Genomic DNA, 55,702 nt, shown 5'->3' with positions numbered 1-55,702 from the left:
GCGCCAGCGGGAGCGCGCCGGCCCGCAGCGCCGGGTCGAGCACCCCGACCCCGAACCGGCCCGAGGTGTGCACCAGCAGCTGCCCAGGGCGGATCGCGCCGGTCTCGGCGAGGCCGGCGACCAGCGGCGGCAGCGCGTCGTCCGGCACCGTCAGCAGCACCAGGTCGGACGCGGCCAGCACCTCGTCGGGGGCGACCAGCGGCACACCGGGCAGCAGCGCCTCGGCGCGGCGGCGGGAGGCGTCGGAGACGCCGGAGGCCGCGACCGGCTGGTGTCCGGCCAGCCGCAGCGCGGCGGCCAGCACCGGACCCACCCGGCCGGCGCCGACCACGCCGACGCGCAGCCGGGCCGGGCGGTCGGCCGCCTCGGTGGGTCGGGGCGCTGAGGCGGGGTTCACGTGGCTTCTCTTCCTGATCGGGCGTTCCGGGCCGTCCCTGCGGTACCGGACGTCCCTCTCATGCTACGGCGCCCGGCCCGGGCCGCCGCTGCCCTGTCGGCCGCCGGCCCGCACCAGACCGGCCTCGTAGGCCAGCACCACCGCCTGCACCCGGTCGCGGAGCTGCAACTTGCCGAGCACCCGGCCCACATGGGTCTTCACGGTCGCCTCGGAGACGAACAGCCGGCCGGCGATCTCCGCGTTGGACAGGCCCTGCGCGATCAGCAGCAGCACCTCGCGCTCCCGGTCGGTCAGCAGGTCCAGCTCCGGCGCCCGCCGGTGGTCGGGTCCCGGCAGCAGGGTGACGAACCGGTCGAGCAGCCGGCGGGTGGTGGACGGCGCCACCACCGCGTCGCCACTGTGCACCGCGCGGATGGAGGCGAGCAGCTCGTCCGGCGGCACGTCCTTGAGCAGGAAGCCCGAGGCGCCGGCCCGCAGGCCACTGAAGGCGTACTCGTCGAGGTCGAAGGTGGTCAGGATCAGCACCCGGGGCTCGCCCGGACCGCCGGCGCCGTCCCGGCAGATCCGGCGGGTCGTCTCGACGCCGTCCAGCCGCGGCATCCGGACGTCCATCAGCACCACGTCGATCTCGGTGTCCCGCAGCCGCTCCAACGCCTCGACGCCGTCGCCGGCCTCGGCGGCCACCGTGATGTCCGGCTGGGCGGAGAGCACCATCCGGAAGCCGGTGCGCAGCAGCGCCTGGTCGTCCACGAGCATCACTCGGATCGGCATCGGGACCGCCCCTCCTCGGCTGGCGCCACTGGCGCCCTCGGCACTACGGAACCGCTGGAACTCTAGGGCCTGCCCGGGCGCGGCCGGGCGCCGCCCACCGGGACGGACCCCCGTGCTACGGCCGCTCGTTGAGCGGCAGGGTGGCGCTGATCCGGAAGCCGCCGCCGGGGCGGGGGCCGGCGACCAGCAGGCCGTTCACCATGCCGACCCGCTCCCGCATGCCGATCAGCCCGTGCCCCTGGCCGTCCGCGCCGCCGCCCTCGTACAGCTCCTGCTGGGCGCCGCGGCCGTCGTCCTCGGCCAGCACCGTCAGCGCGTCCCCGCCGTACTCCAGGGTGACCGTCGCGCCCGCGTCCGGGCCGCCGTGCTTGCGGGTGTTGGTGAGGGCCTCCTGGACGATCCGGTAGGCGGTCAGCTCGACGCCGCTGGGCAGCGGCCTGGGGGTGCCGGAGACCCGGAAGTCGACGGGCAGGCCGGTGTCCCGCACCTGGTCGACCAGCTCGGTGAGCTGCTCGACGCCCGGCTGCGGCACGTAGTCCTGGGCGCTGACCGCGCTGTCCTCGGTGCGCAGCACGCCCAGCAGCCGGCGCATCTCGGTGAGCGCCTGGCGGCCCGTCCCCGAGATGGTGCGCAGCGCGTTCCGCGCCTGGTCGGGAGCGCTGTCCAACACGTAGGCTGCGCCGTCCGCCTGGACCACCATCACGGAGACGTTGTGCGCCACCACGTCGTGCAACTCCCGGGCGATCCTGGCCCGTTCCGCGGCCACCGCCATCCGGGCCTGGGTCTCCCGCTCCAGCTCCAGGCGGGCGGCGCGCTCCTCCAGCTCCGCGTAGTAGGCGCGGCGGGTGCGCAGCGAGTCGCCGAGCACCCAGGCCAGGCAGAAGACGCCGGTCAGGAAGATGCTGGAGATCACCCGGTTCACCAGGGACTCGGCCTCCGCCTGCGGCCAGCGCAGCACGCTCAGCACGGGCGCGGCCACACACATCAGCAGCCCGAGCCGGGAGGGCCACCGCTCGGACCCGACCGCCACCGTGAAGCCGATCATGAGCAGCGCGAAGTTGGCCGGCAGCGGGGTGACGTCGGTCGCCAGCTGGAAGAGACCGGTGACAATGGCGAGCAGCAGCATCTCGGCCGGCCAGCGGCGCCGCAGCAGGACCACGACGCCCATCGCCAGGGTGGCGATCACGGCGGGCACCTCGGGGCTGTCGTACTTCGTGTCGTCCGGCATCGCGAGGAAGACGAAGACCAAGGAGGCGAACACGAGCACCAACGCCCAGCAGCCGTCGACCCAGGTCGGGTGACGGCGGAGGAAGTCATAGAGCCGGTTCACTTCACCCAGCGTAGGCACTGTGACCGGCCGTGGAGTCAACCCGACGACCGATACGTCACGCGCTCAACTACTCCTCAAGGTGGACGGAGACCTCTCACCATGGCAGGGCAGCACGGACCGGAAGGCTGGCGCGCGGCGATGACCAGGGCGCTCTACGGACCCGGCGGGTTCTACCTGGAGCAGGCCCCGGCGGCACACTTCCGTACCTCGGTACACGCCTCGCCGCTCTTCGCGCGGGCGGTGGTGGAACTGCTGCGCCGGGTTGACGCGGCGCTCGGCGAGCCGGGCGAGCTGGCGCTGGTGGACGTCGGGGCCGGCCGGGGTGAGCTGCTGACCGGGGTGCTGGCCGCGGCGCCGCCGGAACTGGCCGGCCGGCTGCGGCCGTTCGCGGTCGAGGTGGCCGACCGGCCGGCGGGGCTCGACCCGCGGGTGGTCTGGTGCGCCCGGCCGCCGACCGGCACGGTCGGGCTGCTGTTCGCCAACGAGTGGCTGGACAACGTGCCGTTGGAGGTGGTCGAGACGGACCGGGCGGGGGTGGCGCGCCGGGTGCTGGTCGCGGCGGACGGCGCGGAACGGCTGGGGCCGCCGGTGGCCGGCGCCGAGGCGGCCTGGCTGCGCCGCTGGTGGCCGCTGTCCGGCCGGCCGGGCGAGCGGGCCGAGATCGGGCTGCCCAGGGACGCGGCCTGGGCGGACGCGGTGGGCTCGGTGGCCGGCGGGCTGGCGGTGGCGGTGGACTACGCGCACCTGCGGGCGGACCGGCCGGCCGCCGGCACGCTCACCGGCTACCGCGGGGGGCGGCCGGTGGCGCCGGTGCCGGACGGCGCCCGCGACCTCACGGCCCATGTGGCGCTGGACGCCTGCGCGGCGGCGGGGGCGGCCGTGGTGGCGGCGGGCGGGGACCCGGCTGGTGTGGGGAACGCGGGGGGCGCGCGGGTGGTGAGCCAGCGCGCGGCGTTGCGTGCGCTGGGCGTGCGTGGCGAGCGCCCGCCGCTGGCGCTGGCGCACACCGACCCGGCCGGCTACCTGCGGGCCCTGGGTGCGGCCGGCGCCGCCGCCGAACTCACCGACCCGGCCGGGCTCGGCGGCTTCGGCTGGCTCCTCCAACCGGTCGGCGTCCCCGACCCGTTGGCCGACTGACGGCGGTGACCGGGCGGCCGGGGAGGCCGGCGGCCCGGCCGCTACTTGTCGATGTCGCCCACGACGAAGAAGAACGACCCCAGGGTGGCCACCATGTCGGCGACCAGCGTGCCGGGCAGCAGCTCGCGGAGCGCCTGGATGTTGTTGAACGAGGCGGAGCGCAGCTTCAACCGGTGCGGCGTCTTCTCGCCCTTGGAGACCAGGTAGTAGCCGTTGACGCCGAGCGGGTTCTCCGTCCAGGCGTAGGTGGCGCCCTCCGGCGCCTTGAGCACCTTCGGCAGCCGCTGGTTGACCGGCCCGGGCGGCAGCTCGGCCAGCCGGTCGAGGCAGGCGTCGGCCAGCTCCAGCGCGTTCCTGGTCTGTTCGAGCAACACCTCGAAGCGGGCCAGGCAGTCACCCGCCGTGCGGGTCACCACCCGCAGCGTGTCGGCCAGTTCGCCGTAGGCCAGGTACGGCTCGTCCCGGCGCAGGTCGAAGTCGACGCCGCTGGCCCTGGCGATCGGCCCGGTCACCCCGTACGCGCGCGCCGTCTCGGCGCCGAGCACCCCGACGCCGCGGGTGCGGGCCCGGAACACCTCGTTGCCCAGCACCAGTTCGTCCAGCCGGGGCAGACCGGCCCGCACCTCGGCGACCGCCGCCCTGGCCCGCCCGGTCCAGCCGGCCGGCAGCTCCTCCTTCAGGCCGCCGACCCGGTTGAACATGTAGTGCATCCGACCGCCGGAGACCTCCTCCAACACCCCCTGCAGGCTCTCCCGTTCGGTGAACGCGTAGAACATCGGGGTGATCCCGCCCAGCTCCAGCGGGTAGGAGCCGAGGAACATCAGGTGGTTGAGCACCCGGTTCAGCTCGGCCAGCAGGGTGCGCAGCCAGACGGCGCGCTCGGGCACCTCCATGCCCAGCATCCGCTCCACGGCCAGCACCACGCCCAGCTCGTTGGCGAACGCGGAGAGCCAGTCGTGCCGGTTGGCCAGCACCACGATCTGCCGGTAGTCCCGCACCTCGAAGAGCTTCTCGGCGCCGCGGTGCATGTAGCCGACCACCGGCTCGGCCTGCGAGATCCGCTCCCCGTCCAGCACCAGCCGCAACCGCAACACGCCGTGGGTCGAGGGGTGTTGGGGACCGATGTTGAGCACCATGTCGGTGCTCTCGGCCGCGCCGCCGACGCCGACCGTGGTGTGGGTGGCCGTGCCGGCCGCGGCCGGGCCCGTCTCCGTCTCCGCCATGCCGGCCAGTCTGTCACCCGGGCCCGCGCCGCGTCGTGCCCCGGAACGCGGCCCGCGTGCCCGGCGCGCCACCGCACCCCACCCGCCGCCGGGCGGCGGCCGGTCGCGGGCCGCCGGCTCTAAGCTTTCCACCATGGACACGGTTGCGCGGGGACCGGGGCCGGGGCCGGGCGACGCGTCCGGGACCGCCGACGAACGCTGGCGCCCCATCGAGTCGGGGGTGCTCTCGTTGCGCCGGTTGCTGCTGGTCTGCTGGCTCGGCCCGCTGGCGGTGCTGGGCGCGGTGCTGCCACCGCTGCTCGACGCCCCGCTCTGGACGCTGCTGGTGCTGCCGGTGCTGGCCGGCGGCGGCTGGAGCTGGTGGGCGCTGGGACGCAACTGGCGCTCCTGGGGCTACCTGGAGCGGGACGACGACCTGCTGATCAACCGCGGGGTGCTCTGGCGGCAGCTGACCGTGGTGCCCTACGGCCGGATGCAGCTGGTCGAGGTCACCTCGGGGCCGCTGGAGCGGAAGTTCGGGCTGGCCAGGCTCCAGCTGCACACCGCGGCGGCGGCCACCGACGCGACCATTCCCGGCCTGGCGCCGGCCGAGGCGGAGCGGCTGCGGGACCGGCTGACGGAGCTCGGCGAAGCACGATCGGCCGGGCTGTGAGCCGGCCGGAGCCACCGGCCGAGCCCGCCGAGCCACCCGAGCCCGCCGGGCAGGCCGGGCAGGCCGGGCAGGCCGCTGCGGGAGGACCCACCGAGAAGTCCGCCGCCGTCGAGGAACCGACCGCCGCCGAGAAGTCCACTGCCGTCGAGGAACCGACCGCCGCCAAAGAGCCCACCGCCACCGAGGAACCGACCGCCGCCGAGATCCCCGCCGGCGAGGGCAAGCGGCTGCACCCGCTCACCCCCTGGCGGCGGGCCTGGGCCCCGCTCGCCGGCCTCTTCGCGGTCGCCCTGCAGAACGCGGCCGAGGTGCGCGACCAGGCGCGCGGTGCCGGCCTCGGCTGGCTGGTGCTGGCCGTGGTGGTGCTGGTGCTCGGCGCCACCGCCTACGGCTACCTCTCCTGGCGGGTCACCCGCTACCAGGTCACCGCCACCGAACTCCGCATCCGCACCGGCCTGTTGTTCCGCCGCACCGCCCATCTGCGGCTGGACCGCATCCAGGCCATCGACATCTCCCGGCCGCTGCTGGCCAGGGCGTTCGGAGTGGCCAAGCTCAAGATGGACGTGGTCGGCTCGGGTTCGTCGGACGAGCTGGCCTTCCTCGACGAGGACGAGGCCACCGAGCTGCGCGCCGAACTCCTCGCCCGCGCCGCCGGGATCGCGCCGGAGGCCGCGTCCAGCGCGGGCGAGGCGCCGGCCCACCAGCTGCACCAGGTCGACTCCAGGACGCTGGGCTGGTCGCTGGCGCTGCTGGGCAGCGGCTGGGGCGCACTGCTCGCCGGGCTGCTGGTCACGCCACTGATCTGGCTGGTCACCGACAGCTTCTTCCCCGCGCTGGTGGTGCTGCTGCCGCTGCTGGCCTCGATCTGGCGCGGCAGCCTGGGCGCGTTCCTCACCCAGTACGGCTGGACGGTCAGCGAGTCGCCGGACGGACTGCGGCTGGACCACGGCCTGTTGCAACGCGACCACGCCACCGTGCCGCCCGGCCGGGTGCAGGCTGTCCGGATCGTCGAGCCGCTGCTGTGGCGGCCCCGGGGCTGGCTCCGGGTCGAGCTGGACGTGGCCGGCGAGGGCAACGAGGGCGGCCTGCTGTTGCCGGTCGCCACCCGCGAGACGGCCCGCGAACTGCTCGCCCGCATCCTGCCCGAGGTCCGGCTCGACGAGGCGCTGGCCAGCGTGCGCACCGCGCCCCAGCAGGCCCGTTGGGCGGTACCGGTGTGGCGGGTCGGCTACGGCCACGGGGTGACGGACGCGGTCTTCGTGGCCCGCCACGGCCGCCTGCGGCGGGTCCACACGCTGGTCCCGCACGCCAAGGTGCAGAGCGTCCGGCTCACCCAGGGGCCGTGGGAGCGGCGGCTCGGCCTGGCCACCATCCGGGTGGACCACGGCGCCAACGGCACGGCCGCCGCCCGCCTCCAGCCCGCCGGCTACGTGGCCGAGGAGGTCGCCCGGCAGGCGAGGCGGTCCCGCCTCGGCCGCCGGACGGCCGCCCCCGACCGCTGGCTCACCGCCCGCCGGGCGGGCGGCGGCAGCGCCGAGACGCCCTAGGCCTGGCCACCGCCGGCGGCGATCAGCCGACGCAGCGCCTCGGCGGCGCTCTTCACGTGCTCGGTGTCGCCCGGCAGCACGAACACGCCGCGCGAGCCCCAGCCGGGCGAGACGTTGTACTTGTTCCCGTTGACCGTCAGGGACAGCGTCTGACCACGGGTGAACCGCACCGGCTTGGCGGAGACCTGCGCCAGCGGCCCGGCGTCGATGTGCTGCCGGTCAGAGCCGAGCAGCGTCAGGGTGCCCTGCCCGACGAGCACGAAACCGTGCTGGGCCAGGGGCTTCAGCCCCTTGCCGATCTGGACCTGCTCGAAGACGTACTCGGGTTCCGGATGCGTCATGACAACAACTCCTGAGGATCATCGTAGGGACGAGAACGCCCGACAGACGGGGGCCGTCGGGCGTGGTTCGGAAGAGCTGTGGGGGGTGGAGAACGTGGCGGACGCGGACCCGGGCGGTCACGAGGCCGCCCCCGTCCGTTTGTCGAGCAGCGACCCGGCGCCGGCGACCACCGGCTGCACCAGCTGATTCAGCGACCACTTGCGGTAGGCACCCCGCACCACGTACGGCACCACCCCGACAGCGAGAGCGGCGCCGAGCATGGCGAAGAACGGCGGCCAGTCCACCTCCCAGAGGGTGGCACCGTAGAAGAGCGGGACAAGACCACCCAACGAGACCCACGGCAGCAGGGCGTGCAGCGCGTACTGGTCCCGGTGTCCGTAGTCGCGCCGTCGCCAGACCCGAGCGCTCTGATCCTCCGGTTGCCGGCCGGGGAACGCGGGCAGCCGATGTCGTCGCTGGGCCAGGCCCGCGTGTCGGCAGAAGTCATCAAGACCGGTCAGCTCCGGATCGCCGGCGAACCAGGTGTCCCAGTGCAGAAACGCGTGCACGGCACCGCGCTCGTCCGCCAGTGCCACGCCCCAGGGCCGGCCCTCGTCGTCGAAGACGACGGCCTCCCGCACCCCGGTGACAGGATCGGCCGGCGGGCTGATGAGCCGCATCCGCCGCTGCGCGGTGCGCAGTTCTATAGCCGACTCGGTGAACCGGAGCACGGTGTGCCGCTGGAAGGCGCGGGTTGTCGGAACGCCCGGCCGGGGGCGCAGTTCGGCGCTGGCCACCGTACGCCCGGCCCGCAGCCCCGCGATCCCGAGCAGCAGCGCGGCCCCGACGCCGCAGAGCGCGAAGACCAGAAACGGCGCGGAGTACAGCGTCCACCGCAGGTGGTCGGTGTCGGCGAGGCCGCCGAAGAAGAACGCCGCCAACAGCGACAGCGGGATCTGCACAACGGCCAACAACGTCAAGAGGGTTGGTACGGCATCCCGCGCGCCGGGACGCAGCGTGCCTCGGAAGCCCGGTGCCCGGGGCGGCTCCGGGGCCCCACCCTCGGCGTGCTCCGTGACGGCCACCCCGTGGTGCCGGAGGAAGTCGGCCAGGCCGGAGAGTGTCAGGTAGTCGCCGTCCCGCACCACGCTGAGCCGCGGGGCAGGCACCTGGTCGGGCGTCGACAACGGAACGGGCGCCCCGCCGGCGGGCACCCAGTCACTCAGTGCGAGACAGGCGAGCGCCCGGCCCGCTCCGTCGCACAGGTGGAGGCACCCTCCCGCGTCGTTGATCTGTCCCAGGCCCATGGTGCCCCAGCCGGTCCTGGCCGCCGAGGGGCAGAGCCGTCCCCGCAGGTACACCGCCGAGGCGACGCCCTCCGGGCCAACCGGCCACCGGTGGGTGCGCGTCCGCCGCCGCACCGTCAACCGACCGCCCTCCACCGTGATCCGGGCCCGACGCAACACCCCCCACCGAACCAACGGACGCTGCGCCGGAAAGACGACCGGCGAGATCGTGCTCATCGGACCACCGCCTCACTCTCGTCGTCAGAGCGCGAGCGCCGACGCGCGTGGGTCGTCGGACGTGGAGCGGAGGGCGAGGGTCAGGGCGATCTCGTCGGCGGTTTCCACCAGTGCGGCGCCGAGCGTCGGGCTCGGCCAGGTGACGGTCAGCTCGATCAGGCCCCGGGGGTAGCCGGGCGGCGCCACGTAGTACGAGACGTACTCGACCAGCCCACGACGGCCGTCCTCGCCCGGATCGTCGAGAACCAGCTCGTGCACCCGGCACGCCGGCCCAGCCGGCAGCTCGACGAGGCTGACCAACGGATCGCGGTAGCGGTACGGCCGCGGCTGGCGGGCCAGTTCGGCCAGGCCCTCGACGCCGACCCCGTCCGCCGGACTGGCCACCGGCGCGCAGAAGACGGTGACCGGGACCAACGGACGGGTCGGCAGCGGCTCCGGGGGCACGAAGACGACGACGGGCGACGCCTCGCGCGCCGCCGCGCTCTCCCGGATCGCCGTCAGCTCGGGGTAGACGGCCTCCGCGTACTCCTGGTCCCGCGGCCCGCCCCGGTCGGCGACGGCCTGCGCGACCCGCTCGGCGGCATCCTCCGCGGTCATGTCCAGGGCGTACCAGCAGTCATCGGGGTACTCGAAGGAGGCCACCCAGGCATCGACGGTCACGAGGCCGTCCCTTCCCGCTTGTCGAGCATCGCCCCAGCGCCGGCGACGGCCGGCTCCACCAGCTGGTTCAGCCACCACTTGCGGTAGGCGCCTCGAATCGCGTACGGCACAACTCCAATAGCGAGGGCAGCGCCGATGACGGGGAAGAAGGGGTCCCACGCGAGGTCCCAGACGAACAGGCCGAAGAAGAGGGGGAACACCGTCCCGACAAGGGGCACGACCGCGTAAGACGCATAGGCGAACAAGTCATTCTGCATGTAGGCGCCCGCTCGCCAGGGACGGGCGGTGCGGTCCTCATCCCGCCGGGCCGGGAACGCGGCCATCCGCTCCTCGCGAAGGCCGATCCCGGCGCTCTGACAGAAGGCGGCCAGCCGAGACCGCCCCGAGTCCCCGGCGAACCAGGTGTCCCAGTGCAAGAACACCAACACGGTGCGTCGATCGTCCAGGAACGCGACCCCCCACGGCTGACCGGCATCCTGGAGAACCACCGCCTCCCGGATCCCCAGAACAGGGTCGTCCGGATGCTGGATCAACCGCATCTGCCGCTGCGCGGTCCGCAGTTCGAAGGCATCCGCCGTCAACCTCAGCACGCTGCGCCGCAGGAAGGCACGGGTGACGGGAACTCCCGGGCTCGGCCGCAGCTCTGCCACGGCGGTCGTACGTCCGGCACGCAGACCGGAAAGGCCGAGTACGACGGCCGGCACGACGTTGACCAGCGCCAGGACCAGGAAGGGAGCCGAGGCCATGGCATTGCGCGCCGCGGCGTTGTTCGGCACCCAGGAGAAGAGCACCGCGAGCAACAACGCGACGGCTGGCACGATCCACACGGTTCCCCCATTCCTGGGGCCGGGCCGGAGCGTGCCGAGGAACCCAGGCGCGCGGGGTGGTTCCTGTCCCTCCTCCAGCTCATGTACGGGCAGATCGTGGCGACCCAGGAAGTCCGCCAGCCCAGAGCGTGCCAGATAGCCATCGGCCGCAACGCCGCCGACCGGGGCGGGAACCGCGTCCGCCAGCTCCAGGGGGACCGGCCAACCGCCGCCAGGCAGCCAGTCGCTGACCGCCAGACAGGCCAACGACCGACCCTCCGCGTCCAGCGGATGCAGACATCCCCCGGTTCGATTGACCGGCCCGGGCGCCACATCACGCCAACCGACGCGGGCCGCCGAGGGACAAAGCCACCCGGTCAGGTGCGCCATCGAGGCGACGCCCTCCGGGCCGATCGGCCACCGGTGGGTGCGCGTCCGTCGCCGCACCGTCAATCGGCCACCCTCCACCGTGATCCGAGCCCGACGCAACACCCCCCACCGAACCAACGGACGCTGCGCCGGAAAGACAACCGGCGAAATCGTGCTCATCGGACCATGGCCTCACTCTCGTCATAGCTGAGGTCGCCTGGGGCGGTGACCTCACCGACCAACGGATGGTCCCCCTCCGACAAGCCCGGCCAGTTCCAGAGCGAGCCCACCCCCTCGACAACGATGAGACCGAACAGCCCGGCAGCGGCGCCCCCGGCCGCCGAACCGCCGGCCGCCAAACCTGCGGCTCCAAGTCCGCCGCTGCTCGCCGCCTCGGCAGCGCTGGCGCGGCCCAACGCCAGCGCGTCGCTGGCCGCCTCCCCCATGCCGAAAGTCTGGAAGAGCCCTGCTTGAAGCGACCGGGGAAACGTACTCGCCTGGACCGCCCCACCAATCCCCCGCAGTCCGGCCGCCCCCTGGGAGAGGCCGTCGCCCCAGTTGGAGCCCGAGCGCAGGACCCGGAGGCTCTGCGCCATCTCGGTGCCGAGGCCGCCGAAGCCGGCCCGGCCCCAGCCGAGGAGGCCGGCGGGCCGGGTGAAGGTGGTGCCGGCCCGGGCGGCCAGCGTGGCGCCGTCGCCGACCACCCCGGCGGCCATGGCGTTCCGGGCCGCCCGGTTCCCGGTGCCGCGGAAAGCCGCCATCGTGTTGCGGAAGGCCTGGAAGCGCGCGACGCCGCCAGCGTTGGCGAGCATCGGGGCCACCGCGCGGCCGAGGCCGAAGGTGAGGATGCCGACCACGTCGAGGGCGAAGTTGAGCCACTTGCCCTGGAGCGCGTTGCCGACCATCGAGAAGACGCTCGCCACCAGCGCGATGGTCCCCAGCACGGCGGCCAGGGCCTGGCCGATGACGGGGATCCAGCCCACCAGCAGGGCCAGCACCCCGCAGATGGCGGCGATTCTCCCGGCCCATTCGCCGATCAGGATCAGGACGTCCTTGATGGCGTCGATGACCTCGCCGACCCGGTCCCAGAAGCCGTCGGTGAGGCCGTCGCCGCCGATGAAGTCGCCGATCGCGTCGGCGGCCCGTTGGGCGGCCTGGTCCTTGGCCTCGACGATCTCCGCCAGCCGGTTCCTGAGGCGGGTCAACTCACCTTGCTGGTAGTCGAGTTGTCCCTGGAGGTTCTCGACCTGCCGGGTGGCCTCGGCGGCCCGGTCCTCGGCGTCGTCGGCGTCCGAGTCGGCCGCGGTCTCCGCGTCCCGCTCGGCCCCCTCGACGCGGCCGTTGAGGCTGTCGATCTCGGCCTGCACCTCGATGGCCTCGGTGCGCAGCGACAGGCTCTCGGTCTGCGCGTCCTCCAACTCCGGCCAGTAGCCGGCGAGGGCGTTCGCCGTCGCGTCGTAGCGGCCCCACGCCTTCCAGATGTCGTCGGACAGCTCGGTGGCCCGTTCGCGGAACGCGGTGCCGGCCTCGGACCGCCAGCCGTCCTCGCTGTCGGTCACGTCGCCCAGCAGCTCCTTCGCGCGCTGGATGGCGTCGGCGGTCCGCCGGTAGCGCGCCGCGGCCTCCTGCACCAACTCCCAGTCGCCGGGGATCGGGTCGCGCCCGTCCTCGGTCAGCGGATGCCAGTCGGCGGGTCGGGTCATCAGTTCCCGCCCTGGAGCGCGTTGGCCAGCTCGGTCTCGATGCCGTCGTAGCCCTCGGCGGCCTGCTCGGCGTGTTCCACGAAGGTACCCAGGCCCTCCATCAACTTGTCGCGATGTATGCGCCAGTTCTCCGCGAACTGTTCGAGTTCGTGCGCGAGGTCGCCGTGGCTGACCTCTTCCGCGTACTCGGACGCGATGTCCTCGGAGTTCTCGAACTCGGTCGCCACGAGGCGTAGCTTCGTGGCGAGTTCCCGCACCTCGTCCACGGAGATCTGCAGGTCGGACATGTCCCCCGCCTTCGGTGAGAATGACTGCGGCCGGTCGCCTAAGCGGACCACCGGAAGGTGGCGGCGACGGCGTCGAACATCTGGATCTGGGCGTCCGCCAGTTCCTTCAGCGGGGCGCTGAAGGTGAGCACCAGCCAGGCCCCGGATTCCGGCACCGGAAGAAAGAATTCCAGCAGGGTGTTCGGACGCCCGGCGCCCTGTCCCAGTTCCCTGAAGTCCTCGCTGAGTTCCTCGCGGCGGCAGCGGACCGCCTCGCCGGCGGCCACGGTCACCACGCTGACGGCGGCGGCCCCCTGGTAGCGGTCCCGGATGGCGTCGGCCAGCAGGCTGGCCGGCAGCCGCCGGGTCATCGCCGGGTTGGCCGGCTCCGCGGTCACCATCAGGCTGGCGGGTATGGGAATGCCGAGTTCCGCCTGGGTGGCCAGATAGATCTCGATGGCGTCGCGCTGGGCCGCGCTCCGGGTCACGTCGTCGAGCAGTTCCCGCAGTTCGTGCCGGCGCACGGTGAACGTGTCCCGGTCGGGATACGCCATGTCCACCAGAATGCGCACGGCTCTGGCCCGCTTCTCGTCCGAACGCAGCGGTATGCGAAACCAGTCGTTCGGGGTGATGAGCCGATACCGGCTCGGCGGCCCCGAACTCCGCCCTCCAGGAATCCCCCCGGATTCCTTCACCATTGCCACACGATCCACTGCCCCCGCCACGGAACTCCCTGTTCTACGTGCCCCCGAAAAACAGTTTCCGTCGGCATCCAACCAGGCGGCGACCGGAAAGCAAAGTGAACAATTGGTGTCAGTGGCAGCCGACATGACGCGCCGGACCAGCCTGGGATCGAACAGGCCTGATCAGCAGCGGTCAGACCGGGGTCGGGCCCTCGCCGTCCTCGTCACCATCGGGGGCGTCCCCACCGGCGGTGTCGAGACCGGTGCCGCCCGGGCCGGTGGCGTCGAACCCGGTGGCGCCCGGCCGCGCGGTGTCGTGCCGGTCCTCGGTCGGCTCGTCGTCCCGGTCGATCAGCACCGGGGAGCCGTGGTGCGACCAGACCAGCCACTGGCCGTCCTCCGCGCGGCGGAACACGTTGGTGGCCACCACCAGGCCGCCGACCAGCGGGCCGACCTCGCCCTCGGTCTCCGCAGGACCGCCGCTGAGGATGTTCTCGGTGCAGGTCACCAGCGCGGTGTCGCCCAGCACCGAGACCTCGACGTCGGTCAGGAAGAACTGGATGTAGTCGGTGTTGGCCATGATCAGCGCGTAGGACCGGAGCACCTCGGCCCGGCCGTTGATCACCGGCCAGCCGGGATGCACCACGCTGATGTCGTCGGCCAGCCAGCGCTCGGTCAGGGCGGCCAGGTCGCCCCGCTCGATCGCCTCGTAGAGCGCCGTGTTGGCCGCCTCGACCGCCTCGATGTCGGTACGCGCTCCAGTCATCCCGCTCCCTCCCCGTCGGGGATCTCCCGACTGCTGCCGGCCCGCTCGACGGCCCGGGCCACTCGGACGGCGTCGGCGCTCGCCCGAGCCTCGTGTACCCGCACCGCCCAGGCTCCAGCCGCCGCGGCGAGCGCGGAGACAGCGGCGGTGGCCGCGTCCCGCTCCCGTGCCGGCGGCGGGGTGCCGCCCGGGCCGGCCAGCACCCGGCCGAGGAACCGCTTTCTGGAGGCGGCGACCAGCAGTGGGAGGGGCAGCTCGGCGCGCAGCCGGCCGAGCGCGGCCAGCAGTGCCAGGTCCTGGTCGGCGTTCTTGGCGAAGCCGAGTCCCGGGTCGAGCACCAGCCGCTCGGGCGCGATCCCGCCGGCCACCGCCGCCGCCACGCTCGCCCGCAGCTCGTCGATGACCTCGCCGACCACGTCGGCGTAGACGGCGCGGTCGTTCATGTCCACGCTCTGCCCGCGCCAGTGCATCACCACGAAGGGCACCGCGCGCTCGGCCACCAGCGGGATCATCGCCGGGTCGGCCCGGCCGCCGCTGACGTCGTTGACCAGCAGCGCGCCCGCGTCCACCGCCGCCTCGGCCACCGAGGCCCGCATGGTGTCAACGCTGACCAGCACGCCCCGCTCGACCAGGTCCCGGACGACGGGCACCACCCGGCGCAGCTCCTCGGCCTCGTCCACCCGGGTGGCACCCGGGCGGGTCGACTCGCCGCCCACGTCGATCAGGTCGGCCCCCTCGGCGACCAGGTGGAGGCCGCGCTTGACGGCCAACTCGGGGTCGAACCAGCGGCCTCCGTCGGAGAACGAGTCCGGTGTGACATTGACCACGCCCATCACCGCACAGCGGTCCCAGCGAGGCAGTCCTGTCACCTGGCCATGCGAGATGCTCATGAGACCAGGGTAGGTGCAGGTGATGGGGGCGGAGCCGACCACCGACGGCGGCGCCGCCCCGCCCCGGTCCGACGCCGGGGGAACACGGCGGGGGTGCCCCGGCGCTGTCCCCCATGCACCGACCGGGCCCCGGAACCTCACGGGTAGATTCGAACCCCCGGACGGAAGCACATTCCGACCGAGACTGAACGAGAACTGAACGAGAAACGAGAGGGAGTGAACACCGTGGACCGTATCGCGCTGCGCGGAGTGCGCGCCAAGGGCTATCACGGAGTCCTCCCCAGTGAGCGCGCCGAGGGCCAGACCTTCGTGGTGGACGCGGAACTCGGCGTGGACACCCGGCCGGCCGCCCGACACGACGCGCTCGACCGGACCGTTGACTACGGGGTGGTGGCCGAACAGCTCGCCGGCGTCATCGCCGGCGAGCCCTGCGACCTGGTGGAGACCCTGGCCCAGCGCCTGGCCGACCAGTGCCTCAGCCACCCGGCGGTGCACGAGGTGACGATCACCGTGCACAAGCCGCAGGCCCCGATCACGGTCCCCTTCGACGACGTGACCATCACCATCAAACGGAGCCGAGCATGACCCCCAGCAACGCCGCCTCCTCGTCCCCCGACCCGACCGTGCAACCCGTCCCCGCCTCCGTGGTCCGGCAGGTCGACGCGGCCGACTCGACGCTGCACAACCCCAAGCGCGCCGTGCTGTCCATCGGCGGCAACCTGGGCAACCGGCTGGAGAACCTCCAGGGCGCGGTGGACGCGCTGGAGGACACCCCGGGGGTGCGGGTCAAGGCCGTGTCCGCGGTCTACGAGACCAAGCCGGTCGGCGCCGGCACCGACGACCAGCCCGACTACTTCAACGCCGTGGTGCTGCTGAAGACGACCCTGCCGCCGGCCTCGCTGCTGGAGCGGGCGCAGGCCATCGAGGAGGCCTTCGAGCGGGTACGGGACGTGCGCTGGGGCCCGCGCACCCTGGACGTGGACATCGTCTCCTACCAGGGCGTGACCTCCCCCGACCCGGCCCTCACCCTGCCCCATCCCCGGGCCCACGAGCGGGCGTTCGTCCTGGTGCCGTGGCACGATGTCGAGCCGGAGGCCGAGGTACCCGGGCACGGGCCGCTGGCCGAGCTGCTGCCGGCGGTCGCCGAGCAGGGCGTGACACTCCGCCAGGACCTGTCGCTGGTGCTCCCCGACTGAGCACCGGGCGGCGGCGGCGGAACGACGAGGACAAGGGGCGCGCGGAGCGGTGAACCAACTGCGGATCGGCACGTTGCTGGGGCTGTTCGCCGCGGCGTTCGGCCTGTGCTGGGCGAGCGCCGGGCTCTGGGACTCGATGGGGAACACGCTGCCGGCCGTGCCGTTCTTCGCGCCGGTGATCCTGGCGCTGATCGCCGCCGTGCTGCTGGCCACCGCGCTCTCGCTGCGGTCCCGGCTGCGCGCGCTGCGCGAGCGGCGGCCGGACGCCCGGCCGGTCGACCGGCTCAGCGCGGCCAGGGCCGTGGTCTTCGGGCAGGCCAGCGCGCTGGTCTCGGCGCTGGTCGCCGGGGCCTACGGCGGCTTCGGGCTGTTCCTGCTGCTGGAGCGGATGGACGTGGCCAACCGGCGCGACCAGGCGCTCTACGCCGGGCTCGCGGTGCTGGCCGGCGCCGCGGTGGTGGCGGCGGCGCTCTACCTGGAGCGGGTCTGCCGGCTGCCGGACGGCGAGGACGACGACCGGGGCGGCCCGATGGGCCACCCCGTCTGACCCCGCCGGACCACCGCCCCCGGCGCGCGAGCGGTCGTGGTCCGGCGCCGGTCGCGCGCCGGCCGGCTCACACCGCGCCGACGTTCTCCAGCCGCACCTCGGCCCGTTCGACGGACCGGGTGTCCGCGTCGATCGAGCGGCGCAGCGCCTCGTGCAGGCCGTCCGGGGTGAGCACCCCGAGGAAACGGTCCGCCTCGTCCAACACCGCGATCCAGCCGGCGTCGTACTGGAGCATGGTGCTGAACGCGCGCTTCAGCGAGGCGCCGAGCGGCAGCCACGCCTCCATCCGCCGGGCCCGCTCGGCGACCGTGCCGGCCGGCGGCTCGGGCCCCTCCGGCAGCGGTATCCAGCCGTGCAGCCGCTCCCGCTCGTCCAGCACCACCGCCCAGCGGGCGTCCTCGGCCCGCATCCGCTCCCCCGCCCTGGCCATCGAGTCGGCCAGGTGCACCACCGGCGGCCGGGTCAGGTCGCCGCGCTCCACCGGGGTGACCGACAACCGCTTCAGCCCCCGGTCGCTGCCGACGAACGACGCCACGTAGTCGGTGGCCGGCGCGCCCAACACCGCCGCCGGCGAGTCGTACTGCTCGATCCGGCCCTGCCCGAAGACCGCGATCCGGTCGCCGAGCCGCACCGCCTCCTCGATGTCGTGGGTGACGAACAGCACCGTTTTGCGGACCTCCTGCTGGAGCCGGAGGAACTCGTTCTGCAGCCGCTCCCTGACCACCGGGTCCACCGCGCCGAACGGCTCGTCCATCAGCAGCACCGGCGGGTCGGCGGCCAGCGCCCTGGCCACCCCGACGCGCTGCCGCTGGCCGCCGGAGAGCTGGTCGGGGTAACGCCCGCCGTAGACCGCCGGGTCGAGGCCGACCAGCTCCAGCAGCTCGGCGGCGCGCGCCCGGGCCGCGCGCCGGCCGCGGCCCAACAGCACCGGCACGGTGGCCGTGTTGTCCAGCACGGTGCGGTGCGGGAAGAGACCGACCTGCTGGATCACATAGCCGATCCGCCGGCGCAGCCGGACCGGGTCCACCTCGGCGACGTCCTCGCCGGCCAGCAGAATCCGCCCGGCGGTCGGCTCCTCCAGCCGGTTGACCAGCTTCATCGTGGTCGTCTTGCCACAGCCGGACGGTCCGACCAGGGTGACCAACTCCCCCTCGGCCACCTCGAAGTCCAGGTCGTCCACAGCCATGGTGCCGTTGGGATAGCGCTTGGAGACGTGCTCGAACCGCAGCATGTTCGTGATTCTGACATGTTTCACGTCTAGGCTGCTGGAACATGAGTGCGAGGAGCGGCCAGAGTTGTCTGGCGGCCAACGACTGGATCTGTGGCGAGTATCTCCGCAGCCGCAGCCAGGAGTTGACCGAGGCCACGGTGGACCATGTGCTGATCACGGCCACCGCGGTGGGGCTCGCGGTGCTGATCGCCTTCCCGCTGGCGCTGCTGGCCCGCCGCTGGCGGCTGGCCTCGGCCGGCGTGCTCGGCCTCACCACGGTGCTCTACACCATCCCGACCCTGGCCATGTACGCGCTGCTGCTGCCGTTCTTCGGGATCTCGGTCTCGCTGGTGATCTGCGGGCTGGTGCTCTACTCGCTGACCATCCTGGTGCGGAACATCCTCACCGGGCTGCGCTCGGTGCCGACCGAGGCCAGGGAGGCCGCGATCGGCCTGGGCTACGGCCCGGCCCGGCTGCTCCTCACCGTCGAACTCCCGCTGGCGCTCCCCGCGTTGATGGCCGGCCTGCGGATCGCCACGGTCTCGGCCGTCTCGCTGACCACGGTCGGCGCCATCGTGGACAACGGGGGCCTGGGCAACCTCATCTACGCCGCGATGGACAGCTACTTCAAGGCGCAGGTGCTGACCGCCTCGGTGCTCTGCGTGCTGCTGGCGGTCACCGCCGACCTGCTGCTGCTGGGCGTGCAACGGCTGCTCACGCCGTGGGCCAGGGCCGCGGGCGGCGGCCGGAAGGCCCGCCGGGCCGCCGGCGCTCCGGTGCGGGACGCCGTGTTGGACGACCAGGCGACGGTCTGAAGGCCCGCGGGGCGAGAGGGAGCTGACGGATGAACGCGATCGTGGACGCCTGGGCCTGGCTGACCACCGCCGAGCACTGGTCGGGGCGCGGCGGTGTCTGGCAGCGGCTGACCGAGCACCTGGAGCTGACCGGGCTCTGCCTGCTGCTCTCGGCGGCGCTGGCGCTGCCGCTGGCCTGCTGGCTGGGGCACGGCGGCGGCCGGCGGTACGGCGGGACGCTGGCCATCAACCTCTCCAACGCCGGCCGGGCGGTGCCGACCTTCGCGGTGCTGGTACTGCTCACCATCAGCCCGGTCGGGGAGCACGGCGAGGCGCCGACCGTCATCGCCCTGGTGCTCTTCGGCGTGCCGCCGCTGCTCACCAACGCCTACGTGGGGGTGGCGGAGGCCGACCGGGACGTGGTGGAGGCCGCCAGGGGCATGGGCATGTCCCCGCGCCAGCTGCTGTTCCGGGTGGAACTCCCGCTCGCCTACCCGCTGTTGATGACCGGGGTGCGCACCGCAGCGGTGCAGTTGGTGGCCACCGCCTCGCTGGCCGCGCTGGCCGGCGGCGGCGGGCTCGGCCGGGTGATCACCGCCGGTTTCGACACCAACCACACCGCCCAGGTCTTCGCCGGCGCCGTCCTGGTCGCCGGGCTGGCGCTGCTGGTGGAGGGCGTGCTGGCGGTGGCCCAACGACTGCTCGACCCGGGCCGGCGCCCGGGCGCGGCCCCCACGCCGCGGACCGAACGACCGGCGCAGGACCGGCCGGCGCACACCACATCCGAGAGGGAGACCCTGTGACCGCGACACCCACCACCGGCCGCGCCCGGCGCGCGCGGCTGCCGCTGGCCGGCCTCGCCGCCCTCACCCTGGCGCTGACCGCCTGCGGCGGGGACAGCCTGGAGGAGAGCGGCGAGGCCGGCGGCTCCGGCGGCGACGGCGAGAAGGGCTCGCTGACCGTCGGCGGCGCCAACTTCACCGAGGCCGTCCTGATGGCCGAGCTGTACGCGGGGGTGCTGGAGGAAGCCGGCTACTCGGTCTCCGTCACCTCGGTCGAGGGCCGCGAGCTGTACGCGCCCGAGCTGGAGACCGGCCGGATCGACATCGTCCCCGAGTACGCGGCGACCATGGCCGAGTTCCTCAACACCGAGGTCAACGGCCCCGACGCGGAGCCCGTCGCGTCCCCAGACGTGGCCGACACGGTCGCCGCGCTGCGCGACCTGGCCGAGCCCAGGGGCCTGAGCGTGCTGGACCCGGGCGAGGCCGTCAACCAGAACGCCTTCGCCGTCACCCGGTCCTTCGCCGAGGAGAACGAGCTGACCACCCTCACCGATCTGGGTGAACTGGGCGAGCCCGTCCGGCTGGCCGCCGGCGAGGACTGCCCGCAGCGGCCGTTCTGCCAGCCCGGCCTTGAGGACACCTACGGCATCGAGGTCAGCGAGATCGTGCCGCTCGGCGTCGGCACCGTCCAGGCGAAGCAGGCCGTCCAGCGCGGCGAGGCCGAGCTGGCCCTGGTCACCACGACCGACGCGGTGCTGGAGGACTTCGAGTTGGTGACGCTGGCCGACGACCAGAGCCTCCAGCAGGCCGACAACCTGCTGCCGGTGGTCAACACCGACACCGTGGGCGGCGACCAGGACGTGCTCGACGCGCTCAACGCCCTGACCGCGACCCTCACCACCGAGGACCTCAAGCAGCTCAACCGGGCGGTGGACGCCGAGCGCCAGAAGGCCGAGGACGTCGCGCACGCGTACCTGGTGGAGCAGGGCCTGGTCAGCGCGTGACGGTCGGCTCGCGCGCCGGTACGCACGGCGCGCGAGCCGACCAGTCCGTACATAACCGACCGGGCACAACCCGATCGGCACCCTCCCACGCCCCCTCGGCGTCACGGTAGGTTTCGACCATGGCACGTGGACGTCACCGCAGCTCGGCGCTGCACAAGGTGCTGCTACCGGCTTCGCTGGGCGCGCTCGCCGTCGCCAGCGCCGGGGCCGCCTGGCTGGTCGGTGACGAGGAGGCGCTGGTCCTGCGCTCGTTGACCGCGGTGGCGGCGCTGGCCGCGGTGGTCGCCGCGGTGCAGCTGCGCCGCTGGGACCTGGCGGCCGGCCGCCGGGTGGCCAGGGAACGCGCCGGTCGGGCCGGGCTCAGCTGGAAGGTCGAGGAGCGGCAGGCCGAGCTGGAGGAGGCCAGGGAGCTGGTCGCCACCCTGGAGAACAAGGTCGCCGACAAGCGCACCGAGCTGGGGCGGCTGCGCTCCGAGCACGCGGCCCTGCTGCGCCGCTACGCGACGGCGGAGAGCGAGCGGGCCAAGGCCCTGGAGGGCCGCCGGCAGCTCGCCCTGGAGGCGGCGGAGCCGGCCAAGGCGCTGCCGGCCCGGGCCACCGACCACCGGACGGCGGGCGGCGCCCCGACGGCCCTCACCTACCGGCAGGCGTACGAGGCGCTCAGCCAGCTCTCCCGGCAGGTCGCCCGGCAGCGTGGCGAGCAGGAGGCGGCCCGGCCGGCGCCCCGGGCGCCGCGCCCGCCCCGGCCCCGGGCGGCGCGGCCGCCGCGGCAGCGGGCCGGCGGCTTCGACTTCTTCGGCCAGGGCCCGGCGCGCGAGGGCTGAGCCCGGCGGCCGCCGGCGGCGCGGCCCCTGACCGGCCCCGCCGGCCGGCCGCGCTCAGCGGGCGCGGGAGAGGATCAGGCTCATCGCCTCGGCCCGGGTGGCCGCGTCCCTCAGCTGGCCGCGCACCGCCGAGGTGGTCGTCTTGGCCCCGGGCTTGCGGACCCCCCGCATCGTCATGCACATGTGCTCGCACTCCACCACGACGATCACCCCGCGCGGCTCCAGGATGCGCATCATCGCGTCCGCGACCTGCGTGGTCAGCCGCTCCTGCACCTGCGGCCGGCGGGCGAACACGTCCACCAGCCGGGCCAGCTTGGAGAGCCCGGTGATCTTGCCGCTGGTGGACGGGATGTAGCCGATATGGGCGACCCCGACGAAGGGCACCAGGTGGTGCTCGCAGGAGGACATCACCTCGATGTCCTTGACCAGCACCATCTCGTCGTGGCCGAGATCGAAGGTGGTGGTCAGCACGTCCTCCGGCTGCTGCCAGAGGCCGGCGAATATCTCCCGGTAGGCCCGGGCCACCCGGGCCGGGGTGTCCCGCAGGCCTTCGCGGTCCGGGTCCTCGCCCACGGCGAACAGCAGCTCCCGGACGGCATTCTCGGCGCGCTTCTCGTCGAACTCGCCGATCGGCCCCGGTGCGGACTCCGCGCCCGTCAACGCCACCGGGTCAGTCATACCGTTCCCCGTTCCTCGCGATGGGCGACCCGTTCCTGACACAGGGCCGCGCCCCACACTCTAGAACGTGTGGGGCGCGGCGGGCATTCCGGACCAGCTGGCCGGGGGGAGAGGCGTGTCACTCCTCCGGGCGGGCCTCCGGCTCCTTCTCCAGCTGGGGCTTTCCGCTCTCCACGCCGGAGCCGTTGGCCGCGCCGTTGGCCATGCTGATCTCCTTGACCGGGAAGGCGACCGGCGGCCTGGTCGACGGGGCGCGGCGGGCGGAGCCCGTCCACGCGGGCCGCGGCGGCCGCTTGACGATCGACCGGAAGATCTCGGCCAGCTCCTCCTTGTTGAGCGTCTCCCGCTCCAGCAGCTCCAGGACCAGGTTGTCCAGGACGTCGCGGTTCTCGACCAGGATCTCCCACGCCTCGTTGTGCGCGGACTCGATCAGCTTCTTGACCTCTTCGTCCACCAACCCGGCGACCTCTTCCGAGTAGTCGCGCTGGTGGCTCATCTCCTTGCCCAGGAAGGGCTCGGAGCTGTCGCTGCCGAACTTGATGGCGCCCAGCCGCTCGGTCATGCCGTACTGGGTGACCATCGCGCGGGCGGTCGAGGTGGCCTTCTCGATGTCGTCGCCGGCGCCCGTCGTCGGGTCGTGGAAGACCAGCTCCTCGGCCGCCCGGCCGCCCATCATGTACGCCAGCCGGTCGAGCATCTCGTTCCGGGTGGTCGAGTACTTGTCCTCCTCGGGCAGCACCATGGTGTAGCCCAGGGCGCGGCCCCTGGAGAGGATGGTCACCTTGTGCACCGGGTCGCTGTTGGGCGAGGCGGCGGCCACCAGGGCGTGTCCGCCCTCGTGGTACGCGGTGATCATCTTTTCCTTCTGGCTCATGATCCGGGTGCGCTTCTGCGGGCCGGCCACCACCCGGTCGATCGCCTCGTCGAGGAAGGCGTTGTCGATCAGCTTGGCGTCGCCCCGGGCGGCCAGCAGCGCCGCCTCGTTGAGCACGTTGTTCAGATCGGCACCGGTGAAGCCGGGGGTGCGACGGGCCACCGCGGCCAGGTCCACGTCGGGGGCGACGGGCTTGCCCTTCTGGTGGACCTTGAGGATCTCCAGCCGGCCCTGCATGTCCGGACGGTCGACGGCGATCTGCCGGTCGAAGCGGCCGGGGCGCAGCAGCGCCGGGTCCAGGATGTCCGGGCGGTTGGTGGCGGCGATCAGGATCACGCCGCCCTTGACGTCGAAGCCGTCCATCTCGACCAGCAGCTGGTTGAGCGTCTGCTCCCGCTCGTCGTGGCCGCCGCCCATGCCGGCGCCGCGGTGCCGGCCGACCGCGTCGATCTCGTCCACGAAGACGATCGCCGGCGCGTTGGCCTTGGCCTGCTCGAAGAGGTCGCGGACCCGGGAGGCGCCGACACCGACGAACATCTCCACGAAGTCCGAGCCGGAGATGGAGTAGAAGGGGACCCCGGCCTCGCCGGCCACCGCACGGGCCAGCAGCGTCTTGCCGGTGCCGGGCGGGCCGTAGAGCAGCACGCCCTTGGGGATCTTCGCGCCGACGGCCTGGAACTTGGCCGGCTCCTGGAGGAACTCCTTGATCTCGTGGAGCTCCTCCACCGCCTCGTCCGAGCCGGCGACGTCGGCGAAGGTGGTCTTGGGGGTGTCCTTGGTGATCAGCTTGGCCTTCGACTTGCCGAAGTTCATCACCCGGGAGCCGCCGCCCTGCATCTGGTTCATCAGGAACAGGAAGACGACGATGATCAGCAGGAAGGGAAGGATGGAGAGCAGCATCCCGACGAAGGGGTTCTGCGACTTGGGCGAGACGGTGTACCCGTCGCCCAGCTCGTCGTCCTGGAACTTCGACTGGAGGTTCCTCGCGAGGTCCTCGCCCTGGCCGTCGATGTAGTTGGCCTGGACCTTGTCGCTGCCCTCGATCTCGTGGCCGTCGGCCAACTCGATCTTGATCGTCTGCTCGTCACCGGTGGTGAGCTCGGCCGACCTGACCTGGTTCTGGTTGATCGCCTGGACGACCTCGCCGGTGTCCACCTTCTTGTAGCCCTCGGAGGAGCTGAACACCTGCATCAGCAGAATGACGGCGAGGACGGCCAGCACGATCCACATCACTGGCCCACGGAAATAGCGCTTCACGTCTATCCATACGGGGCCGCGCGGCCCCGTCCCTCCTGCCACGTAGAGGCACAGCCGCTCCCGGACGGGCTCTGCTGTGCGCGCGGTGTCCTTGTGTCGGCCGATCTGCGCCCGGCCTTGATTCAGCTGAGCTGTACAACGCGACGGTACCCCAGCGGGACCGCTCAGCGCTGCCGGGCACCGGGCACCGACCGTCTCCCCCACTCAACGGTAGGGGATCGGCCGGTGTTCCCGTTCACTCCCCGTAAACGTGCGGGGAGAGCGTGCCCACAAAGGGCAGATTGCGGTACTTCTCCGCGTAGTCCAGGCCGTAGCCGACCACGAACTCGTTGGGGATGTCGAAACCGACCCACTCGACGTCGATGTCGACCTTGGCGGCGTCCGGCTTGCGGAGCAGCGAACAGATCCGCAGCGAGGCCGGCTCGCGGGAGCCGAGGTTGGACAGCAGCCAGGAGAGGGTCAGCCCGGAGTCGATGATGTCCTCGACGATCAGCACGTGCCGGCCGGCGATGTCCGTGTCGAGGTCCTTGAGGATGCGCACCACGCCGGAGGACTGGGTCCCGGCGCCGTAGGAGGAGACCGCCATCCAGTCCATGGTGACCGGGGACGACAGGGCGCGGGCGAGGTCGGCCATGACCATCACCGCGCCCTTGAGCACCCCGACCAGCAGCAGCTCCTGCCCGCCGTACCTGGCGTCGATCTCGGCGGCCAGCTCCCCGAGCCTGGCATCGATCTGTTCCCTGGTGATGAGCACCGACTCCAGGTCGGCCCCCAGATCTGACTCTCGCACCCGTGCCACTGCTCTCTACTGGCCCTACTCGGCTCGGCTTCTGACCCTGCTCTGCTCCGGCAGCCGACCCCGGTCGTACCGCCGGCCGGGCGGCCTACCGGTTCGCCTGCTGCAGCACCAGTCTGCCACCCTGCCTCCTGGCCTCGACGCGGCCCGGTAGGTTCAGCGGGCGCTGCCCGCGCCAGGCGGTGATCAGCCGGTCCGTCTCCTCGATGTGCCGGGCGAAGAGCGAGCCGGCCGGGGCGCCGGCCGCGATGGCGGCCCGGCGCAGCACCCGGCGGCGGACCGCCGGCGGCAGGTCGTGCAGCGCGGCGATCTCCAGCGTGCCGTCCGGGCGGGTGGCGGCGCGCTCCGCCTCCCTGGCCCAGGTGTCCAGCGCGTCGGCGTCGTCCCTGGAGAGCCGGGCGGTGCGGGCGAGCGCCTCCACCACGCCGCGGCCGAGGGCCTTCTCCAGCACGGGCAGCGCCTCGTGGCGCACCCGGGACCTGGTGAAGCTGGGATCGGAGTTGTGGGGGTCGTCCCAGACCGGGAGCGCCTGGGCGAGGCAGGCACGGCGGGTGCTCTGCCGGTCGACGGCGAGGAAGGGGCGGCGGTAGCGGGGGGTCGGGCCCGAGCCGCCGGACAGGCCGCCGAAGGTCGCGGCCATGCCGGCCAGCGAGCGGGTGCCGGAGCCGCGGGCGAGCCCCAGCAGCACCGTCTCGGCCTGGTCGTCCCTGGTGTGGCCGAGGAGGACGGCGACCGCGCCGTGGCGGTCGGCGGCGGCGTCCAGGGCGGTGTACCTGGCGGTGCGGGCGGCGGCCTCCGGGCCGCCGGAGTGGCCCACGGCGACAGCGATCAGCTCCACCGGGGCGAGGCCCAGCTCGGTGAGGCGGTCGGCGACCTCGCGGGCCCGAAGATCGGAGTCCGGCTGCAGGCCGTGGTCGACGGTGACGCCGCCGGCGCGCAGGCCGGCGCGGGGGGCCTCGAAGGCGAGCGCGGAGGCCAGGGCCATCGAGTCGGCGCCGCCCGAGCAGGCGACCAGCACCAGGGGCGGAGGCCCGGCGGGGAACGGCACGCCGGCCTCGTGACGGATCTCGTGCAACACGCGGCGAACCGCCAGGCGTATCGCGGCGACCGCGGGATGGGGACCCATATCCGAATCACTTCTTTCCGGAGAGTGGCACTGGGAGGACCCTCGCGCAGACTGTCACGCAGGGTGCGTAAATGGTGACAGAGAAGGCCTGTTACCCGAGCATCGCACGCCATCCCCGAGGCCACGGTCCCTCGTACGAGTGATTTGGCCGGGTTCCTGGAACCAGCGGCGGCCTTAGGCCAGTTCCTCACCCGAATCGCCACGCCGGCCGGCCCCGTCCTGGCCCCCCGAGCCGGCGTCGTACCCCTCCGGACGGACCCGGGCCAGCCAGCTTCCCGGGTCGGCGATCTCGTCCTTGGTCGGCAGCGTGTTGGGGGAGGTCCAGACCTTGTTGAAGCCGGTCATCCCGGTCTGCTCCACCACGGTGCGGACGAAGCGCTCGCCGTCCTTGTACTGGCGTAGCTTGGCGTCCAGGCCGAGCAGCCGGCGCAGCGCGCGGTCCAGCCGGCCGGCACCGGCCTCCCGGCGCCGGGTGAACTTCTCCCGGATCTCCCCGACCGAGGGCACCACCTCGGGGCCGACCGCGTCCATCACATGGTCGGCGTGCCCCTCCAGCAGGGACATCACGGCCGTCAGCCGGTCCAGGATCTCCCGCTGCCTGGGCGTCTGGACCAGCTCCACGATGCCGAGCCCGCCCAGCTCCCCGCCGACCGCCGGCTCGTCGGAGACGGTCTCCCGCGGCCCGTCGCCGCCGCGGCCGGTCAGCGAGCCGAACGCCTGCCGCACCCGCTCGACCAGGGTGGCCGGGTCCACGTCGGCCTCCGCGAGGAAGGCCTGGATCTCGCTCTCCAAGTGGTCGCGCAGCCAGGGCACGGCGGTGAACTGGGTGCGGTGGGTCTCCTCGTGCAGGCAGACCCAGAGCCGGAAGTCGTGCGGCGAGACGTCCAGCTCGCGCTCCACCTGGACGATGTTGGGGGCCACCAGCAGCAGCCGGCCGGCGCCCGGGCCGGAGCCGCCGGCGGGCAGCCCGGGGGAGGCCGGCGCGAAGGTCTCGTACTGGCCGAGCACGCGGGAGGAGAGGAAGGCCAGCAGCATCCCGACCTCGACGCCGGTGACCTTGCCGCCGACGCTGGTCAGCAGCCCGCCGGCCGGGGTGCTCGCGCGGCGCTCCCGCATCCGGCCGAGCAGCGGCTGGAGCACCGCCCGGAAGCCGGCCACGTTGGCCCGGACCCAGCCGGGCCGGTCGACGACCAGGACGGGGGTGTCCAGCGTGCCGGCGTCCAGCAGGGTGTAGCCGCGGACGTGTCCCTCGGCGGCTGTCGCGTGCGCGCGCAGCTCGGCGACCACGGCGCGGGCCTCGTCCCGGCTGACCTCCGGGCCGGGCCGCGCGAAGCGGGTCGCCGTGGAAACCGCGAGGTTCCAGTCCACCAGGTCCGTACCGCCGAGGCTCGTCATGCCGTCAACGGTACGGTGCCCGCGCGCGAAGCGGATAGGGCGCGGGCCGGGGCCCGCCCGGCCCCGATGCCTGGGGCCCGGCCGCGGGCCGCCCCGGGCCGGCGGCCGGCCGCGCTGCACCGAACGGGTGGCCCGGGCGCCGCGGCCGGCCGGGGCCGGGGGTACGGGCGCGGGTCAGCGGGCGAGCGCGCTGGCCGCCGTGTCCAGCGCCTCCTGGGCGGCCGTCGCGTTCTCCGTGTCGGCGGCCATGAAGGCGAAGGCGAGCACCCGTCCGTCGGCCGTGCTGGCGACGCCGGCCAGGGTGTTGACGCCGGTCAGCGTGCCGGTCTTGGCGCGGACCACGCCGGCGCCGGCGGCGTCGTCGCCCTCCGCGTACCGGTTGCTCAGGGTGCCGGTGAAGCCGGCGACCGGCAGGCCGGTCACGGCCGGCCGCAGCCGCGGCCGGTCCGGGTCGGCCGCCGTGGCGAGCACGCCGGTCAGCAGCCCGGCGGTGACGCGGCCGTCCCGGTCCAGGCCGCTGGCGTCGGCGAACCGCACCTCGGCCAGCGGGACGTCGAGCGCCGCCAGCCGGTCGGTGAGCGCCCGGGCGACGCCGTCGGCGGTGCCCGGCTGGTCGCTGGCCAGCGCGGTCAGCCGGCCGAGCGCCTCCGCCAGGTCGTTGTCGCTGTCCGTCAGCATCCGTTCGACCAGCGAGGCGACGGGGGCCGACCGGTGGTCGGCCAGCCGCTCGGCGCCCGCCGGCGCGCCGCCCCGCTCGACCCGGCCGTCGAGCTCGACGCCGGCCCTGGCCAGCCGCTCGGCGAAGGCGTCGGCGGCCTCGGCGGCCGGGTCGGCGGCGCGCTCGGCCGGGCCGTGCGTGCTGTCGTCCAGCCGGCCGGCGTTGAGCTGGAGCGGGGTGATCTCGGCGATGTTGGTGTTCACGCCGATCGGGTGGGTCTCGGTGGCGTAGGCGGAGACGTCGTAGGTGACCTGCACGGCGTCGATGTCGCGGTCCGCCAGTGCCCGCGCGGTGCGGTCGGCCAGCCCGTGCAGGTCGGCCGCGGACAGCGTGGTGTCCCCGCCGCCGACCAGGTAGACCCGGGGCCGCTCGGGGTCGACCAGCACCTCGGTGGTGAGCCGGTGCTCCGGGCCCAGCGCGTCGAGCGCGGCGACGGCGGTGGCCAGCTTGACGGTCGAGGCGGGCGCGCGGGCGGTGGTGACGTCCCGTTCGTAGAGCACGTCGCCGGTGGCCACGTCGATCACCGAGGCGGTGGCCTGGTCGCCGAGCGCTGACACCTCGAGGAGCGGCGCGAGGAGGCGTTCGAGCGCCTGCGGGGAGGGGGCGGTGGCTTGGCCGTCCAGCGGGCTGAGCACCACCGGCGCGGCGGGTACGGTGCCGGCCAGGCGTTCCGCCGGCAGTTGGCCGCGGACCAGGTCGGCGGCCGTCGCCTGGTCCCGTTCGGCGGCCCGCTGCCCGCCGTCCCAGGGGCCGGTGAGGGCGACCGCGCCGGCCGCCAGGGCCAGGCCACCGGCCGCGGCTCCCAGCGCGAGCCGGCCCGCCGAACGGTGGCGTCGTAGCATCTGAGCTGCCCATCGCACGGTACCGACCAGCCCCTTTCGCGTACCGACCGCTGCGTGAGAGACACTTAACCACCTGTCGCGTGCATAGATCGCTTAAGGAGTGCCCCCAGTGGAGTTCGACGTCACCATCGAGATTCCGAAGGGATCGCGGAACAAGTACGAGGTGGACCACGAGTCGGGTCGCATCCGGCTGGACCGCCACCTCTTCACCTCGACCGTCTACCCGGCCGACTACGGCTTCGTGGAAGGCACCCTGGGCGAGGACGGTGACCCGTTGGACGCGCTGGTGCTGCTGGACGAGCCCACCTTCCCGGGTTGTCTGATCGAGTGCCGGGCCATCGGCATGTTCCGGATGCGGGACGAGGCGGGCGGCGACGACAAGCTGCTCTGCGTGCCGGCGTCCGACCCGCGGATGGAGCACCTGCGGGACATCCACCACGTCAGCGAGTTCGACCGGCTGGAGATCCAGCACTTCTTCGAGGTCTACAAGGACCTGGAGCCCGGCAAGTCCGTGGAGGGCGCCAACTGGGTGGGTCGCACCGAGGCGGAGGCGGAGATCGAGGCCTCCCGCAAGCGCGCCGCCGAGGCCGGCGAGACCCACTGACGTCCCCCTCGCGGTACCCCGACGCGGCGCCCGGCGGCCCTTGGCCCCGGGCGCTTCGTTGTGCCAAACTCGCAGGCAGAGCCCCTACCGGCTCCTGGACGAGGGTGCCGTACCCAGCCATGACAAGACGGCACAGGGAGTGCGCGTCATGGCGTGGATCGTTCTGGTGATCTCGGGTGTGCTGGAGGCCGTCTGGGCCACCGCGCTGGGGAAGTCCGAGGGGATGAGTCGGCCGTGGCCGACGGCGGTGTTCACGGTCGGGCTGCTGACCAGCATGGCGGGGCTGGCCTACGCGCTGCGGGACATCCCGGTGGGCACCGGCTACGCGGTCTGGGTGGCGATCGGCGCCTCGCTGACGGCGGCCTACGCGATGGCCTTCGGCGGGGAGAGCGCCACGCCGCTGCGGGTGCTGTTGCTGCTGGGCCTGGTCGGCTGCGTCGTCGGGCTGAAGCTGACCAGCCACTGAGCTGACCAGCCACTGAGGGGCCGCTTCGAAAAGGCCCCAGGAGACGCGAGGGGCCCCCGCCCGGTGGGACATCGGGCGGGGGCCGTCGCTCTCGGTCGAGCCGGCCCGCGGGGGCCGGTTCGGTCAGACCAGCCAGCCCACGAGGTGGACGATCCCGGCGAGCACGTTGGTCAGCAGGTTCATGAGTCTCTCGACTTCCTCTGTGTGTGGAACTTCAGGACACCGCCGACCGGGCCTGGGACAGCTCCGGCCGGGCGGGCGCCGGGACGGCCGCGGTCCGTCCCTCAAGCGCCCCACCAGCATCACCGGTCCGCTGGCGTTCGGCGGACGATATGCGGAAGCACCACTCCGAAGAGCGAACGACCGGGCAGGTGTTCACCCACCGTAGGGGGGTGACTCCGGTCGGGAACCACGGGGCGCGGCCCCGGTCAGAAGCCCCTGGTGCGCTTGGCGCCCCGGCGGCCGATCGGCGTGGTGAGGCCGGGCGTCTTGATGAAGAGCCGCGCCATCTCGCCGCCCAGGTTCACGCCGACCGCGATGGCCAGCGCCAGGGTGACGGCGCGCAGCAGGTTCTCCAGGCCGAAGTCCACGTTCCCCTGGGCGAAGCCCAGCAGTCCCAGGTAGAAGGCGCTGCCCGGCAGCAGCGGGCCGATGGCCGCGGTGACGTAGGGCAGCGACGAGGTGAACTGGTAGCGGGACTGGAGCTGCCCGAAGAGGCCGACCATCCCGGCGGCGACGGCGGTGGCGGCGAACGGGGAGAGCCCGGCGGTGTCGTGCATCGCGCCGTAGACCAGCCAGGCGATGCCGCCGTTCACGGTGGCGAGCAGCACGGTGGAACGTTCCTGCTGGAGCAGCACGCAGAAGGAGAGGGACAGCAGGAGCGCCGCGGCCAGCTGGGTCACCGGGCGGACCTCCCGGGTCATCACCTCGGGGTCCAGCCGCACCCCCGAGGTCTCGCCGATGTACAGCACCCCGAGCACGCCGCAGACGATGCCCACGCTGAGGTAGATCACCTCCAGCAGGCGGGCCGACGCGGTCAGGTAGTAGCCGGTCAGCCCGTCCTGCACGCCAGCCACCAGGGCCCGCCCCGGGATCAGCGCGAAGAGCCCGCCGGTGATCATCGCGGCGGCCTGCTTCTCGCCCTGCCCCGAGGTGTGGCTGGCCGCCCAGACCACCCCGACCAGCGCCGGCGCCATCGCCGCGGCCACGAACTGGTAGAACTCCGGCAGTCCGCGCCCGGCGGCCAGCCAGGCCAGCCGGTCCCCGACCATCGCCCCTATCACCGCCAGCACGAAGACCTGCCAGCCGCCGCCCACCAGGACGCTGGCCGCGCCCGCCAACAGGCCGGCGGCCATGGTCAGTTGCCACTTCGTGAACGGGTGCCGGTTGCGGCGCATCTGGGCCAGCCGGCCGTACGCCTCCTCCAGGCTCACCTCGCCCGAGGTGATGTCGTCCACCAGTTGGAAGACCGCCGCCAGCCGGGTGTAGTCGGTGCCCCTCCGGCGCACCGTGCGGGAGAGCGAGACCGAGGGGTCGACCAGCGACGGCTGGTGGGTGATGGAGATCAGGGTGAAGGTGACGGTGGCGTCGCAGCGGTCCAGGCCGTAGGCGTGCGCCACGCCGAACATCGCGGCCTCGACGTCCTCGGCGCCCTCGCCCCCGGCGAGCAGCAGCTCGCCGATCCGCAGCGTCAGGTCGAGCACCCGGGGCACCGGCGGCGCCGGCTCGCCCTCCGCCACGACCGGCGGCGCCTCCGGCGCCGGCCGCTCGGCCAGCGGCAGCCGCACCATGGTCCGCATCCGGTCCTGCCACGGGGTGCCCCGGCTGAACGCCGGCACCCCGTGACTGGGCGTGAACTCGCTGCGCTGCTGTGGCCTGGGCGGGACGGAGAGCCCCTCGGGCACCGCGAACTCGGACGAGGGGTGGTCGCTCTCCGCGGGCGCCAGCGCCAGCCCCTCCGGCACCGCGAAGCCGGAGGTGGTCTCCGCCTCCGTGGTCTCCTCACCGGTCGCCCAGGTGCTCTCCCCGGCCACTTCTGATCCCGCTCCCTAGCTGTGTGTTGTCCGGACATGGCCCCGCCAAAAGGGCCATCCAGCGCAGCATAAGAGCATCGGTCCCCCTCCGGCGCGGTGGCGGCCGGCCAGGCCCCCCGCCGGCCCGCGGCCACCGGCCCGCGGCACCGCCGCCACCTGCCGCTTCGCCCCCGGCGCCGGCGCCGCCTGGGCGGGACGCGGGGGCCGGTGATTTCCCCCACAGGCCCCGGCGCGACCCCCGGCGTGGGTCGCGTCGGCGCCGGCTGGGGCCCCCTCAGGAGCCGGTGGCCCTGGCGGCGTTGGCCCGCACCGCGTCCCGCAGGAACCGGGCCAGCCCCGGGCGGACCGCGTCGTAGGTGCGGGTGAACCGCTCGTCGGTGACGTACAGCTCGGCGAGGTTGGCGTGCATCTCGTGCGAGCAGTCGTAGTAGGCCGCCCGGATCTGCTGGCGGTGCTCCTCGGCCAGCTCCATCGCCGCCTCGGAGTCCGGCGCGGCGCCGCTGGCCAGCAGCGCGGCCAGCCGCTCGTTGAGCCGGTCGGCGGCGTCCCGCACCCGCTGCCAGTCGTCCTTGGTGTAGCCGGCGACCCGGCGCTGGGACTCGCGGTAGGCCGCGGAGTCGCCCCAGCGCTGTGCCGCCTCCTCCTGGTACTGCTCGGGGTCGGCGTCGCCGAACACCTCGAACCGTTCCTCGGGGGTCAGGTTGATACCCATGTGCCGTGCCTCCATGGCTCGTTCGACGGCCGTGACCATCGCCCGCAGGCGGTCGATCCGCTCGGTCAGCAGCGCGTGCTGCCGGCGCAGCTCGCGCCGCGGGTCCGCGTCCGGGTCGTCGAGCAGCGCGGCGATCCGTTCCAGCGGGAGCCCCAGCTCCCGGTAGAAGAGGATCTGCTGCAACCGGTCCAGCTCCTGGTCCCGGTAGCGCCGGTGCCCGGCCGGGGTGCGCTCGCCCGGCACCAGCAGGCCGATCTCGTCGTAGTGGTGCAGCGTGCGCACGGTCACCCCGGACAGCTCGGCGACCCGGCCGACGGAGTAGCTCACGTCCGCCTCCTTACTCCTGTGTGGACGGCCCCCACGGTGAACCATCCCCCGACGTGAGGTGCAAGGGCCGCCGCCCGGGCCCGGTGGGGGCCCGGGCGGCGGGGTCAGGCGCCGAGGCGGGCGAAGCGGCGGAGGGCGAGGGGGACGAAGGTGGCCAGCAAAACCAGGGGCCAGAGGACGGCGAGCGGCGCCGGATGCTGGGCCGCCCACGAACCACCGGACCAGGCCGGGTTGCCGAACAGCTCGCGGACCGCGCCGGCGGTGGCCGACATCGGGTTCCACTCGGCGAGGGCGCCGACCCAGCCGGGCATGGTGTCGGGCGAGACGAAGGCGCTGGAGAGGAAGCCCAGCGGCCAGACCAGGATCTGGACGGTCTGCACCAGCTCCGGGCGGCCGGCGACCAGCGCCAGGTAGACGCCTATCCAGAGCATCGCGAACCGCAGCAGGAGCAGCAGCCCGAGCGCGGCCAGCACCTCGGCCGCGCCCGCGTGCCAGCGCCAGCCGACCAGCCAGCCGGCGGCCGTCAGGACCAGCAGGCCCACGACGGAGTTGAGCATGTCCAGCAGGCTCCGACCGACCAGGACCGCGCTCGGCGCGATCGGCATCGACCGGAAACGGTCCAGAATCCCGCGGTTGATGTCGCTGGTCAGCTCGACCATGGTCGACTCCAGGCCGAAGGCCATGGTCAGCACGAGCATCCCTGGCACCAGGAAGTCGACGTAGTCGCCGCCGCCCTCGACGGCCATCCCGCCGCCGAGGAAGTAGGCGAACATGATCAGCATCATCACCGAGAACGCCTGGTTGGCCAGGAACTGGCCGGGCTGCCTGGCCCAGTGGGCCAGGCCGCGCCTGGTCATGGTCACGGAGTCGGTGAGCAGCCGCCGGACCCGGCCGGGGTGGACGGGGTGGGCCGCCGCCGTCGGGAGTGTGCTGGTCGTGGTCATGCCGACACCGCCTCGGTGTGCTGGTCGTCGCGCGGGTCAGCCCGCCGGTCGCCGGTGAGGTGCAGGAAGACCTCGTCCAGGGTGGGGCGGCGCAGCGCGATGTCCGCCGCCTCGATGCCGGCCTCGGCGAACGCGGCGACGGTCGCGGTGAGCACCCGCATCCGGTCGTCCACCCCGGCGCTGAGCGACCGCCGGTCGGCGCCCACCGCGACCCGGCCGGCGCCCGCCAGGCCGGCCAGCAGCCGTTCGGCCGCCGGCAGTTGGTCGGCGTCCCGGAGCACCACGTCGATCCGGTCGCCGCCGAGCCGGCTCTTGAGCCGCTCGGCGGTGCCCTCCGCGATGCGCCGGCCACCGTCGATCACCGTGATCAGGTCGGCCAGCTGGTCGGCCTCCTCCAGGTACTGGGTGGTGAGCAGCACCGTGGTGCCGCCGCCGGCCAGCGAGCGGACCGCCTGCCACACCTCGGCCCGGCCGCGCGGGTCGAGTCCGGTGGTGGGCTCGTCGAGGAAGAGCACCTCGGGGCGGGTGATCAGGCTGGCCGCCAGGTCCAGCCGGCGGCGCATCCCGCCGCTGTAGTGCCGCACCGCCCGCCGGCCGGTGTCGGTCAGGTCGAAGCGGGTGAGCAGCTCCTCGGCCCGGCGGGCCGCGGCGGCGCCGCCGAGGTGGTAGAGCCGGCCGAACAGCTCCAGGTTCTGCCGGCCGCTCAACTCCTCGTCCAGCGCGGCGTGCTGGCCCAGCAGGCCGATGCGGTAGCGGACCTGGTCCGGCTCGGCGGTCACGTCGAAGCCGGCCACCTCGGCCCGGCCGCCCGTCGGCCGCAGCAGCGTGGTCAGCACCCGCACCGCCGTGCTCTTGCCGGCGCCGTTGGGCCCGAGCACCGCGTGCACGCTGCCGCGGGCCACCGTGAGGTCAAGGCCGTCGAGCGCGTTCCTGGCCTCCTTTCCCCGGCCGAACGTCCGGCGGAGTCCGGTCACCCGGATCACGGGGTCGGCGGACGGCTGTGGGTTCCGGTCCTGGACGGACACGGCACCACCCTCCCTCGATTAGTCAAACTTGATGAGTCGAGTCGCCGAGAGTAGGCCGGGCGCTCGGTCTAGTCAAGTTTGACTAGACATTCCTGATGGCAGACTGGTCCCGTTGTCAAGAGGGAACCCGCGAGAAGGGCGCCACAGAGATGTCGGTGATGCGGCTGCTGGTCCTGGGGGCGGTCCGCCAGCACGGACGGGCGCACGGCTACCAGGTCCGCAACGACCTGGAGTTCTGGGGCGCCCACGAGTGGTCGACGGCCAAGCCCGGGTCGATCTACCACGCGCTGAAGCAGCTGGCCAAGGAGGAGCTGCTGCTGGCCCACGAGGTGGCGCCCAGCACGGCCGGCGGCCCACCGCGGGTGGAGTACGAGCTGACCGAGGCCGGCGAGGAGGCCTTCTTCGCCCTGCTGCGGGCGGCGCTGCGCGCCCACGACGAGCGGATCGACGTGCTCACCAGCGCGGTCGGCTTCATCGTCGACCTGCCGCGGGCGGAGGCCATCGCGCTGCTCCGGGAGCGGGTGGCGGCGCTGGAAGGCTGGTCGGAGGAGGTCAGGACGCACTGGACGCCGGACTCTCCCCCCGCCGAGTGGGGGCACATCGGCGAGATCATGCGGCTCTGGACGCACCAGGCGGAGAGCGACGCCGGCTGGACCAGGGGCCTGATCGAGCGCCTGGAGAACGGCGCCTACGTGATGGCGGGCGAGGGCGAGCGGGAGTCCACCGTGCTGCCCGAGGGGATGGGCAACCCGTTCAGCTGACCGCCCCGAGCCGTCCGGCGCGGACCGGGCACGGCGGTGCAGGCGGTCAGAGGCGGTCGCGCAGGGCGGCGAGCAGGTCCCGGCTGGCCGGCTCGTCCAGCGCGGCCTCGGCCAGCCGGTCGAGCACCACCTGGTAGGCCGCGACCTCCTCCTTCTTGTCCAGGTAGAGGGCGCCGGTCAGCTGCTCCAGGTAGACCAGGTCGGACAGCTCCTGCTCGGCGAAGCGCAGCAGCGTGAAGGCGCCGGACTCGGCCACGTGCCCGCCGTGGTCGAAGGGGACCACCTGGAGCGTGATGTTGGGGTACTCGGAGAACTCCAGCAGGGCGCCCAGCTGTTCGGCCATCGCCCGGCGACCGCCGTAGGGCCGGCGCAGCGCCGCCTCGTCCAGCACGCAGTGCAGGTGCGGCGCGCGCTCGGAGACCAGCAGCTTCTGCCGGGCGAGCCGGAGCGCCACCCGGCGGTCCACCTCGTTCCTGGGCAGCTCGCCCCGGTGGCCGCTGACCATCACGGCGTGCGAGTAGGCCTCGGTCTGCAACAGGCCGTGTACGAACTGGAGTTCGTAGGTGCCGATGCGCTCGGCCGCGGCTTCCAGCCCCACGTACGTCTGGAACCAGGTGGGCAGCACGTCGTTGTAACTATGCCACCAGCCGGCCCGGTTGGAGGTGCGGGCCAGCGAGAGCAGCGGCTCGCGCTCGCCCTCGTCGGTGACCCCGTAGAGCGTCAGCAGGTCGGCGACATCGCGCGGCTTGAAGCTGACCCGCCCCAGCTCCATCCGGCTGATCTTCGACTCGGAGGCGCGGATCGAGTACCCCGCCTCCTCTCTGCTGACCCCGCAGGACTCGCGCAGCCTGCGCAGTTGGGACCCGAGCAGGATGCGGCGCACCATCGAGCCGCTGGCCTCGGGGCCACCGACCTTGCCGACCGGCGCCGCCATCCGTTGCATAGTCATGCGCTGCCACCCTCCATTTCTGCCAGGGTGCAGTCTGCCATCTCCCCATGCCTTTTAGTGCCTGTCCGGTTACAGTCCATCAAAATTGGCCGTGCACGTGCATCTGCCCTTGCATTTGCCGTGAGCCTTGGGAAGCATGAGTCCTGCGAGCTGTCGTACAGCGCGCCGGTATGACCTGCCGTCACCCTGTGGTGCTGGTGGGACGGGGGTTGTCACCGCTGTCGGCCCTCGGCTGGAGCAGTGCCGCCACCGCTATGCCAGGAGCGCCGATCCATGGGGACCGAGGCAACGCCCTTGCTTGAGGAGTTAGGGCACGACTACCTGCCCGTCGACCCGCGCAGCGTCTTCGGCTCGGCCGCGATCACCCTGTCCCCCCGCCCGGAGTCCGTGCGGCAGGCACGGGACTTCACCCGGCGCACCCTGCACAGCTGGCGGCTGGCCGAGCACTTCGACTCCGTCGCCCTCGTCGTCTCCGAGCTGGTCACCAACGCGCTGCGACACGGCGTCGGGCGCCCCGCGGCCGACTGGCCGGCGGGCCCCAGGGCGCTGCGCGGCGACAGCTACCTCAAGCTGCAACTCATGTGCGGGCCGGCCCGGTTGGTGTGCGTGGTGCGGGACCCGAGCGAGGCGCCGCCGCGGCCGGCCGAGGCGGACAGCTCGGCGGAGTCCGGGCGCGGGCTGCGGCTGGTGGAGTGTTTCAGCGACGACTGGGGCTGGCGACGGCTGCGCGGCAGGAGCCGGGGCAAGCTCGTCTGGGCCAGCTTCCTGACCGAGGACCGCCCGGCGGACGACTGACAGGACCACGTCTGAGGACTTGCTCCGGCGTCGGCCGGGCCGACGCCGGGCCGGCCGGCGGTTGGTCGGCCGACGGCCGGCCGGACTGGTCGGCGGCCGGCGGGGCGGGCCGCTCAGCCGATCAGATGGTCGAACTCGCCGTCCTTGACACCCCGTAGCAGGGCTTCCACCTCGGCGGGCGTGTAGACCAGCGCGGGCCCCTCGGGAAACCGGGAGTTCCGCATCGCCACGTCCCCACTGGGCAGCCGAGCGAACTCGGCGCAGGTGCCCTGGGAGTTGCTGTGGCTGCTCTTCAACCAACGCACGCCCCGCAGCGTGTTGGCCGCCATGCCGTTGTACGCCTCTGGCATTGGTCTCTCCCCGGATCGTGCGAGTGGTCCCCGGCCACGCTCTCCTCTCCCCCTGGGAGAGCCGACCCAAGTGGGATCATAACGCCCTTCAATTGCATATGCACGGGATGATGCACGTGCACGACCGGGGGTCGTCGGCCGGTCACCGATGGTCCGGACCAGGCGCCGCCGGCGCCCCGGACCAGCGGCGACAATGGTCGGTCGGTGATTCGACGCAGCCGGGCCGTACATGGTTGCCCCGGGGGCGGTCGGGCTTGGGGAGCGGGTGTGCGAAGGGCGTGCACGCGGGGTGCCCGGTGGGTGCGCGGTCGGTGCGTGGTCGGTACGCAGGGATGCGCGGGGGATGCCTGGAAGGGGCCGGTGCGGGGCGCGGAGGGGACGCCGGGGGCGCGGCGGGCGGGTGCGGGGCGCCGGGGACATCGCCGCCGGGTGCGGAGCCGGACCCGGCTCAGGGGACCGGGTCGAGCAGCTCGTCGAAGGGCGAGCCGAGCCGCAGCCAGGCCGACCGCCCGGCGGCGTACTCCGCGTCGTTGAGCAGACAACTGCCCAACAGCCAGCGGACCTTGTCCGCCCTGAGCCCGGGCCCGGTGAAGACCAGGTGCTGGCCCCGGTCCCCCACCTCGTCGTCCCAGTCCAGCTCGGCGGCCAGCCGCCAGGCCACCGGCAGCCGCGACCAGTCGGGCGCGGGGCGCGCGGCCAGCCACGGGCCGACGTCGTCCACCACCAGGGAGCCGCCGGCGGCATCCCACCCCAGCAGCGTGTCCGGCCGGTCGGCCAGCCAGAACCGGCCGCGGCTGCGCGACGCGGAGCCGGTCAGCCGGGGCAGCGCGGCGTACAGCCGCTCCGGGTGGAACGGCCGCCGCTGCCGCCAGACCATGGTGTGCACCCCGTGCTCCGCGGCCCGTTGGGGCAGCAGCGCGCTGCCCGGATGCTGCCGGGCCGCCAGCGCGGCCACGTCGACGCCGGCCCCGGCGGGGCGGCCCGGCGGGGCGGTCACCGCCGCGGCCGGGTAGGCCGGGTCGCGGACGTCGACCCAGCGGGCCGTCGGATGCAGCTGCCGCAGCAGCGCCCGGTCCGCCGGGCGGGCCCGACGGGAGGGGGCGCCCAGCGCCAACAGCGGCGCGTACTCGACCTGCCGCGCCCATGTCTCGGCGACCGTGCGCCGGTCGTCCCGGCCGGTGGCCAGGCCCACGGCGGCCAGCTCCTCACCCGCCGTCAGGCTGGCGTGCACGAGCGCCGGGTCGACCGCGGTGACCACGCCGGCCAGCCGCAGCCGGCCGGCGCCGTGCTCGACCAGGGCCTCGGCCATCGGCTGCGGCTCCACCGCGTCCCACAGCTCCACCACGGCCAGCCGACAGGTGCCGGCGTCGGCCAGCCGGCGCAGCGCGGGCACCAGGTCGTCGCGGAGCGCGCAGCGGGTGCAGTCGTTGGGCAGCGGCACCTGACCGGTGCCCAACGGCCCGCCGGCGTCCGAGACCACCCGGTTCGCCGTGGACCGGTGGGCCGGCGCGAGGTCGTGGTGCAGCGCCAGGGCGCCGGGGGCGGCGGCCAGCAGGGTGCGCACCGCCGCGCGGCGCGCCTGTGCGTGCAGCCCGCCGACCAGCACGACGGGCAGGGGGGTACCCGGCATCAGCGGTCCTTGTCCTCGTCCCGGCCGTACCGGCGCTCGAAGCGCTCCACCCGGCCGGCCGTGTCCAGCACCCGCCTGGTGCCGGTGTAGAAGGGGTGACTGGCCGAGGAGGTCTCCACGTCGACCACCGGGTAGGTGTGGCCGTCCTCCCACTCGATGGTGCGGTCGCTGCTGGCGGTGGACCGGGTCAGGAACGCGTAGCCGGCCGAGCGGTCGCGGAAGACGACCGGCCGGTACTCGGGATTGTCGGACTGCATCGCGGCTCTCCTTCGGCACTCGACGGCCACGGTGGCCCGCGTGGGGCGCGGACGTCCACCGAGTACCCCGAGCCGGCCCGGGCTCTCCTCCACGGGGCGACCGGATCCGGGCGACCGGATCCGGGCGTCGGCATCCAGGCGTCGGCATCCAGGCCGAGGGCAGAGGGCAGAGGGCCGAGGGCAGAGGGCCGAGGGCAGAGGGCAGAGGGCAGAGGGCAGAGCGCGCGAAGAGAGGGGGCGCGAAGAGAGAGGCGTGGGAAGAAGAGGACGCGCGGGAAGAGGGGCAGGCGCCGGCGCTCGGGCGGTCGCGCCCGCCCCGGCGCGCGCTCCGTGGTCGGAGCGGCACGGTGCGCGCCCGAGCGCCCCGCCGGGCGGCCGGGACGGCCGACCCGCTCGTCTGTCCGGCCCGTCACAGACCCTCGTCCGGAGCCCGGGCCCGGCGCTATCGTGTTCGCCGTGACCACCAGGCCGCCCCGCCGGCCGGGGAGCCGACGCCCCGGACCCGCCGCCGTACCACTCGCGTTCGCCGGGGTGTTGCTGTGCGCGCTCGCCGGCTGTGCGTCGGACGACGGCGCGGACGACGAGGTGGCGGGCGTCGCGACCGCCACCGCCGACGCGTCGGGCGACGACGAAACGGCCGCGCACACGGCCGCGTTGACTGACCTCTACCAGCGGTACTGGGACGCCCGGGTCGCGGTGGAGAACAGCGGCGAGTTGGACCCGGCCGGGTTCGACGGGATCCTCGCGCCCGACGTCACCGAGCAGGAGCTGACCCGGGTGCGCAGCTTCGCCGACGCCGGGCTGCACCGCGAGGGCGAGCCGCTGGTGGCGGACGTGACGGTCACCGTGGACGGGGACACCGCCCGGCTGGAGTCCTGCGTCAGCGAGCGCGACTGGCCGGTGGTGCACGGCGACGAGGTGCTGCCGGACGTGGTGCCCGAGGAGTTGCGGGCGCCGCACCCGCACGCGCTGACCGCGACCCTGACCCAGGGCGCCTGGCTGATCGACGGCTCGCTGCCCATGGAGGAGGCGACCATCTCGTGTTCCTGACCGGGCCCGAGCGCCCCGGACGTGACCGCCCCCGAAGACCGGCCGGCCGGCTGGCGCTGCCGCTCGGCCTCGCCCCGCTGCTCGTCTGGCTGGCCCCGACGCCCGCGCTGGCCAACCCGGCCGACCCGAACTGCTACACCCAGACGCCGAGCGGCGGCATCGTCTACGTCTGCGAGACCGAGACCCCGGGCGAGGACGGCGGGGGCGAGGACGACGGCGGGGACGGCGGCACCGGCGGCGCGCCGGCCTGCGACCTCTCGCTGGTCGACGCCTTCATCGGCGCGACGGACCGGTTCTGCCAGGGCGAGAACGCCTGTTGGGTGAACAACCCGCCATTCGAGTACCCCGACGAGGCGAGTTGGCCGGAGGAACCGCCGCGGGAGGGCGCGGTCTACGTCTACCAGGAGTGCATCGGCCCGGACGGCGAGATCGTGTTCAGCGACTACACCTGGCAGGGCGGCGAGGAGGGCCCTTCCCTGGCCGAGTTGGCCCAGCAGGCGTACGGGGCACTGAACGCGCCGGCGTTCCGGCTGGACTTCAGCCCGCCGGACGAGACGCTGATCTTCCTGGACACCTGGTGGTGGGCGGCCGGCGCGCACGACGGCGAGATCGTCGGCACCGCGGCGCTCGGCGTGGTGGCGGTCGGCACCCCGAACCGCCTGGAGGTGGACCCGGGGGACGGCTCCGACGTGCTCAACTGCCCGGTGACCACGGTGGAGAGCGACGCCTGCGCCCACACCTACCAGCGTTCGTCGGACGGTTACCCGGCCCGCGCCCGGCTGGTCTACGACGTGCGCTTCGAGCAGAACGGCGAGCCGTTCGAACTGCCGGGGCTGCCGGAGGCGTTGGAGAGCCCCTGGCAGGAGACGGCGGTCCCGGTGAACGAGTCGCAGGCCACCGTGGTGCGTTGAGGCCCGCCGCCTTCAACCCCCCGGGGCGACGGGGCGGTTGTCGGCGTGGTCCGGCGCCGGTCCGTCGATCGGCGTCTCGGTCGGCTTGGTCGGCTTGGTCGGCTTGGTCGACTCGATCGGCGTCTCGGTCGGCTTGGTCGACTCGATCGGCGTCTCGGTCGGCTTGGTCGGCTCGATCGGCGTCTCGGTCGGCTCGGTCGGCTCGGGGAGCGGGCGGCGGACGGCCGGGGTCAGGGCGGCGGTGACCAGCACGGAGAGCAGCGCCAGCAGGGCCATCGTGCCGCCGGGCGAGAGCACGGAGGCCACCGCGCCGGCCAGGGTGGCGCCCAACGCCTGGCAGCCGAGCGTCCCGGCCGAGTGCAGGCCGAGCGCCTGGCCGCGCAGCTGGGCCGGGGTGAGCGCGAGCAGCCGCTCCTGGAGCAACAGGCCGGCGCCGAAGCCCACACAGGCCACCCCGACCACCAACACGGCCACCGGCAGGGGCAGTCGGAGCGCGAACAGCGCGAACGGCGCGGCCAGCAGCAGCCGCAGCGGGGTGACGGCCCGCGCCCGGGTGGCGGCCGGCAGCAGTCGGCCCACCGCCACCTCGCCCAGCACCATGCCCAGCGCGCCCACCGCGAACAACGCCCAGGCGGTGTCCTGGGCATAGGGCACGAAGAGCGCCTCGCAGCCGACGATCAGGCCGTTGGGCACCCAGAGCGCGAGGAAGCAGGCCCGCCGGGCGGGGCTCGCGAACAGCCGCCGGTTGCCGCGCCAGGTCTCGGCGACGGAGGGACGCCCGGGCGCGTTCGGCGGGTGGTCGGCGAGCCCGAGCCGGGCGGTGAGCGCGGCGGCGAGGAAGAGGCCGGCGGCGATCAGCAGCGCGCCGCGCGGCGCGACCAGCGCCACCAGCCCGCCGCCGAGCGCGTAGCCGGCGATCTGGGTGGCGCCGCCGGCGATGTTCAGCACCGAGCGGGCCAGCAAGTAGCCGTCGTCCGGCGCGACCCGCAGCAGCAACCCCCAACGGACCGCGCCGGCGAGCGAGCTGACCAGGCCGAGGGCCAACACCAGGGCGAGCGCGCCGCCGACCGGCAGGCCGGGGGCGGCCAGCCCGAGCGCGCCGAGCGCGAAGAGCAGCGCGACGCCGGCCAGCGCCGGCCGCGGGCGCAGCCGGTCGGCGGCCGAGAGCAGGGTGTTGGCACCGAGCACCTGGCCGAAGTGGGAGCCGAACATGCCGAGCGCGGTGAGCAGCGGGGAGCCGGTGGACCGGTGGATCAGCACGCCGAGGGCCAGGCCGAGCACGGTCTGGGCGGCGAGGTGGACGACGGAGAGCAGGAAGAGCGGGGTGAACTCGGGGACCCGGAAGAGCTGCCGGTAGCTGCGCATCGGGCCAGTCTGGGCGGCGGGCCCCGGGCCGCCGAGGTTTTCGCCTGGCCGCGAAAGCCGGGCGGCGCCGGCCGGCTTGGCGTTGGATCGAACCGGCGGGTCGACGGGGTCGGCGGGCCGGGAGAGCGGGTCGGGCGGGGGTCGGCGAGGCGGGGAAGCGGGCGGGACGGGGCGGCGGGCGAGGCGGGAACGGACACGCGGCAACGAGCGGGGACGAGCGGGAACAGCCGGACGGAGGCGGATCGCGGTGGGTGACTGGGTGGTGGCGGCGGACGTGCTGGCCCGGGGGCGGTTCCGGGTGTCCCCGCTGGCGGAGACGGTGGCCGCGTTGCTGACCCTGGCCGGGCACGGGGTGCGGCCCGGCCGGGAGCGCTGGCTGGCCAGGCACCGGCCGGCGTTCCTGGCCAGGCTGGCCGGCGACCCGGTCGCCGAGCACTTCACGGTGGCGCTCGGCCGGAGCTGGCTGCCGGACTTCCTGACCGCGCCGCCCCGGCCGGCGGACCGTTCCTTCGAGGACGAGTGGCGGCGGCTGGCGGCCACCCCGGCGGCCGTGGCACGGGCCGACATCGCCTACGGCGGCCCGGTGCACCCGGCCCTACGCGGTCCCGAACTGCCGTCCCGGGTCGCCGCCTTGGTGCGCTGGGCCTGGACGGAGACGGTGCTGCCCGGCTGGCCGGGGCTGCGGCGGGTCTTCGAGGCGGACGTCGTCGCCAGGTCCCAGGCGCTGGCCGCCGGCGGCTGGGCGGCGGCGCTGCCCGGGCTGCGCCCGGGGATGCGCTGGCTGGGCGAGGGCCGGCTGCGGATCAACGGCAATCCCTACCCGCCGCGGACGCTGGCCGGCGCCGAGTTGCTGTTCGTGCCGACGACCGCGGCGCGCGGCTGGGTCGGCTGGTCGGAGCCGCACCACTACGCCGTGGTCTACCCCTGCTCCGGGCTGCTGGCCGAGCCGGAACGGCGTCCGGCGCCCACCGCGCTCGGCCGGCTGCTCGGCGCCAACCGGGCGCTGATCCTGGGCCGGTTGGCCACCCCGCTGGCGACCAGCCAGCTGGTGGAGCTGACCGGCTGCCCGCTCGGCTCGGTGGGCCGGCACCTGCGGGTGCTGCGCGAGGCGGGCCTGGTGCGGCGACGCCGGTCGGGGCGGCTGGTCCTCTACTACCGCACCGAGTTGGGCGACCGGCTGGCGGCGGAGGCGGCCGGGGGCGCGGGCGGGGGCCCGAGCGCGGGCGCGGGCGACGAAAAGGACTTGACCTCAAGCTAACTTGAATTACTAGCGTGCCGGTCATGAGCATGGAGATCACCGCCTGGAACGCGCTCTACAACGCGCGGCACGCCCAGGACGACGACCGCCCCTTCTCCCGCGAGACGCTGCGCCGGATCGGCCGCTTCGCCCGCCCGCACCGCACCGCCCTGACCTGGTTCCTGCTGCTCAGCGTCGTGCTGGCGCTGCTGGCCGTGGCCACCCCGGTGCTCGCCGGCCGGGTGGTGAACGCGATCTCCGACCAGGCCGAGACCCGGGTGGTGGTCACCCTGGCGCTGCTGATCGCCGGCATCGCGGTGGCCGAGGCGGCGATCGGGCTGCTGGCCCGCTGGCTCTCCGCCCGGATCGGCGAGGGCCTGATCCTGGACCTGCGCACCGCCGTCTTCGACCACGTGCAGCGGATGCCGATCGCGTTCTTCACCAGGACCCGCACCGGCGCCCTGGTGAGCCGGCTCAACTCCGACGTGATCGGCGCCCAACGGGCGTTCAGCGACACCCTCTCCGGCGTGCTGAGCAACCTGGTGATGCTGCTGCTCGCACTGGGCGTGATGCTCAGCATCTCCTGGCAGATCACCCTGCTGACGCTGCTGCTGCTACCGGTCTTCGTGCTGCCCGCCCGGCGGATGGGCCGCCGGCTGGCCCGGCTGTCCCGGGAGGCGGCCAACCACAACGCGGTGATGTCGACCCAGATGACCGAGCGCTTCTCGGCGCCCGGCGCCACCCTGGTCAAGCTGTACGGGCGGCCGGCGGAGGAGTCCGAGGCGTTCGCCGTCCGGGCCCGCCGGGTGCGGGACATCGGGATCAGGTCGGCGATGGTGCAGATGGTCTTCGTCACCGCGCTCACCCTGGTCTCGGCGCTGGCCCTGGCGCTGGTCTACGGCGTCGGCGGCTTCTACGCGCTCCGCGACGACCTCGACCCCGGCGCGGTGGTCTCGCTGGCCATGCTGCTCACCCGGCTCTACGCCCCGCTGACCTCGCTGGCCAGCGCCCGGGTCGAGGTGATGAGCGCGCTGGTCAGCTTCCAGCGGGTCTTCGAGGTGCTGGACCTGCGCCCGCTGATCCAGGAGCGACCGGACGCCAGGCCGGTGCCGGCGGGGCCGGTCGCGATCAGCTTCGACGGCGTGGACTTCGGCTACCCGGCGCCCGACAAGGTCTCGCTGGCCTCCCTTGAGGAGGTCGCGACCCTGGACAGTCGCGGCGGCGAACAGGTGCTGCACGACGTCTCGTTCACCGCCGAGGCCGGCCAACTCGTCGCCCTGGTTGGGTCGTCCGGCGCCGGCAAGTCCACCATCGCCCAACTGGCCACCCGGCTCTACGACACCGACCGGGGCAGCGTGCGGGTCGGCGGGGTCGACGTCCGCGACCTCGGCGCGGCCTCGCTGCGGCGGACCGTCGGCATGGTGACCCAGGACGGGCACCTCTTCCACGACACCATCGGTGCCAACCTGCGGCTGGCCGCGCCGGACGCGGACGACGCGCGGCTGTGGGACGCGCTGCGCAAGGCCCGGCTGGAGACCCTGGTGGCCGCTCTCCCGGACGGCCTGGACACGGTGGTGGGCGAGCGCGGCTACCGGCTCTCCGGCGGCGAGCGGCAACGGCTGACCATCGCCCGGCTGCTGCTGGCCCAGCCCCGGGTGGTGATCCTGGACGAGGCCACCGCTCACCTGGACGCCACCTCGGAGGCGGCCGTGCAGGAGGCGCTGGCCGAGGCGCTGGCCGGCCGCACCTCGGTGGTGATCGCGCACCGGCTGTCCACGGTGCGGGCGGCCGACCAGATCCTGGTCGTCGAGGCCGGCCGGATCGTCGAACGCGGCACCCACGACGAGCTGTTGGCGGCCGGTGGCCGCTACCTGGAGCTGCACCGCACCCAGTTCGGCGACCCGGCGGCGGCCGGCGACGAGCCGGCGGCGCCGGCGGCGACCCCCGCCGCCCCGGTGCCCTGACCGGCGGGCCGGCGGGCCCGGGTGCCGGGTGCCGGCCCGCCGCGGCGCGGACGGGGCGTCAGCCGGGCGGTCCGTCAGGCGGGCGGGCTCGCCCGGTCGGCGGCGTTCAGCGGGCGGGCGCCGGCCCGCCGGCCGAGCCTGGTGCCATGACCCTCACTCTTGACCACCTGCGCCGCTGTACGGTGGCCGCCGACCTCGGGGCGGCCAGGACCCGCGTCTACGTCAAACAGTCGGGACTGATCGTGGACGAACCGTCCGTGGTCGCCGTCAACACCAGAACGGGCTCGCTGATCGCGGTCGGCACCCCCGCCGAACGGATGGCCGGCCGCACCCCCGCCAACATCCGGGTGGTGCGGCCGGTCAACGGCGGCACCGTCGTGGACATCGCGATGGCCCAGCGGATGCTGCGGGCGATGGTCGGCAACCAGCTCCGGCGGGCCTGGCGGCGCCGGCCGCTGCTGCGCGCCGCCGTCTGCATCCCGCACGAGGCGGACCCGCTCACCCGGCGGGCCATGCACGAGACGATGGTCGGCCTGGGCGCCCGCCGGGTGGAGCTGGTGGACGGCCTGGTCACGGCGGGCGTCGGCGCCGGGCTGCCGGTCGAGGAGCCGGAGGCCACCATGATCGTGCAGTGCGGCGCGTCCACCACCCAGGTCGCGGTGCTGGCGCTCGGCTCCATCGTGGCCGCCGAGAAGGTGCCGATGGGCGGCGAGACCATCGACCGCGCGCTCCTCCAACACCTGCGCAACCAGCACGAGTTGCTGCTGCCCAGCCAGGCCGTCCGGCCGCTGCACACGGCCCTGGCCGGCCCCGGTGCCCAGCTCACCGAGGTGCACGGCCGGGACGTGGCCACCGGGCTCGGCCGCACCGTCCAGGTGGACCCCGAGTCGCTCCGGGCCGCGCTGCGCGCCCCGCTGACCGCGCTGCTGGACGCGCTGCGCTCGGTGCTCCACCGCTGCCCGCCCGACCTGGTCGCCGACCTCGCCGAGCGCGGCATCGTGCTCACCGGCGGCGCCGCCGAACTGCCCGGGCTGGACGAGGCGATCCGGGCGAACACCGGGGTGCCGGTGAACATCGCCGAGGACCCGGGACGCTGCGCGGTGCTGGGCCTCGGCGCCCTGCTGGAGGGCCGGATCACCAGCCAGGTCCCGGCGCCCCAGCCGATCCCGGCCTGACCACCGGGCCGGCGCCCCGGTCAGCACGTCCTCCGCCGGCCGGCCCCGCGCACCGGATTCGGGCACCGGACCCGCGCACCGGATTCGGGTACCCGACCCGGACACCGGACCCGGGCGGCGCCCCGGCCGCCGGCCGCCCGGCCGCCGTCGGCCGGCCCCGGGCACCCGCGCCGAACGTGGTGTGATGGGGGTGGGCCGGAACAACCCATCCAGCCACCATCCCGAGAGCGTGAGAGAAGGCGTGAGGGTTTCATGAGCACGCACTACGACGTCGTCGTCCTGGGCGCGGGGCCCGGGGGGTACACCGCCGCAGTCCGAGCCACCCAGCTGGGGCTGCGCACCGCGATCGTCGAGGAGAAGTACTGGGGCGGGGTGTGCCTGAACGTCGGCTGCATCCCCTCCAAGGCACTGCTGCGCAACGCCGAGTTGGCCCATGTCTTCCAGCACGAGGCCGACACCTTCGGCATCCGGGTCGAGGGCAGCGTCACCTTCGACTACGGGGCGGCGTTCCAGCGCAGCCGCAAGGTCGCCGAGGGCCGGGTCAACGGGGTGCACTACCTCACCAAGAAGAACGGCATCACCGAGTACGAGGGCCGGGGCACCTTCACCGACCCGCACACCCTCCAGGTGGCGCTGACCGACGGCGGCTCGGAGACGGTCACCTTCGACCACTGCGTGATCGCCGCCGGGGCGACCACCCGGCTGCTGCCGGGCACCAGCCTCAGCGACCGGGTGGTCACCTACGAGGAGCAGATCCTCAGCGAGACGCTGCCCGAGCGCATCGTGATCGCCGGCGCCGGCGCGATCGGCGTGGAGTTCGCTTATGTGCTGCACAACTATGGCGTGCAGGTCACCATCGTCGAGTTCCTGGACCGGATGGTCCCGTTGGAGGACGCGGACGTCTCCAAGGAGCTGGCCCGGCAGTACCGCAAGCTGGGCATCCAGGTGCTGACCTCCACCCGGGTGGACGCCATCGACGACACCGACCCGAACGCCCCGGTGCGGGTCACCGTCACCGACGCCAAGGGGCAGCAGCAGGTACTGGAGACCGACAAGGTGCTCCAGGCGATCGGCTTCGCGCCCCGGGTGGAGGGCTACGGCCTCGAACAGACCGGGGTCCGGCTCACCGAGCGGCGCGCCATCGAGGTGGACGGCCGGGGCCGCACCAACGTCCCGCACATCTACGCGATCGGCGACGTCACCGCGAAGCTGATGCTGGCGCACGCGGCCGAGTCCATGGGCGTCATCGCGGTGGAGACCATCGCCGGCGCGGAAACCATGGAGCTGGACTTCACCATGATCCCGCGCGCCACCTACTGCCAGCCGCAGATCGCCAGCTTCGGGCTGACCGAGGCCCAGGCGCGGGAGCGCGGCTTCGCGGTCAAGACCGTCAAGTTCCCGTTCACCGCCAACGGCAAGGCGCACGGGCTGGGGCAGCCGTCCGGCTTCGTCAAGCTGATCAGCGACGAGACGCACGGCGAGCTGCTCGGCGGCCACCTCATCGGCCCGGAGGTCACCGAGCTGCTGCCGGAGCTGACCCTGGCCCAGCAGTGGGACCTCACGGTCCACGAGGTGGCCCGCAACGTGCACGCCCACCCGACCCTGGGCGAGGCCGTCAAGGAGGCCATCCACGGCCTGGCCGGACACATGATCAACATGTGATCCCGGCTGCCGCCACCACGGGCGGCCCGCCGCCACACCGACCGGCGTGGGGGCGGGCCGTCGTGCTCCCCCGCACCGCGCCACTACTCCGTACGTCGTACGCGCCGGGGCGGCGGGCCGCCTACCGTGGTGCGGGTGGTGGTGATGCCCAGGGGGCTGGTCAGGGACCTGGCGTTGAGTGTGGCCGTGGGCGCGCTCACCGCCGCCGACCTGGCGTCCAACGTGCCGGAGTCCCGGGAGGACGACTGGCTGAGCTGGGTGCTGCTCGGCGTCGCGGTGGTCGGCCTCGGCTGGCAGCGGCGGCGGCCGCTGGTCGCCGTGGTGGTGACCGGCGCCGGTTCGCTGGGCTGGACGTTGCTGGGCCACCTGGGCGAGTTGCTGAACCTCCCCTGGATGGTGGCGCTGTACTTCCTGGCCGCGTCCGGGGACCGGCGGCGCACCGTCTGGGTCGGCGTGGTGGCGGCGCTGGCCTCCGGGGTCGCCGCGGTGGTGGCCGGCCAGGAGGAGGGGCGGCCGGTGCCCTCGCCGGTGCTGGAGATGGCCATCCCGGTGGTCCCGCTGCTCCTCGGCGAAGTGGTCCGGGGGCGGCGCGAGTTGACCGCGTACTACGCCGAGCGGGCGCGCCGCGCGGAGGAGGAGCGCGAACGGGAGGCCGAGCGCCGGGTGCGGGAGGAGCGGATGCGGATCGCCCGGGAGCTGCACGACATCGTGGCCCACACCGTCTCGGCGATGACCGTGCAGGCCGGCGTCGCGCTGGACGCGCTGGACCGCCGCCCGGAGCTGAGCCGGGCCGCGCTGCGCCAGGTGCGGGAGTCGGGCCGGGAGGCGGTGCGCGAGCTGCGCACCACGCTCAGCGTGCTGCGGGACGTCACGGACCCGCCGGTGGCCCCGGCCCCCCGGCTGGCCCAACTGCCCGAGCTGATCGCCCGGTTCCCCGGCGAACGGCTGCGGGTCAGCCTGCACGCCGGAACACTGCTGACCGGCGAGCGGCGTCTCCCGCCGGTGGTGGAGCTGGCGGCCTACCGCATCGTTCAGGAAGCGCTCACCAATGTGCTGCGCCACTCCGCGGCACGCCACGCGGCGGTCGCGGTCAGCCTGGACGCCGAGGACCGGCTGCTGGTCGAGGTGGTGGACGAGGGCCCGCCCCGCCCCGACCCCGGCGGTGCCGGCCTCGGCCTGGTCGGCATGCGGGAACGCGCCACGGCGGTCGGCGGCACGCTGGCCTTCGGCCCCCTCCCGGACGGCGGCTTCCGCGTCCACGCCACTCTGCCCAGCACCCCGATCACCCCACCCCAGCTCCCCCGACCACCCCGGTGACCGCCCGCACCCCGGCGGGCGACATCCCCCGCCTCCCCGGGCGGGCGTGGGGTCAGGCCACCTCGCGCACCCGGACGCACGGGCTTACGAAGTCGTCCCGAAAGCTCTCCGCGCGCATCCCGAAGGCCACCAGCACCCGGCGCACCGCTTCGTTCATCGCCGCAACGGCCTCGCCCCGGCGGCGCACCACGGGCGCGGCGAGGTCCTGCTCACGCAGCGCCGCGAGCAACTCGTCCTGGAGGGCTCGCCCGACCGCCCAGCGGGCGTAGACCCCGCCGTAGTCGTCGGCCCGTGGGTCCACCCACACCAGGACGCCCGCGTCCGCGAACTCCCCCCGGTGGACGGTCAGGCCAGCGGCCGCCAGGGCCTCGCTCACTGCGCCGGCGAGCCGTTCTCTGCCCTCCAGCACCTCGGCCGCGGCTTTGGCATCCGGCTCGGGGACCTCCGTCATCCGACTCTCCTCACCGCCCGTCCGCGCGGGCGATCATGCCTTCCAGCAGCTGGGCGGTCGCGTCGTTCATCAGCTGGGCGTCGCCCCGCCCGAGCGGAGGCGAATTGTAGTAGGGGACCGACCAGGAGACGTTCGCCTGGCCCATGTTGTCGGCGATCAGGTTGGCGCAGTCGCTGCACGGCTGTCGTTCGGTGTAGAGGTCGATCACCCGACGGGGGTCGATGCCGCGTTGCTGGAGTTGTTGCAGGATATGTCCTTCGGAGTGACGTCCCGGGCCGCTCATGCCGACCACGAGCTCGTCCAGGCCGCGCACCCGAGCGACCGCCACGTTGTGGTCGGCGCCCCAGAAGCCCGAGTCCCGGCGGGCCTGGAACGCGCGACGGCTCAGGTCGGTGCTGTTGTAGGGGATCTCCCCGACCGGGTGCGGGCTGAGCCCCAGGGCGTCCGACCAGACCAGCGGGTTGTGCGGGTAACCGAAGACGTTCGGCGCCGGGCCGAGCCCCAGCGGGTCGGGCGAGGTGAAGCGGCCGACGAACGGGTCGTAGTACCGGTGCAGGTTGTAGTGCCAGCCGGTCTCGGCATCGGCGTACTGGCCGAGGAAGCGCAACGGCACGCGCTCCGTCTCGTCGCCCCCGCTCAACGGGACTCCCCAGAGCGTGCCACGGGCGTGCCAGGAGACCGTGCCGTCCTCATCCACGAGGTGGGTCGGGGTGCCCGCGAGGTCCGTCGCGATGGCGTGGAAGCGGCGGTCGTAGGCGCTCTGCTCGGGATCGCCTGGCCGCCCCTCGATCTGGGCCACCGGGCGCAGCCCGTCGTACTCCCAGGTGGTGGAGTAGCTGCCGACCACTGACTCCCGGCTGATCACCGACCGTTCGACGAGTTGGGTCTCGTCCCAGGTGAAGGTGGTCTCCTCGACAACGTGGCCCGCCCCGTCCAGCCGCTGCTTGGCGATCCGTCGGCCGAAGGGGTCGTAGCGGTAGCGCCACCGGGTACCGTCGGGGGTGACCACCTGAACCAGCCGGTCCTCCGCGTCCCAGGTGTAGTGCCAGACGTCGGCGCGTCGGGAGAGGCGGGTCCTGCGCTGCCGGACGACGCGCCCGGCCGCGTCGTACCAGTACCGGACACCACCGGCCCGTACCAGCCGCTGGCCGGCGTACTCCCGGGGGCCGGACGCGGTCGGTGTCTCCTCCCCGCCCCCACCCCAGTCGGCGGTGAGCTGGTCACCCGCCAAGCCGTAGCTGTAGCGCTCGGAGGTGACCGGTGCGTCAACGGACAGGACACGTCCGAGGGGGTCGAGCCGGTAGCGGGCCTCGCCCTCGGGTCGCGCACGGCCAGCGGGTAGTGGTCGGCGCGGTAGGTGATCCGGCGCCGGGACAGTGGCTGGTCAGAGGTGCCTGCCCCGCCAGACACCGTCAGTGCCTCCTCCAGCAGCCGGCCGGCCTCGTCGAACTGCCGGCGGGTGTCGAGGATGCCGAGCGTGTCCTGCGCCACGACGCTGCCTCGCTCGTCCCGTCGGTAGGAGACCGCGCGCCCCAGCGCCGACAGTCGAGTCAGCGCGCCAGCCGCGTCGCGTTCCCAGCGCGTGACGTGCCCGGAGGGCGTGACGCGGGTGTCGGGCCGGTTGAGCGGGTCGTAGGAGAGGCGTAACTGGCGGCCGTTCACCGTCTCCGTCAGCACCTGTCCGTGTGGGTCGAAGGTGCGGACCAGCTCGACGCCGGGGGAGGTGGCCTCGACCACGCGCCCCGCCGCGTCGTACCGGAACGTGGTGACCGCCCCGTCCGAGGTCTCCTTGCGCACCACGCGGCCCGCCGCGTCCCGGACGAAGCGCACGGTCTGGCCGACGGCGTTGGTCCGGTTCACCAACCGCCCGGCGGCATCCCGCTCGTAACGGGTCACCCGCCCGTCGAAGTCGCTCTCCTCCCGCAGTCGGCCAGCGGCGTCGTAGTCGTAGTCCCAGGTGCGGCCCAGCGGGTCGGAGACCGAGGTCAACCGCAGTTCCTCGTCCCGGGTGAAGGTGTGCCGCGCACCGTCCGGTGTGGTCCTGGACGTCTGGAGGTCGAAGACGCCGTAGGTGGAGCGCGTGACCCCGCCGTTCGCGTCGGTCGTGGCGAGCAGGTTGCCCTCGGCGTCCCACTCTCAGCGGTGCTCGCCGCCGAGCGCGTCCGTGAACCGCGTGAGCCGCCCCTCCGGGGTCCACTCGCCGCGGGTCCGCGCACCCAGTGCGTCGGTCTGTTCGACGACTCTTCCGAAGGCGTCCCTGCGCAACGCGACGGTGCGGCCCAGTGGATCGACGATGGCGATCGGCAGGCCGGCGGCGTCGCACCGGTACTCGGTGCGGTGCCCCAACTGGTCGATCTGGGCGGCCAGGGCGCCGTTGGGATGGAACTCCTGGTGGACGGTGCCACCCTCCGGGTCACTGATCCGCACCCGGTTGCCCGCCTCGTCGTGTTCCTGCCGCCACACTCCGCCATCCGCCGTCGTGAACGCGGCGACCCGCCGGTCCGCGTCGCGCTCGACCCGTACCTCGGTACCGAACGGGCCAACCACCTCGGCCAAGGCGCCGTCCGCGCCGTAGTGGTATCGGGTGATGGCCCCGGTCGGATCGGTGACCGCGGTGGCGTGGTCGTAGCGGTCCCACTCCCAACGCGTGGTGTTGCCCAACGGGTCGCTCTCAGCGATGAGCTGAAAGCTGTCGTTGAACTGGTAGACCGTCCGGTCGCCGCGCGGATTGAGCACCGTCGTGCGGTGTGCCGTCGCGTCCTAGGCATAGTGGTACTCCAGGGCGCGGTCGGTGCCGGTGGTGTGGACGCAGCGGCCGTCGGCGTCGTAGGTGTAGGCGTACCAGTAGTTGTTGCGGTCTTCCCAACGGGTCATCCGGTGGTGTTCGTCGTAGGAGAACTTGAGCGGTCGGCCGGAGGAGTTGGTGATCTCGGCGAGGAGGCCGGCTTGGTTGTAGCCGTAGGTGAGCAGGGTGGGTTGGTCGGGGTCGTTGAGGAGGGTGAGGGCGGTGACGCGGCCTTGTTCGGCGGTGACGCCGAGGTGGTAGCCGCCGGAGTGGTGGATGTCGGTGGGTGTGCCGTGGTCGTCGTAGGCGAGGTGGACGCGGTTGTTGTTGCGGTCGGTCAGTGCGATCAGTGGCAGTTCGTGGCCCGGTCGGCCGGTGACGGGGGCGAAGTGCAGGGTGTGGCCGGTCTCCGGTCGGGTGACGCGTAGGGGGGTGCCGGGTTGGCCGTCCCATTCCAGGGTCCAGCGGGGGCCTTCGACGGGGAGGACGGGCTCGTCGGGAAGGGGGCGGGGGTAGAGCAGGGTCATGCCGTCGGCGGTGTACAGGCGGGCGCCGTGTTCTTCGAGGATGAGGCGTTGGTCGAGGGTGGAGGCCCAGGAGGTGCCGAACCAGCGTCCGGCGCGGTAGCTGGAGATGTGGTGGCGTTCGATGACCAGCGGCAGAACGCCGGGGAGTTCGACGTCGGTGGCGGACATGAGGAGTTCGCCGGTGGCGACGTCGACCGGGTCGCCGCAGGCGTTGCGGCCGTTCATCGGGATGCCGTCGCCGCGCAGTCGGCGGCCGAGGTTGAGGGCGCCCTGCCGGAGTCCCTTGAGGCCGGTGCTGGCCACGCCCCGCAGCCCGCGGGCGAGGCCGCCGAGGGTGGTCAGCCCCTTCATCCCGGGGATGCAGTCCAACGCCGCGAACGCGACGTCGAGGAGGCCCGCTTCACCGCGCGCGTATTTGATCAACGTGTCGGCGAGGACGACCAGCGCGGCGGCCAGCACCACCCAGGCCAGCGGACCACCGATGATCATCACCACGACGCCGAGCACCGCGACAATCACCTTGCAGATCTCAACCAGCGTGTCCCAGTTGTCCGTCACCCACTTGATGGCGTCCTGCCACCACTTCCGGTTCTGGATACCGGCGTCCGACGCCTCCTCCACACCCCGAGCACACTCCCGAGCCGCCTCCTCCCGCATCTCCAGGGCGTCGAGGGCGAGTTGACGGGCAGCGGCCAGGCGCTCCTCCGCGTCGTCCACCCGCCCCTGGGCGGCGCCGGCCGCCGCCTCCGCCGCCTGGTGATCGCGGGTCGCGGCCCGCACATCCGCCTCATCCGGCGGCTCCGCGTCCGCCCGCTCACCCTCCCGCCGCAGCCGCTCCGCCTCGTCCCCGGCCCGCCCCAACCAGTCCGTCGCATCCCCCAACGCCGACTGCGCCGACGCCAGATCGGCCTGCGCGGCCACCGCACGATCCAACGCCCGATCCGCCATCCCCTGCGCGGTCTGGAGCTTGGGCCAGTAGGTATGCAACGCCTGGGAGCAAAGGGAGTAACTGTCCTCCAGCTTGGTCAGGTTGTCCGGCACCCCGTCGAACTCCCGACGAAACGCGTCCGCCGACAACCCCGCCCAGTCCAACATGGCCCGCTCACCCGCCATGCCCCGGATCTTCCCCAACGCCTCACCGACATCGTCGGCGAAGTCCTGTAACGCGTCCGCGAGTTCGCGCACCTCGTCCGGCTCCCCCGGAGTCGGATCCCGATCCATGTCAACCGGCGACCAGTCAGACGGACGTACCATCTCTCGCCCCCCTCGCGAGTGGTTCCCCTCTCCAAATAAGCTAGGGGAGGGCCATGAAGGCGAC

At 73.7% G+C, this 55,702-nt stretch carries 54 protein-coding genes and 1 riboswitch (1 of these 55 running past the window's edge); of the genes, 21 read left to right on the top strand and 33 right to left on the bottom strand.

Annotation, left to right across the window (positions count from 1 at the left end):
- The 3 genes from RM844_RS25000 to RM844_RS24990 all read right to left on the bottom strand — a co-directional run.
- A protein-coding gene (locus RM844_RS25000) for a Rossmann-like and DUF2520 domain-containing protein (RefSeq protein ID WP_311669622.1) crosses the window boundary here: on the bottom strand, positions 1-397 show its 5' portion. Its footprint begins 581 nt before the window's first position; only the first 397 of its 978 coding nucleotides appear in the window; its start codon is at positions 395-397; the stop codon falls past the left edge of the window.
- A 63-nt stretch (positions 398-460) separates the two neighbouring features.
- The gene (locus RM844_RS24995) at positions 461-1,168 is read right to left on the bottom strand and encodes a response regulator transcription factor (RefSeq protein ID WP_311669621.1); all 708 of its coding nucleotides are present in this window, start codon (positions 1,166-1,168) and stop codon (positions 461-463) included.
- Between the two features lie 115 nt (positions 1,169-1,283).
- Entirely contained in the window at positions 1,284-2,498 is a 1,215-nt protein-coding gene (locus RM844_RS24990) for a sensor histidine kinase (protein ID WP_311669620.1), read from the bottom strand.
- Between the two features lie 99 nt (positions 2,499-2,597).
- Here RM844_RS24990 and RM844_RS24985 point away from each other — a divergent pair, with 99 nt between their 5' ends.
- Positions 2,598-3,635 (top strand): SAM-dependent methyltransferase, encoded by a 1,038-nt coding sequence (locus RM844_RS24985; RefSeq protein WP_311669619.1) that lies wholly within the window; start codon positions 2,598-2,600, stop codon positions 3,633-3,635.
- Between the two features lie 41 nt (positions 3,636-3,676).
- Here RM844_RS24985 and RM844_RS24980 read toward each other — a convergent pair whose 3' ends face one another.
- Positions 3,677-4,858 (bottom strand): NADH-quinone oxidoreductase subunit D, encoded by a 1,182-nt coding sequence (locus RM844_RS24980; RefSeq protein WP_311669618.1) that lies wholly within the window; start codon positions 4,856-4,858, stop codon positions 3,677-3,679.
- A gap of 133 nt (positions 4,859-4,991) precedes the next feature.
- Between RM844_RS24980 and RM844_RS24975 the strand changes: the two genes are divergently transcribed.
- Positions 4,992-5,510, top strand: a complete 519-nt coding sequence (locus tag RM844_RS24975) for a PH domain-containing protein (protein ID WP_311669617.1) — start codon at positions 4,992-4,994, stop codon at positions 5,508-5,510.
- Positions 5,507-7,057, top strand: coding sequence for a PH domain-containing protein (locus RM844_RS24970; protein WP_311669616.1), 1,551 nt, complete (start codon positions 5,507-5,509; stop codon positions 7,055-7,057). The genes RM844_RS24975 and RM844_RS24970 overlap by 4 nt, the downstream gene beginning before the upstream one ends.
- Here RM844_RS24970 and RM844_RS24965 read toward each other — a convergent pair.
- The 9 genes from RM844_RS24965 to folP form a co-directional block, all read right to left on the bottom strand.
- Complete coding sequence (locus tag RM844_RS24965; RefSeq protein ID WP_311669615.1) at positions 7,054-7,398, bottom strand: hypothetical protein; 345 nt, start codon at positions 7,396-7,398, stop codon at positions 7,054-7,056. The genes RM844_RS24970 and RM844_RS24965 overlap by 4 nt on opposite strands.
- Positions 7,399-7,515: 117 nt before the next feature.
- Positions 7,516-8,901 carry a hypothetical protein gene (locus RM844_RS24960; protein ID WP_311669614.1) on the bottom strand — a complete coding sequence of 462 codons (1,386 nt, stop codon included), beginning with the start codon at positions 8,899-8,901 and terminating at the stop codon, positions 7,516-7,518.
- Between the two features lie 24 nt (positions 8,902-8,925).
- Positions 8,926-9,561, bottom strand: a complete 636-nt coding sequence (locus RM844_RS24955) for a hypothetical protein (RefSeq protein WP_311669613.1) — start codon at positions 9,559-9,561, stop codon at positions 8,926-8,928.
- Positions 9,558-10,757, bottom strand: a complete 1,200-nt coding sequence (locus RM844_RS24950) for a hypothetical protein (RefSeq protein WP_311669612.1) — start codon at positions 10,755-10,757, stop codon at positions 9,558-9,560. Before RM844_RS24950 ends, RM844_RS24955 begins: the two co-directional genes overlap by 4 nt.
- A 155-nt stretch (positions 10,758-10,912) precedes the next feature.
- The gene (locus RM844_RS24945) at positions 10,913-12,439 is read right to left on the bottom strand and encodes an AAA family ATPase (protein WP_311669611.1); all 1,527 of its coding nucleotides are present in this window, start codon (positions 12,437-12,439) and stop codon (positions 10,913-10,915) included.
- Positions 12,439-12,726 (bottom strand): hypothetical protein, encoded by a 288-nt coding sequence (locus RM844_RS24940; protein WP_311669610.1) that lies wholly within the window; start codon positions 12,724-12,726, stop codon positions 12,439-12,441. Before RM844_RS24940 ends, RM844_RS24945 begins: the two co-directional genes overlap by 1 nt.
- Before the next feature lie 38 nt (positions 12,727-12,764).
- The gene (locus RM844_RS24935; RefSeq protein WP_311669609.1) at positions 12,765-13,259 is read right to left on the bottom strand and encodes a hypothetical protein; all 495 of its coding nucleotides are present in this window, start codon (positions 13,257-13,259) and stop codon (positions 12,765-12,767) included.
- A gap of 322 nt (positions 13,260-13,581) precedes the next feature.
- Positions 13,582-14,154: a nuclear transport factor 2 family protein gene (locus RM844_RS24930; RefSeq protein WP_311669608.1), complete on the bottom strand. Its 573-nt coding sequence runs from the start codon at positions 14,152-14,154 to the stop codon at positions 13,582-13,584.
- On the bottom strand, positions 14,151-15,044 hold the full coding sequence (gene folP, locus RM844_RS24925; RefSeq protein WP_311669607.1) for a dihydropteroate synthase: 894 nt from the start codon (positions 15,042-15,044) through the stop codon (positions 14,151-14,153). The genes RM844_RS24930 and folP overlap by 4 nt, the downstream gene beginning before the upstream one ends.
- 225 nt (positions 15,045-15,269) lie before the next feature.
- Here folP and folB point away from each other — a divergent pair, with 225 nt between their 5' ends.
- The 3 genes from folB to RM844_RS24910 are packed head-to-tail and all read left to right on the top strand — an operon-like array spanning position 15,270 to position 16,787.
- The gene (folB, locus tag RM844_RS24920; protein ID WP_311669606.1) at positions 15,270-15,629 is read left to right on the top strand and encodes a dihydroneopterin aldolase; all 360 of its coding nucleotides are present in this window, start codon (positions 15,270-15,272) and stop codon (positions 15,627-15,629) included.
- On the top strand, positions 15,626-16,240 hold the full coding sequence (gene folK, locus RM844_RS24915) for a 2-amino-4-hydroxy-6-hydroxymethyldihydropteridine diphosphokinase (protein ID WP_311669605.1): 615 nt from the start codon (positions 15,626-15,628) through the stop codon (positions 16,238-16,240). The genes folB and folK overlap by 4 nt, the downstream gene beginning before the upstream one ends.
- Before the next feature lie 49 nt (positions 16,241-16,289).
- Positions 16,290-16,787 carry a DUF3180 domain-containing protein gene (locus tag RM844_RS24910; protein WP_311669604.1) on the top strand — a complete coding sequence of 166 codons (498 nt, stop codon included), beginning with the start codon at positions 16,290-16,292 and terminating at the stop codon, positions 16,785-16,787.
- Between the two features lie 67 nt (positions 16,788-16,854).
- Here the strand turns inward: RM844_RS24910 and RM844_RS24905 are convergent, their stop codons facing one another.
- A complete protein-coding gene (locus tag RM844_RS24905) occupies positions 16,855-18,018 on the bottom strand; it encodes an ABC transporter ATP-binding protein (protein WP_311669603.1) in 1,164 nt (387 codons plus the stop codon).
- 41 nt (positions 18,019-18,059) lie between these two features.
- On the opposite strand from RM844_RS24905, the gene RM844_RS24900 reads away from it, so the two are divergent.
- The 4 genes from RM844_RS24900 to RM844_RS24885 all read left to right on the top strand — a co-directional run bounded on the left by RM844_RS24900 (position 18,060) and on the right by RM844_RS24885 (position 21,401).
- A complete protein-coding gene (locus tag RM844_RS24900) occupies positions 18,060-18,812 on the top strand; it encodes an ABC transporter permease (RefSeq protein WP_311669602.1) in 753 nt (250 codons plus the stop codon).
- Positions 18,813-18,841: 29 nt separating this feature from the next.
- Positions 18,842-19,594, top strand: coding sequence for an ABC transporter permease (locus tag RM844_RS24895; protein WP_311669601.1), 753 nt, complete (start codon positions 18,842-18,844; stop codon positions 19,592-19,594).
- Positions 19,591-20,577, top strand: a complete 987-nt coding sequence (locus RM844_RS24890) for an ABC transporter substrate-binding protein (protein ID WP_311669600.1) — start codon at positions 19,591-19,593, stop codon at positions 20,575-20,577. Before RM844_RS24895 ends, RM844_RS24890 begins: the two co-directional genes overlap by 4 nt.
- 119 nt (positions 20,578-20,696) lie before the next feature.
- Positions 20,697-21,401: a hypothetical protein gene (locus tag RM844_RS24885; RefSeq protein ID WP_311669599.1), complete on the top strand. Its 705-nt coding sequence runs from the start codon at positions 20,697-20,699 to the stop codon at positions 21,399-21,401.
- A gap of 54 nt (positions 21,402-21,455) precedes the next feature.
- Here RM844_RS24885 and folE read toward each other — a convergent pair whose 3' ends face one another.
- From folE to dacB, 6 genes are all read right to left on the bottom strand, one after another.
- On the bottom strand, positions 21,456-22,079 hold the full coding sequence (gene folE / locus RM844_RS24880; protein WP_311669598.1) for a GTP cyclohydrolase I FolE: 624 nt from the start codon (positions 22,077-22,079) through the stop codon (positions 21,456-21,458).
- Between the two features lie 118 nt (positions 22,080-22,197).
- Positions 22,198-24,216 carry an ATP-dependent zinc metalloprotease FtsH gene (ftsH, locus tag RM844_RS24875; RefSeq protein WP_311669668.1) on the bottom strand — a complete coding sequence of 673 codons (2,019 nt, stop codon included), beginning with the start codon at positions 24,214-24,216 and terminating at the stop codon, positions 22,198-22,200.
- A gap of 229 nt (positions 24,217-24,445) precedes the next feature.
- Complete coding sequence (gene hpt, locus RM844_RS24870; protein WP_311669597.1) at positions 24,446-25,000, bottom strand: hypoxanthine phosphoribosyltransferase; 555 nt, start codon at positions 24,998-25,000, stop codon at positions 24,446-24,448.
- 94 nt (positions 25,001-25,094) lie between these two features.
- A complete protein-coding gene (gene tilS / locus RM844_RS24865; protein WP_311669596.1) occupies positions 25,095-26,132 on the bottom strand; it encodes a tRNA lysidine(34) synthetase TilS in 1,038 nt (345 codons plus the stop codon).
- Between the two features lie 174 nt (positions 26,133-26,306).
- Positions 26,307-27,527 carry a zinc-dependent metalloprotease gene (locus tag RM844_RS24860; protein WP_311669595.1) on the bottom strand — a complete coding sequence of 407 codons (1,221 nt, stop codon included), beginning with the start codon at positions 27,525-27,527 and terminating at the stop codon, positions 26,307-26,309.
- A 174-nt stretch (positions 27,528-27,701) separates the two neighbouring features.
- On the bottom strand, positions 27,702-29,087 hold the full coding sequence (gene dacB, locus RM844_RS24855) for a D-alanyl-D-alanine carboxypeptidase/D-alanyl-D-alanine endopeptidase (protein WP_311669594.1): 1,386 nt from the start codon (positions 29,085-29,087) through the stop codon (positions 27,702-27,704).
- A 109-nt stretch (positions 29,088-29,196) separates the two neighbouring features.
- Here dacB and RM844_RS24850 point away from each other — a divergent pair, with 109 nt between their 5' ends.
- Both RM844_RS24850 and RM844_RS24845 read left to right on the top strand, forming a co-directional pair.
- On the top strand, positions 29,197-29,691 hold the full coding sequence (locus RM844_RS24850; RefSeq protein WP_311669593.1) for an inorganic diphosphatase: 495 nt from the start codon (positions 29,197-29,199) through the stop codon (positions 29,689-29,691).
- A 75-nt stretch (positions 29,692-29,766) separates the two neighbouring features.
- Positions 29,767-29,828: riboswitch (guanidine-III (ykkC-III) riboswitch) on the top strand.
- An 11-nt stretch (positions 29,829-29,839) separates the two neighbouring features.
- A complete protein-coding gene (locus RM844_RS24845; protein WP_311669592.1) occupies positions 29,840-30,157 on the top strand; it encodes a DMT family transporter in 318 nt (105 codons plus the stop codon).
- A 428-nt stretch (positions 30,158-30,585) separates the two neighbouring features.
- Here the strand turns inward: RM844_RS24845 and RM844_RS24840 are convergent, their stop codons facing one another.
- From RM844_RS24840 to RM844_RS24825, 4 genes are all read right to left on the bottom strand, one after another.
- Positions 30,586-32,190 carry a threonine/serine exporter family protein gene (locus tag RM844_RS24840; protein ID WP_311669591.1) on the bottom strand — a complete coding sequence of 535 codons (1,605 nt, stop codon included), beginning with the start codon at positions 32,188-32,190 and terminating at the stop codon, positions 30,586-30,588.
- Between the two features lie 274 nt (positions 32,191-32,464).
- Positions 32,465-33,229, bottom strand: coding sequence for a MerR family transcriptional regulator (locus RM844_RS24835; RefSeq protein ID WP_311669590.1), 765 nt, complete (start codon positions 33,227-33,229; stop codon positions 32,465-32,467).
- Between the two features lie 104 nt (positions 33,230-33,333).
- On the bottom strand, positions 33,334-34,173 hold the full coding sequence (locus tag RM844_RS24830) for an ABC transporter permease (protein ID WP_394814590.1): 840 nt from the start codon (positions 34,171-34,173) through the stop codon (positions 33,334-33,336).
- Entirely contained in the window at positions 34,170-35,198 is a 1,029-nt protein-coding gene (locus tag RM844_RS24825; protein ID WP_394814589.1) for an ATP-binding cassette domain-containing protein, read from the bottom strand. The genes RM844_RS24830 and RM844_RS24825 overlap by 4 nt, the downstream gene beginning before the upstream one ends.
- A 149-nt stretch (positions 35,199-35,347) precedes the next feature.
- Here RM844_RS24825 and RM844_RS24820 point away from each other — a divergent pair, with 149 nt between their 5' ends.
- Positions 35,348-35,959, top strand: coding sequence for a PadR family transcriptional regulator (locus tag RM844_RS24820; protein ID WP_311669665.1), 612 nt, complete (start codon positions 35,348-35,350; stop codon positions 35,957-35,959).
- Positions 35,960-36,005: 46 nt separating this feature from the next.
- On the opposite strand, the gene RM844_RS24815 is transcribed toward RM844_RS24820, so the two are convergent.
- Positions 36,006-36,845: a helix-turn-helix domain-containing protein gene (locus RM844_RS24815; RefSeq protein WP_311669664.1), complete on the bottom strand. Its 840-nt coding sequence runs from the start codon at positions 36,843-36,845 to the stop codon at positions 36,006-36,008.
- Positions 36,846-37,181: 336 nt separating this feature from the next.
- Between RM844_RS24815 and RM844_RS24810 the strand changes: the two genes are divergently transcribed.
- Positions 37,182-37,703 carry an ATP-binding protein gene (locus RM844_RS24810; RefSeq protein WP_311669589.1) on the top strand — a complete coding sequence of 174 codons (522 nt, stop codon included), beginning with the start codon at positions 37,182-37,184 and terminating at the stop codon, positions 37,701-37,703.
- A gap of 113 nt (positions 37,704-37,816) precedes the next feature.
- Here RM844_RS24810 and RM844_RS24805 read toward each other — a convergent pair whose 3' ends face one another.
- The 3 genes from RM844_RS24805 to RM844_RS24795 all read right to left on the bottom strand — a co-directional run bounded on the left by RM844_RS24805 (position 37,817) and on the right by RM844_RS24795 (position 39,940).
- Positions 37,817-38,053 carry a DUF397 domain-containing protein gene (locus RM844_RS24805; RefSeq protein WP_311669588.1) on the bottom strand — a complete coding sequence of 79 codons (237 nt, stop codon included), beginning with the start codon at positions 38,051-38,053 and terminating at the stop codon, positions 37,817-37,819.
- Positions 38,054-38,501: 448 nt separating this feature from the next.
- On the bottom strand, positions 38,502-39,683 hold the full coding sequence (locus tag RM844_RS24800) for a CobW family GTP-binding protein (RefSeq protein WP_311669587.1): 1,182 nt from the start codon (positions 39,681-39,683) through the stop codon (positions 38,502-38,504).
- A complete protein-coding gene (locus RM844_RS24795; protein ID WP_311669586.1) occupies positions 39,683-39,940 on the bottom strand; it encodes a type B 50S ribosomal protein L31 in 258 nt (85 codons plus the stop codon). Before RM844_RS24795 ends, RM844_RS24800 begins: the two co-directional genes overlap by 1 nt.
- 456 nt (positions 39,941-40,396) lie before the next feature.
- Between RM844_RS24795 and RM844_RS24790 the strand changes: the two genes are divergently transcribed.
- Complete coding sequence (locus tag RM844_RS24790; RefSeq protein ID WP_311669585.1) at positions 40,397-40,990, top strand: hypothetical protein; 594 nt, start codon at positions 40,397-40,399, stop codon at positions 40,988-40,990.
- Entirely contained in the window at positions 40,981-41,901 is a 921-nt protein-coding gene (locus RM844_RS24785; RefSeq protein ID WP_311669584.1) for a hypothetical protein, read from the top strand. Before RM844_RS24790 ends, RM844_RS24785 begins: the two co-directional genes overlap by 10 nt.
- Before the next feature lie 12 nt (positions 41,902-41,913).
- On the opposite strand, the gene RM844_RS24780 is transcribed toward RM844_RS24785, so the two are convergent.
- The gene (locus RM844_RS24780) at positions 41,914-43,266 is read right to left on the bottom strand and encodes an MFS transporter (protein WP_311669583.1); all 1,353 of its coding nucleotides are present in this window, start codon (positions 43,264-43,266) and stop codon (positions 41,914-41,916) included.
- Positions 43,267-43,513: 247 nt separating this feature from the next.
- On the opposite strand from RM844_RS24780, the gene RM844_RS24775 reads away from it, so the two are divergent.
- From RM844_RS24775 to RM844_RS24755, 5 genes are all read left to right on the top strand, one after another.
- Positions 43,514-44,524, top strand: a complete 1,011-nt coding sequence (locus RM844_RS24775; protein WP_311669582.1) for an ArsR/SmtB family transcription factor — start codon at positions 43,514-43,516, stop codon at positions 44,522-44,524.
- A 23-nt stretch (positions 44,525-44,547) separates the two neighbouring features.
- Entirely contained in the window at positions 44,548-46,467 is a 1,920-nt protein-coding gene (locus tag RM844_RS24770) for an ABC transporter ATP-binding protein (protein ID WP_311669581.1), read from the top strand.
- Positions 46,468-46,613: 146 nt separating this feature from the next.
- Positions 46,614-47,642: a rod shape-determining protein gene (gene mreB, locus RM844_RS24765; RefSeq protein WP_311669580.1), complete on the top strand. Its 1,029-nt coding sequence runs from the start codon at positions 46,614-46,616 to the stop codon at positions 47,640-47,642.
- A gap of 252 nt (positions 47,643-47,894) precedes the next feature.
- The gene (gene lpdA / locus RM844_RS24760; protein WP_311669579.1) at positions 47,895-49,304 is read left to right on the top strand and encodes a dihydrolipoyl dehydrogenase; all 1,410 of its coding nucleotides are present in this window, start codon (positions 47,895-47,897) and stop codon (positions 49,302-49,304) included.
- 144 nt (positions 49,305-49,448) lie between these two features.
- Complete coding sequence (locus tag RM844_RS24755) at positions 49,449-50,621, top strand: sensor histidine kinase (protein ID WP_311669662.1); 1,173 nt, start codon at positions 49,449-49,451, stop codon at positions 50,619-50,621.
- A gap of 52 nt (positions 50,622-50,673) precedes the next feature.
- On the opposite strand, the gene RM844_RS24750 is transcribed toward RM844_RS24755, so the two are convergent.
- The 4 genes from RM844_RS24750 to RM844_RS24735 all read right to left on the bottom strand — a co-directional run bounded on the left by RM844_RS24750 (position 50,674) and on the right by RM844_RS24735 (position 55,605).
- On the bottom strand, positions 50,674-51,072 hold the full coding sequence (locus tag RM844_RS24750; RefSeq protein ID WP_311669578.1) for a hypothetical protein: 399 nt from the start codon (positions 51,070-51,072) through the stop codon (positions 50,674-50,676).
- 10 nt (positions 51,073-51,082) lie between these two features.
- The gene (locus RM844_RS24745) at positions 51,083-52,303 is read right to left on the bottom strand and encodes an RHS repeat-associated core domain-containing protein (protein WP_311669577.1); all 1,221 of its coding nucleotides are present in this window, start codon (positions 52,301-52,303) and stop codon (positions 51,083-51,085) included.
- 905 nt (positions 52,304-53,208) lie between these two features.
- On the bottom strand, positions 53,209-53,808 hold the full coding sequence (locus RM844_RS24740; protein ID WP_311669576.1) for a hypothetical protein: 600 nt from the start codon (positions 53,806-53,808) through the stop codon (positions 53,209-53,211).
- 24 nt (positions 53,809-53,832) lie between these two features.
- A complete protein-coding gene (locus tag RM844_RS24735; protein ID WP_311669575.1) occupies positions 53,833-55,605 on the bottom strand; it encodes a DUF6531 domain-containing protein in 1,773 nt (590 codons plus the stop codon).
- Positions 55,606-55,702 lie beyond the last annotated feature (97 nt).

Origin of the sequence: Streptomyces chisholmiae, assembly GCF_031845445.1 — a bacterium.
GTDB classification, from domain to species: Bacteria; Actinomycetota; Actinomycetes; order Streptomycetales; family Streptomycetaceae; genus Streptomyces; species Streptomyces chisholmiae.
This window is presented reverse-complemented; position numbering and strand designations above follow the sequence as displayed.

Coding starts and splice junctions, on each gene's coding strand:
- folP (WP_311669607.1), bottom strand. CDS start 15,044: ATGAGCATCTCGCATGGCCAGGTGACAGGACTGCCTCGCTGGGACCGC.
- RM844_RS24750 (WP_311669578.1), bottom strand. CDS start 51,072: ATGACGGAGGTCCCCGAGCCGGATGCCAAAGCCGCGGCCGAGGTGCTG.
- RM844_RS24965 (WP_311669615.1), bottom strand. CDS start 7,398: ATGACGCATCCGGAACCCGAGTACGTCTTCGAGCAGGTCCAGATCGGC.
- folE (WP_311669598.1), bottom strand. CDS start 22,079: ATGACTGACCCGGTGGCGTTGACGGGCGCGGAGTCCGCACCGGGGCCG.
- RM844_RS24895 (WP_311669601.1), top strand. CDS start 18,842: ATGAACGCGATCGTGGACGCCTGGGCCTGGCTGACCACCGCCGAGCAC.
- RM844_RS24755 (WP_311669662.1), top strand. CDS start 49,449: ATGCCCAGGGGGCTGGTCAGGGACCTGGCGTTGAGTGTGGCCGTGGGC.
- RM844_RS24995 (WP_311669621.1), bottom strand. CDS start 1,168: ATGCCGATCCGAGTGATGCTCGTGGACGACCAGGCGCTGCTGCGCACC.
- RM844_RS24930 (WP_311669608.1), bottom strand. CDS start 14,154: ATGACTGGAGCGCGTACCGACATCGAGGCGGTCGAGGCGGCCAACACG.
- RM844_RS24980 (WP_311669618.1), bottom strand. CDS start 4,858: ATGGCGGAGACGGAGACGGGCCCGGCCGCGGCCGGCACGGCCACCCAC.
- RM844_RS24795 (WP_311669586.1), bottom strand. CDS start 39,940: ATGCAGTCCGACAATCCCGAGTACCGGCCGGTCGTCTTCCGCGACCGC.
- dacB (WP_311669594.1), bottom strand. CDS start 29,087: ATGCTACGACGCCACCGTTCGGCGGGCCGGCTCGCGCTGGGAGCCGCG.
- folK (WP_311669605.1), top strand. CDS start 15,626: ATGACCCCCAGCAACGCCGCCTCCTCGTCCCCCGACCCGACCGTGCAA.
- RM844_RS24800 (WP_311669587.1), bottom strand. CDS start 39,683: ATGCCGGGTACCCCCCTGCCCGTCGTGCTGGTCGGCGGGCTGCACGCA.
- RM844_RS24885 (WP_311669599.1), top strand. CDS start 20,697: ATGGCACGTGGACGTCACCGCAGCTCGGCGCTGCACAAGGTGCTGCTA.
- RM844_RS24935 (WP_311669609.1), bottom strand. CDS start 13,259: ATGGCGTATCCCGACCGGGACACGTTCACCGTGCGCCGGCACGAACTG.
- RM844_RS24735 (WP_311669575.1), bottom strand. CDS start 55,605: ATGGATCGGGATCCGACTCCGGGGGAGCCGGACGAGGTGCGCGAACTC.
- RM844_RS24860 (WP_311669595.1), bottom strand. CDS start 27,527: ATGACGAGCCTCGGCGGTACGGACCTGGTGGACTGGAACCTCGCGGTT.
- tilS (WP_311669596.1), bottom strand. CDS start 26,132: ATGGGTCCCCATCCCGCGGTCGCCGCGATACGCCTGGCGGTTCGCCGC.
- RM844_RS24805 (WP_311669588.1), bottom strand. CDS start 38,053: ATGCCAGAGGCGTACAACGGCATGGCGGCCAACACGCTGCGGGGCGTG.
- RM844_RS24975 (WP_311669617.1), top strand. CDS start 4,992: ATGGACACGGTTGCGCGGGGACCGGGGCCGGGGCCGGGCGACGCGTCC.
- RM844_RS24845 (WP_311669592.1), top strand. CDS start 29,840: ATGGCGTGGATCGTTCTGGTGATCTCGGGTGTGCTGGAGGCCGTCTGG.
- RM844_RS24905 (WP_311669603.1), bottom strand. CDS start 18,018: ATGCTGCGGTTCGAGCACGTCTCCAAGCGCTATCCCAACGGCACCATG.
- RM844_RS24815 (WP_311669664.1), bottom strand. CDS start 36,845: ATGGTGCGCCGCATCCTGCTCGGGTCCCAACTGCGCAGGCTGCGCGAG.
- mreB (WP_311669580.1), top strand. CDS start 46,614: ATGACCCTCACTCTTGACCACCTGCGCCGCTGTACGGTGGCCGCCGAC.
- RM844_RS24900 (WP_311669602.1), top strand. CDS start 18,060: ATGAGTGCGAGGAGCGGCCAGAGTTGTCTGGCGGCCAACGACTGGATC.
- RM844_RS24830 (WP_394814590.1), bottom strand. CDS start 34,173: ATGACCACGACCAGCACACTCCCGACGGCGGCGGCCCACCCCGTCCAC.
- RM844_RS24950 (WP_311669612.1), bottom strand. CDS start 10,757: ATGGCGCACCTGACCGGGTGGCTTTGTCCCTCGGCGGCCCGCGTCGGT.
- RM844_RS24940 (WP_311669610.1), bottom strand. CDS start 12,726: ATGTCCGACCTGCAGATCTCCGTGGACGAGGTGCGGGAACTCGCCACG.
- RM844_RS24985 (WP_311669619.1), top strand. CDS start 2,598: ATGGCAGGGCAGCACGGACCGGAAGGCTGGCGCGCGGCGATGACCAGG.
- RM844_RS24960 (WP_311669614.1), bottom strand. CDS start 8,901: ATGAGCACGATCTCGCCGGTCGTCTTTCCGGCGCAGCGTCCGTTGGTT.
- RM844_RS24820 (WP_311669665.1), top strand. CDS start 35,348: ATGTCGGTGATGCGGCTGCTGGTCCTGGGGGCGGTCCGCCAGCACGGA.
- RM844_RS24945 (WP_311669611.1), bottom strand. CDS start 12,439: ATGACCCGACCCGCCGACTGGCATCCGCTGACCGAGGACGGGCGCGAC.
- RM844_RS24770 (WP_311669581.1), top strand. CDS start 44,548: ATGAGCATGGAGATCACCGCCTGGAACGCGCTCTACAACGCGCGGCAC.
- RM844_RS24810 (WP_311669589.1), top strand. CDS start 37,182: ATGGGGACCGAGGCAACGCCCTTGCTTGAGGAGTTAGGGCACGACTAC.
- lpdA (WP_311669579.1), top strand. CDS start 47,895: ATGAGCACGCACTACGACGTCGTCGTCCTGGGCGCGGGGCCCGGGGGG.
- RM844_RS24780 (WP_311669583.1), bottom strand. CDS start 43,266: ATGCGCAGCTACCGGCAGCTCTTCCGGGTCCCCGAGTTCACCCCGCTC.